The sequence below is a fragment of the Microbispora amethystogenes genome (genome assembly GCF_016863015.1).
Taxonomy (GTDB): Bacteria; Actinomycetota; Actinomycetes; order Streptosporangiales; family Streptosporangiaceae; genus Microbispora; species Microbispora amethystogenes.
In genome coordinates this window covers 1-56,180 of record NZ_BOOB01000036.1, presented here as the reverse complement: position 1 = coordinate 56,180, position 56,180 = coordinate 1, and the positions used below count along the sequence as shown (strand labels likewise).

Genomic DNA, 56,180 nt, shown 5'->3' with positions numbered 1-56,180 from the left:
CGCACTCGGGGCGGCCCGGCACGGAGGCGGGGGTGGTGCCCGCCCTGGTCGAGGCGATGGCGGCCCGGGGCGCCGAGCCGGCGCGGATGGTCGCCGTGATCGGGCCCTCGGCCTGCGGGCTGTGCTACGAGGTGCCGGAAGACCTGCGCGAGCGGGTGGCCGCCCGGGTGCCGGAGACGTGGTCGCGCACCCGGAGCGGCACGCCCGCGCTCGACATCCGGGCCGGGATCGCGGCCCAGCTCGCCCGCGCCGGCGTGACCGACGTGCGGCACGACGCCCGGTGCACGATCGAGACGGCCGATCTCTACTCCTACCGCCGCGAGCGGGTCACCGGCCGCTTCGCCGGATACGTCTGGCTCACCGGTTCCTGACGGCCGTCCGCCCGAGGCGCTGCCGCGAGAGATCGCCCTCGGTCCTCGTCCGGCGCGGCAGCAGGTCGTCGCGTACTGCCCCGGCGGCGTCGCGCAACACCTTCGACAACCGGCTTCTACCAAGGGATTTTTCGTGGACGCTCTCTATCCCCGTGTGCTCGCCTCCCGGTTCGCCGAGTGCTTCCGCTTCTACGACGGCCTGCTCACCGCGGTCGCGGGCGCGCACCTCGTCAAGGGCGACGAGGCGGGGCCGTACGCCAACTGGGACCGGGACGGGGAGGCGGTGCTGGCCCTGCTCGACCGGGAGATGCTGGCACGCGTCACCGGTGTCGCTCTCGGCACGGCTCCCGGCGGTGAGAGCGACGGTGAGGGCGGCGATAAGGACGGCGGCGGGCGGGACGGGACGATGCTGGTCCTCACGGTGGACGACGTGGACCGGGCCGCGGCCGTGGCGGCCGCCGGCGGAGGCCGGGTCGTGGCGCCGCCGGTCGCCCGGCCCGAATGGGGGCCGACCTGCCGCACCGCGCACCTGCGCGACCCCGACGGCAACCTGCTGGAGATCCAGTCCTACTGAGCGCCTCCGGAGGGCGCCTGCGTAGGAGCCTCCGAGGCACTGCCGGAGGCGCTTGCGGGACGCTTGCGGCGGCTCACGGCCGCTTCCGGCAAGCGGGTGTCAAGAGACGTGCAGGCGGGCGCGCCTATCACTGAGATGCACCCTCCCGGCGGCGACGGCCGGACCGGGAGATCCGAACAGCACCCGCATCCGGATATCTCAGGAGATTGTCATGAAGCGCACCCTGCTCGGTCTGGCCGCCGCCACGATCGCCGGTCTGGCCGTCACCGCCCCCGTCACGCTCATGGCCGGCCCGGCCGCCGCGACCGGCGACTTCGGCCCGGACACCTGCCTCCAGGGCTACGTCTGGCGCGAGGCCCGCACCGGCGACGTCGTCTGCGTCACCTCGGCGACCCGGACGCAGACCCAGGCCGACAACGCCGCGAAGGCCTCCCGCTGGACCTCCGGCGCGTACGGCCCGCACACCTGCACCACCGGCTATGTCTGGCGTGAGGCCTTCACCGGCGACGACGTCTGCGTCACCCCGGCCGTCCGGTCGCAGGCCGCCGCCGACAACAGCAGGGCCGCCGACCGCAGGGTCTCGGCGCGGCTCTGGATCAGCCGCTACACCGTGCCGCCGGTGGACAACGGCGACGGCACCTCGACCAGCACCTCCGTCGACGACATCCCGCGCCTCAAGATCAACGGTGACCACTACAACCTCGGCCAGGTGCGCCTCTACATCCGCTACAACACCGGCCGGCTCTACTGGAGCGGCACGGTGAACGCGAGCGCCCACAGCGGCTACGCCGGCGGCAGCTTCGGCAAGAAGACCGGTGTGTTCGACTGCGCCGCGGCCGGCCGGCCGGCCAACGCGTACGCCCAGGCGCAGGACGTGATCTCCGGCCGCTGGTCGCCCCGCATCGCCGTCCGGGTCGGCTGCGCCGTCCTGTGACCGTACGCCCGCCGCGGCGGATGATGTTCCGAGCGTCGTGATCGGGGTAGTCGGTGGGCCTCGGGGACCGCCGGAGGCCGGCCCGCGACCCGGCCCCCGGTGGTCCTCCCCCTGACGACGTGAGGACTCACATGGGAACCGCGACCCCGGTACCGGAGACCCGGAGCATGAGCGGCGAGGAGTTGTCGGCCGACGACGCCTATGTCGCGATGCGGCACTACGGCGGCTGGCACCTGATCCGCGACTCGTTCGTGCGGTTCAGGTACGGCGACGGCACGAGCAACGCCCGCGCGCTGGCGTTCCAGGTCTGCCTCGCGATCATCCCAGGGGCCATCGCGATCGTGGGGCTGAGCTCGGTGGTCCACCAGGAACACCTGGGACGGCTTCTTGAGCTCACTCTGCGGCGGCTGACCCCCGGTGCCGGCTCGCAGGTGATCCGGGAGACGCTCGACCAGAGCCACCACGCCTCGGGTGTCGGGGGCAAGCTCGCGTTATGGTTCGGTCTGCTGACCGCGCTGGTGGCGCTGACCACGGCCATGGGCCAGTTCGAGCGCGGGGCGAACCGCATCTACGGCATGGAGCGCGACCGCCCCTTCAAGGCGAAGTACGGCCGGGCGCTGCTGATGGCGGTCACGGCGGGCGTGTTCATGAGCGTCGGGTTCGTCATCCTGGTCGGCGGCGGTGCGGTCAGCGACGCGGCGGCCCAGGTGTACCACTGGAGCGACACCACGCAGCGCCTGTTCGGCTGGCTGCGCTGGCCGATCGGCTTCCTGCTCGCCGTCCTGTCGATCTCGGTCCTCTTCGGCTCCTCGCCCCGGCGCAAGCAGCCCGGCCACACCTGGCTGGCGGTCGGCGCGACGGTCGCGGTGCTGCTGTGGACCCTCTTCACCTGGCTGCTGGCCCTCTACACCGCGAGCAGCGGCACCTTCGGCGCGACGTACGGCCCGCTCACGGCGGTCATGGCACTGCTGCTGTGGTCGTTCCTGAGCTCGATGGCCCTCTTCCTCGGCCTCGCCTTCAGCGCGCAGCTGGAGGCCTGCCGGGCGGGCTGCGGCGATCCGGCCGCTCCCGACCCCGGCACCGCCGTCCGGGCCCCGGTGCGTGAGCGGCAGCCGGTGGGGAGTGGCCGATGAACTGGTTGCGCAGGCGGTTCGACCCGCAGAGCAGGCTTGGCCTGCGGCTCACGGTGGCGGTCGCGGCACTGGCGCTGATCGGGGTGCCGTTCACGGTGCTGCTCGTCTTCGTGAAGACCTCCTTCGGCCCGCTCACCCGGATCGACGAGGGCGCGGCGCACAACCTGCACGCCTACGCGTACTCGAACCCGGGTTTCGCCCAGTTCATGCGGCTGGTCAGCGACGTCTTCCAGCCGTGGACCTGGCGGATCGCCGTGGGCGCCGCGGTCGCGTGGCTGGTCTGGCGCCGCGCCTACCACCTGGCTCTGTGGGCGGGCACCACGATCACCGTCGGCGGGCTGCTCGGCCTCGCGCTGAAGGTCGTGGTCGCGCGGGCCAGGCCGCACCTGCCCGACCCCGTCGCCATCGCCCCCGGCGCGTCGTTCCCCTCGGGGCACACGGTCAACGCCATGCTCGGGGCCGGGATCCTGCTGCTGCTCGTCCTGCCGCTCGTACGGCAACGCGGGCGCGCGGTCGCGTGGACGCTCGCGGTGCTGATCCCGCTGCTGGTCGGCTTCAGCCGGATCGCGCTCGGCGTCCACTGGTTCAGCGACGTCGTGGCCGGGCTCGTGGTCGGCGTGGCCGTGGTCGCGGCCACCTGCGCCGCCTTCGAGACCTGGCGAAGAGAGGTCGGACGCCGGCCCGCCCAGCCCCTACGGGAAGGCGTCGGGCCGGAGACGAAGAGGGAGATCACCCCCCAAGGAGGACGAGTTGGTCACCGTTCGTGAACGCCGCCCCGCCGCTCACACGCCGTCGTCATCGACGGCGGTCGAGGTGGCACGGCGTATCCTGCTTCCGCTCACACTCATGGCCCTGGTCACCCTCGGGCTGGGACTGCTGTTGACCCGGGTCCTGGAGCACTCGTCGCTCATCGCGCAGGACGAGGCGGTCAGCCGTGAGATCGCCCAGGAGCGCACGCCGTTCTGGAACACGATCACCCACTACGGCTCGATGCTGTCCGACACCCCGGTGATCATCGTGGTGACGACGATCATGGTCGTGATCTTCCGGCTCGTCTACGGGCGCTGGCGGGAGTCGGTCTTCCTGGTGGCGGCCGTCTGCGCGCAGTCGGCGATCTTCCTGCTCGCCACCGTGTTCGCGCAGCGGGCCCGGCCGCACGTGCAGCACCTCGACCCCGCGCCGCCGACGTCCAGCTACCCCTCCGGTCACACCAGCGCGGCGGTGGCGTTCTACTGCGGGGTCGCCCTCGTGCTGACCCTGCACACGCACCGGCACACGATCCTGAAGGCGCTGTGGTGGGTGCTCGGCGCGGGGGCCGCCCTGACGGTCGGCCTGTCCCGGCTCTATCGGGGCATGCACCACCTGACCGACGTGAGCTGGGGCTGGGTGCTCGGCATCTTCTGCGTGTTCGTGCTCGCCCAGGCCCTGCTGATCCGGCCGGTCATGGCGTCGCGGCGGGCCTCGTCGAAGCGGACGGCGAACGAAGCCGCCCCGGCCTGAGCCGATCAGCCGGGCCGGAGCCGGTCAGCGGGACAGGCTGACCGGCAGGGCCAGTCGGCAGGCCCGACCGGCCCGGGCCGGCTGGGCTGGTCAGGCCGGGGCCGCCGGGGTCGTACGGGTCAGGCGGACAGGCCGGTGAGGCGGCAGGCGTCCGCCCAGCGGACCGGGTCGACTCCCGGCCCGGCGACCGGCCCGGCCGGCTCGGCGCCTCCGTGCAGCAGTGCCCAGCAGTCCTCGATCGCGTCGGCCAGCAGGTCGCGCAGCAGCGTGTCGGGGTCGGGCACGCACGCCTGGGCGATGCCCCTGACCGCGAGCTGCACCGTGTTGGGCGCGGCGTACCTGCGGAAGCCCTTGGGCGAGACGCGGACTCCGCGCCCGAAGTCGCGGGCCCAGCGGGCGGCCTCGGGCACCTGCGCCAGCGCCTCCCTGCTGCGGGGGTCGAGGTCGCGGGGCGACCGGCCCTCCACCTCGGCGAGCACGTGCTCGGCAGAGAAGATCGAGACGGCCATCGCGAGCTGACGCTCGTGCGCGACGACGGGCAGTGCCGCCGTGGCGGCGCACAGCGCGATCCGCGCGTCGAGGCGCGGATCGTCGCCCGTCAGGCCGATGACGGACGGGATCAACCCGGCCAGCCGCGGCCGGGCGGCGTCCGAGGTGTGGTCGTTGACGAGGCGGGCGAGCCCGGCGAGCAGCGGATGCGTGCACGTCGGGTGGTCGCTCCACCGTTCACCGGCGAGGTAGGACGCGAACTCCATGAAGCAGGCGCCCTTGCTGGGATTGCGATGCTTGCCACGAGACAGCATGGGCATCGCTGCGGGCATGTCACCGTGCACGGCTACTCCACCGAAATCGCCTGTCGTGTCTCTTTCAGTGTGCGCCCGGCGCCGTGCGTTGAGAAGAACCCTTGCCCGGACTTGTCTCAATGGATCGGAGCCCGGGTGGGCCAGGTAGGAACCAGAGGTGGAGACGGGATTTGAACCCGTGTAGACGGCTTTGCAGGCCGTTGCCTCGCCTCTCGGCCACTCCACCAGAGTGAGGCCCGGATGTGCGGCCCCTCGGAGCGGAAGACGGGATTCGAACCCGCGACCCTCACCTTGGCAAGGTGATGCTCTACCACTGAGCCACTTCCGCGTCCGCCTTGCGGCGACGTCGCTACTGTACCGGGTTTTCGGCTCGTGTGCGTACTCAGAACGGCCGTGCCGCCGGTCTGCGGAACGCGCGGTCGGCTCCGCGCTCGATCGCGGGGAGGGTCAGGAAGATCTCCACGATCCGGGTGAACCGGTGCACCTCGTTGCGGTGGAAGGCCGGTCCCTCGGCCCTGGCGAGCATCAGGGTGAGCGCCAGCGGAGGCAGCGGCGCGACGATCACGTGCAGGCCGGACGGCAGCGTCGAGGCCACCGGGCGGGACGGCGTCTCCTCGGGGAAGGGCACCTCCTCCGGCGCCCGCCAGCTGGAGTAAACGGTGACGCGGGGGTCCTTCTCGGTCGCCGCGGCGGCCCAGTCGGCGCTGAACAGGACCGGCATGGAGTCGATCAGGGTGCCCAGAGCGCGGTCGCCCGCGGTGCTGAGGAACTTGAGGATCTCCAGCTCCGGATAGGTGCCGGGGGCCTCCCGCGTGCTCCAGACCCCCTCGATCCGGACTCCCTCCACGTCGTCGAGGGCCCGTACGAGGTCGTCCCTGGGCGCGGCGTCCGGCCAGTAGACGGTGAAGTCGTCGAGAGCGCGGCCGTCGCCCCGGTCGAGAACGGTCACCTGGGTGATGTCGGCGCCCGCGGCGCCGAGGGCCCCGGTCACCTGGCCCAGCGCGCCAGGCCGGTCCGGCAGGGCGATTCTCAGGCGCAGCAGCATGACGACCTCCCCACGATTGGTCCAGGTCAGATTAACCGGGACAAAAGCCCTCCGTCCACGATCTTGTACGGCTCACGGCCGGCGGCGGGGAGAATGTATGGGTGAGAATCGGCGCGCTCGAGGTCTGGCCTCCCGTGGTGCTCGCTCCCATGGCGGGCATCACGAACATCGGTTTCCGCACCCTGTGCCGGGAGCAGGGCGGCGGGCTGTTCGTGTCCGAGATGATCACCTCGCGGGCGCTGGTCGAGCGGGTGCCGCTGACGTTCCAGATGATCCGGTTCGGCCCGCACGAGTCGCCCCGCAGCATCCAGCTCTACGGCGTCGATCCCGCGATCATCGGCAAGGCCGCGCGCATGATCGCGGAGGAGGACCTGGCCGATCACATCGACCTGAACTTCGGCTGCCCGGTGCCCAAGGTCACCCGCAGGGGCGGCGGCTCCGCCCTGCCGTACAAGCGGAACCTGCTGCGCGCCATCCTGCGGGAGGCGGTGGCCGGCGCCGGGCCGCTGCCGGTGACGATGAAGATGCGCATGGGCATCGACGAGGACCATCTGACGTACGTGGAAGCGGGCCGGATCGCGGTGGAGGAGGGCCTCGCCGCCGTCGCCCTGCACGCCCGCACGGCCCGCCAGCACTACGGCGGCACCGCCCACTGGGACGCGATCAAGCGGCTGAAGGACGCGGTGCCGGAGGTCCCGGTGCTCGGCAACGGCGACATCTGGAGCGCCGACGACGCGTTGCGGATGGTCGCCGAGACCGGCTGCGACGGCGTGGTGATCGGCCGGGGCTGCCTGGGGCGGCCCTGGCTGTTCCGCGATCTCGACCTGGCCTTCGAGGGGTCGCCGGAGCGGACCCGGCCGACCCTGGGCGAGGTCGGCGCGATGATGCTGCGCCACGCCGAGCTGCTCTGCGAGGTCATCGGCAGTGAGCGGCACGGCCTGGCCGACTTCCGCAAGCACGTCGGCTGGTATCTCAAGGGCTTCGTGGTCGGCGCCGAGACCCGGCGTGCCCTCACCTCGGTCACGACCTTGTCCGAGATGGCCGAGCGGGTCGCCGAGCTGGACGCCGGCCAGCCGTGGCCGGACCAGGCCGACGGCCCGCGCGGCAAGAGCGGCGAGCGGTCCAAGGTGTCGCTGCCGCACAACTGGCTCGACGACCCCGACGACATGACGATCCCCGGCGCCGGCGCGGAGGACCCCACCTCCGGCGGCTGAGCCGCACGTGGGGCGTTCGCGCCGTGCTCGTTGCGCCCGCCGGCGGGCCCGCGGCGTAGGCTCGGGGTCATGCCGAACGCGATCATCACGGCGCGCCGCGTCGCCGTGGACCTGGGCGGCGTGCCCGTCCTCCGCGACGTGGACCTCACAGCCGTTCCAGGAGAGATCGTCGCCGTGATGGGGGAGAACGGCGCCGGAAAGTCCACGCTGCTGCGCTGCCTGGCCGGCCTGCAGCCCTCGCCGTGCGGCGAGATCGACGTCCTCGGCGGGCCGCCGGCGGATCTCCCCGGCTTCTGGCGGGAGGTCGCGCTGGCGGGCGACGAGCCCGCCTGGTATCCGGGCCTGAGCGTCCGCGAGCACCTGGAACTGATGGGCGCCGTCCGGCAGGACGCCCGCCTGACGGCCGGCGAGGCGCTGGCGACCTTCGAGCTGGGCGCGCGGGCCGATCTCGCCCCGCTGTCGCTGTCCACCGGGCAGCGTCAGCGGCTGTCGCTGGCGATGGCGTTGCTCCGGTCGAGCCGCCTGCTCCTGCTCGACGAGCCGGAACGCGGTCTGGACGCCGCGTTCCGGCGGCGCCTCGCGGGGATCCTGCGCGGCTACGCGGCCGAGGGCGGCGCGGTCGTGATGGCCACCCACGACGCACGGCTGGCGCAGGAGGCGGGAGCCCGCGTGGTCACGCTGCGAGCGGCCTCGTGATCCCGTCGCTCGCACGGCCGCACCCCGCGCTCGCCTACCTCCGCGCTCGCCGTCGGCGGCCGGCGACCTGGTCGGACCGCTACACCAGGGTTTTCGGCCTGCTCGTCGCCGCCGCGGTGCTCGGCCGCCCGGTCGCCGAGGCGATCGCCGGGCTGGCCCGTCACGCCGACCCCGCGCGGCTCGGCGCCGGGCTCGCGCTGGTCGCGGCGGCCTACGCGGGCCTCCTCGTCCTGGCACGGGCGCTCGGTCCCGTCGTGCTGCCGGCCGCCGACGCCTCGTGGCTCGTGACCTCGCCGCTGCCCCGCCGGGCCGTGCTCGGCCGTACGGCCCTGCTCCTGCTGTCGGCGGCGGTGCTCGCCGGGGCGGCGCTCGGGCTGACGGCGCTGTCGGTGTTCGGAGCCCCCGACCGGCTCGGGGTGCGTCTCGCGGCGGCGCTGCTGCTTGGTGTGGCGGCGGGCGTGGGCGGCATGGCCGCGGCGGTGCTCGGCCAGCAGTCCCCGGCATCGGACGCCCGGCTGCAGGTGCTGATCGCCGGAGCTCTCTCGGTGGCCGTGCTCGCGGCCGTGCTCGGCGCCGGCCCCGGCCGCCGGATCCTCGCCGCCGTCGCCGGGGCGCCCGCGTCGATGGGCGCGGCGGTCGCGGGTGTCGCCTCCCTCGCGGCCGCCCTCCTCGTACGGCGGGCCTGGGCGGCGCTCCCCCGCATCCCCGCCCACCGGATCCTGGCCGCCTCGACGCGGACGGCGAGGGTGACCTCGGCGGCGACCACGCTGGATCCCGGGACGCTCACCTGGGTGATGGAGGACGCCCACTGGCGCGGCCGGGCGCTGCGCTCCCGTCCCTGGCCCCGCCTCGTGTCGCGGTCCGGCCCGGCGCCCGCGCTGGCCTGGCAGGAGTGGCTGCGCGTGGGCAGGCGTCCCGGCCGCCTGGCGGCGCTGCTGGGGGCGGCGGCCCTGCCCGCCGTCTGCGCGGACGCCACCGGTGGCGCGTCCGGGCCGGTCGCCGGGATGCTGCTGTGCGGAGCGCTGACCGCCGCCGCGATGTGCACGGGAGGGGTCCGGCGCGAAGGCGGCGACCCGGCCCTGGCCCGGATGCTGGCCGTGGGCGGCAGGGCGGTCACGGCCGCCCGGGCGGGGCTGCCCGCGCTGCTGGCCGCCTCCTGGGCGGCGCTCGCCCTGGCGGCCCTCCAAGCCGTGGGCGCGTTGCCCGCGGGGGCCTGGTGGCTGTTCGGGCCGGCCGTGGCGCCCGCGCTCGCGGCGGGCGCGCTGCGGATGGCCCGGCGGCGGCCGATCGACCACTCCATGCCGGTCATCGACACTCCGGGCGGTGCGGTGCCGACCGGCCCCCTCGTCTGGGCGGCGACGGGCCCGGACCTGGCACTGCTCGGGTCCCTGCCCACGCTCGCCGCGATCGCTTCGCCGCCTGTCTCGGTGGCGCCGTACCTCGCCGCGCAGGCCGCCGCCGGGGCCGCCGTGCTCACCGCCTACATCCTCCGGTCCGCCCGGAGAGCTCCCCACTGACCCCACCCTGTTCGGCAACCCAGGGGCGTCCGTAACTCGCGTGAACAGGACCACTCCGATCTTCTGCTTGTGATGGCCATCCGCAGGTCCGGTGCGCTGTCGAGGAACATCACGATCGGGTGGCGGTCCTCGTACCAGGAACCGCTCCTCTGGGCGGCCGATGCCGTCGTCGGCGCCACGACATGGTGGCTGGACGGGCGCGCGGCGTGCTTCGATCTTCTGCACGAGAAGGTCAGCGTCATCGACCTCGACTGAGGATGGAAAGCGCGAAGGCCGGACGCCCGATTCCATCGGGAGGCCCGGCCTCACTTCCGACACCCACCGGGGGCGCGGCATCACCAAGTATGCATCACCGAGCGTGCCCTCGGTGATCTGTAACGTGGGTCCGTCAGAGGCGGGTGAGGCCGGTGACGTGGAGGACGGCGTGGCCCTCCTCGTCGGAGGCGGCGAGGTCGACCTCCGCGCTGACGCCCCAGTCGTGGTTGCCGGCCGGGTCGTCGACGATCTGGCGCACCCGCCACAGCTCCTTCTCCTCCTCGACCAGCAGGAGGGCCGGGCCGCGGGCGTCCGGGCCGGTGAGGATCTCGTCGTGCTCCTCGTAGTAGGCGTCGAGGGCCGCGCCCCAGTCCACGTCCGGGTAGAGCTCGGTCAGCTCCTCCTCGCGGTCGAGCGCGGCCAGCTCCACCAGGCGGAACATCGCGTTGCGCACCAGCACCCGGAAGGCGCGCGGGTTGGCGGTGACCGGGCGGGTCCGGGTCTCCAGCTGCTCCTGCCCGGCGGCGAGGGCTTCGGCCGGGTTGGCCAGCTTCTCCCACTCGTCGATGAGGCTGGAGTCGACCTGGCGCACCAGTTCGCCCAGCCATTCGATGAGGTCCACGAGGTCGTCGGTCTTCAGGTGCTCGGGCACGGTCTTCGACAGCGTGCGGTACGCGTCGGCCAGGTAGCGCAGCACCGTGCCCTCCGAGCGGGCCAGCTCGTAGAACTGGATGTAGTCGGTGAAGGTCATCGCCCGCTCGTACATGTCGCGGACGATCGTCTTGGGGCTCACGACGTGGTCGCCGACCCAGGGGTGCCCGCGCCGGTAGGTCTCGTACGCGCCGAAGAGCAGGTCGGCCAGCGGCATCGGGTGAGTGATCTCCGCGAGGCGCTCCATCCGCTCCTCGTACTCGATGCCGTCGGCCTTCATCTGCGCGACCGCCTCGGCCCTGGCCTTGTTGAGCTGGGCGTGCAGGATCTGCCGCGGATCGTCCAGCGTCGACTCGACGATGGAGACGAGGTCCAGGGCGTACGTGGGGGAGGCGCGGTCGAGCAGCTCGAAGCTCGCCAGTGCGAAGGTGGCCAGCGCCTGGTTGAGCGCGAAGTCCTCCTGCAGGTCCACGGTGAGCCGGGCCATGCGGCCGTGTTCGTCGGGCTCGGCGAGCTTCTCGACGATGCCGCCGGCCAGCAGCGACCGGTAGATCGCGATGGCGTGGCTGATGTGGCGGCGCTGGGTCTTGCGGTCCTCGTGGTTGTCGGTCAGCAGCCGCTTCATCGCCTGGAAGCAGTCGCCGGGGCGGTTGATGATCGACAGCAGCATGGCGTTGCTGACCTTGAAGCGGGAGGTCAGCGGCTCGGGCTCGGCCGTCTGGAGCTTCTCGAAGGTGTCCTCGCTCCAGCCGACGAACCCCTCCGGCGGCTTCTTGCGGGCGTAGCCGCGGCGCCGCTTGGGGTCGTCGCCGATCTTCGCCAGCGCCCGCTCGTTCTCGATCACGTAGTCGGGGGCCTGGCAGACGACGTAGCCGACCGTGTCGAAGCCCGCCCGGCCGGCCCGCCCGGCGATCTGGTGGAACTCCCGCGCCCGCAGCCGCCGTACCTTCGTGCCGTCGAACTTCGACAGGGCGGTGAACAGCACGGTCCGGATCGGGACGTTCACCCCCACGCCGAGGGTGTCGGTGCCGCAGATGACCTTCAGCAACCCCGCCTGCGCGAGGCGCTCCACCAGGCGGCGGTACTTCGGCAGCATCCCCGCGTGGTGCACGCCGATGCCGTGCCGTACGAGCCGGGACAGGGCCCGGCCGAACCGGGTGGTGAACCGGAAGTTCCCGATCAGGGCGGCGATCTGTTCCTTCTCCGCCTTGCTGCACATGTTGATGCTCATGAGCGCCTGGGCGCGCTCCATCGCCGCCGCCTGGGTGAAGTGGACGACGTACACGGGGGCCTGCTGAGTGGACAGCAGTTCCTCCAGCGTCTCGTGCAGCGGGGTGGTCCGGTAGGAGTAGATGAGCGGCACCGGCCGCTCGGCGTGCTTCACGACGGCGGTGTCGCGCCCGGTTCGGCGGGTGAGGTCGGTCTTGAAGCGCTCGACGTCGCCCAGAGTGGCCGACATCAGCACGAACTGCGCCTGCGGCAGCTCCAGCAGCGGCACCTGCCACGCCCAGCCGCGGTCGGGCTCGGCGTAGAAGTGGAACTCGTCCATGATCACCGTGCCGACGTCGGCGTCCGCGCCGTCGCGCAGCGCGATCTGGGCGAGGATCTCGGCGGTGCAGCAGATGACCGGCGCGTCGGCGTTCACCGTGGCGTCGCCGGTCATCATCCCGACGTTCTCGGTGCCGAACAACGCGCACAGGTCGAAGAACTTCTCCGACACCAGCGCCTTGATCGGCGCGGTGTAGAAGCTGATCTCGTCCCGGGCGATCGCCGCGAAGTGCGCCCCGGCGGCGATGAGGCTCTTGCCCGAGCCGGTCGGGGTCGACACGATCACGTTGTTGCCGGAGACGACCTCGATGAGGGCCTCCTCCTGCGCGGGGTACAGCGTGAGGCCCCGCTCCGCGTTCCACGACGCGAACGCGTCGAACAACGCGTCGGGGTCGGAGCCGGAGGGCAGGCGGCGGAGGAGGTTCATGCTGTCGGTCACGCTTCTTATCCTGCCCAAGCCGCGTGACTGTTTCGACCGGCAGGTCGTACGGCAAGCTGTGGCACAACTACGTCAAAGGGGTGTGGCGGAGCCTGAATCCGCAGGTCAAACCCACAAACTGGCCGCGTGGGGGAGAATTGGGCCCGGCTCGCGGAGCGGCGCCGGGACACGCTCGGCGACGTGCTGCTCGCGCTCGCCGTGCTCGCCTTCGCCGTTCCCGCGATCCTCACCGGCCGGTCCTTCTCCCTGATGCCGGTGCCGGAGGCCGTACGGCTGGCCGTGGCGTCGGCCGCGGCGGCGGCCATGCTGGTGCGGCGCCGCACGCCGTGGCCCCTGGTCACCGGCACGGCCGCGTGCGCGCTGTTCGCGGGCCAGCTCGTGCCGCTGACGCTCGCGGCGTACTCGCTGACGGCCGAGCGCGGAGGGCGCCGGCGGCTCGGGGCGGTCGCCGCGCTGGCCGTGGCGTACGTCGTGGTCGACCGCGTCAGCCCCTACACCGATCACGCGCCTCTCCTGGCGGTCATCTGGGCGGCGGCGCTGGTCTGCCTGCCCGCGCTGGTGGGCCACTGGGTGTGGCGCTACCGCGCCATGATCCGGGAGCTGCGGGAGCGCGCGCGGGCCGACCAGGAGCATGCGGCGGCGCTGGAGCGCCGCCGCATCGCGCGGGAGCTGCACGACACGGTCACGCACGCCGTCACCGTGATGGTGCTCAACGCGGGCCTCATCCAGGACACCGACGACCTCGGGGAGATCCGCAAGCTGGCCCGTGCCATCGAGGACAAGGGCGTGCGGGCGCTGACCGAGCTGCGCGAGCTGCTCACGGCGCTGCGCAGCAGCGACCTGCCGCCGTCGGCGGAGAGCGTGGAGGGGATCCCGCGGCTGGTCGAGGAGAGCCGGGCCACCGGCCTGCGCGTCGCGCTGCACTACGAGGTCCCGGAGGAGGCGCTGTCCCGAGAGGCCGGGCACACCTGCTACCGGGTGGTCCAGGAGGGGCTGAACAACGTGCGCAAGCACGCCTCCGGGACGGACGTGCAGGTGGTCTGCGAGGCGCGCGGCGACACGCTCGACGTGTCGGTGGTCAACGGCGGAGGGTCCGGCGGCGGCGGGGGACGGGCGGCGCCGGCCCGGGTGCCCGCCCACGAGGGGTCGGGCTACGGGCTGACCGGCCTGAGCGAGCGGGTGGCGCTGCAGGGCGGGCGGCTCACGTACGGGGCCACCGCCGACGGCGGGTTCGCTCTCCGCGCCAGCATCCCCTACCGCCCGCCCGGGGGGCCGGCGCGCTGAGCCGGGGACCTTACAGGCCCAGGTCCTCGATCTCCTTGAGCAGGGCCGGGCGGGAGCCGCCGGGAGGGGTGTCGCCTTGGGCCTTGTCCACGCTCCGCGCGCCGCGGTCGCGGAACAGGTAGCCGCCGAGGATGCCGCCCGCGAACCCGAAGACGTGGGCCTGCCAGCCGATGCCCTCGGCCGGCAGCAGACCGGTGAACTGGTAGGCGAAGCACAGGCCCATCACCAGGCCGATGACGATGTCGATCAGGTGCCGGTCGAAGGCGCCGCGGACGAGCACGTACCCGAAGTAGCCGAAGACCAGGCCGCTCGCGCCCGCGCCGACGGTGGCGGCGTCGGCGGTGAACCACGAGCCGAGCCCGCTGGCGACGGCGATCAGCCCGGTGACGCCGAGGAAGCGCCGCACGCCCCGGTAGGCGGCGAGGAAACCGAAGATGAACAGCGGCCCGGAGTTGCCCTCGATGTGCGCCCAGCTCCAGTGCAGGAGCGGCGCGGAGACGATGCCGGGCAGCCGCTCGACGTCCCACGGCCGGATGCCGAAGCTGTAGCTCAGGGAGTAGCCGGAGGCCCAGTTGGCCACCTGCACGGCCCAGATCAGGGCCAGGAAGCCGACCATGACCCAGAACGCCTTCCGGGCCTCGGCGACCATGATCTCCGCGGTACGGCCGTCGCTCACGGAAGCCTCCCGGTGGTGTGGATCACGGTGCTGGGGATCACGCGGGAAACATACCGCCGACGGCCGCGCGAGTCACCGGGTATCGATCCATCGGGTGCCGGTTGCGCGGTGCCGGTTGCGCGGTGCCGGTTGCGCGGTGCCGGTTGCGCGGTGCCGGTTGTGCGGTGCCGGTTGCGCGGTGCCGGGGCCGCGCTGTGATGCGGCCCCGCGTGAGAGTCAGGCGCGTTCGATCACGACGATCGGGATCTCCCGGCTGGTCTTGGTGGCGTACTCGTCGTACGCGGGCCAGGCGGCGGTCATGGTCCGCCACATGTCCGGCCGCTCCTCCGCGGTCGCCGTACGGGCCCGGGCCCTGAACCTGTCTCCCTTGATCTGGAACTCCACCTCGGGGTCGGCCTGGAGGTTGAGGTACCAGAGCGGGTGCTCGTCGGCTCCGCCCTTGGAGGCGACCACCAGATAGCCGTCGCCGTACGCCTGGTAGATCAGGGGGGTGCTCCGGGGCTGCCCCGATTTGCGGCCCTTGGTGGTGAGGATGGCCGTGGTCGTGCCCTCCCACTCGTGGCCTTCCTCACCCGCGGTCTCGATGTAGCGCTTGACGTGTTCCTGTCCGAAGAGCATGTCGCGATCCTAACGCCGCAGGCCAGGAGACCTGATCAAGGCTTTGGCCTGCCAAGGGCGGCTATGCCCTCGACGGTACGCCCGGCAAGCGGTATGCCCAACCGCTCTATTTCCTTTGGTTGCTCAAAGTGGCTGGGTAATCACGAGCTGTCAGGATCTCTTCTTCCCCAGCATGGAGCAACGGTGGACCAATCAGCACTCGTCATCGCTGCCGTGGGTGGTCTCGGCCTCTGGGCCGCTGTCAGCTACATCCGCCATTACCTGTCGCAATGCTCCAAGTGCAAGGGATCCGGCAAGGTCTACTCGGGGTTCTGGCCGGGCCAGTACCGTCCCTGCCCGCGCTGCAAGCGCAAGGGTGAGGTCAGCCACGGCTTCGGCCCGAAGGGGTAGGCGGCCAGGGCGGGCTCGGCCGCGAGGAGCGCTGTCTCCGCAGCCGGCATCCGAGCCGAGCCTGTGATGAGGCCGCCGTCATTGACCGCAGTCCGGGACGGGGTCTCTGACCTGCGAAGGCGCGGCCCTCATGTATTCCTGTCCGAAGTTTCCACAGGGCCGGGGTCAGGCACCGGAGGCGTCCGCCAGTTCCAGGGCGACCTCGAGGCCGGCCTCGGTCCGCTGCTCTTCGGTGGTCGACTCCTCGCGGATCAGGAACCACGCCGCGTGCATCGCGAACAGCGCCATGGAGCGCTTGAGCCGCACCGGCAGGGGGTCGTCCGGTCCGTACAGGGACTGCATCAGCGCGCCCATGCGGTCGCGCATCAGGTCGACCTTGACGTGTCCCTGCAACGCCGTCTTGTTACGGTCCATGAACTGCATGACCTCGTGGTGGCGCCCGCGGGTCATCTGCGCCGAGTAGCGCAGGATCAGCTCCCGGCGGGTCTCCGCCGTAGGGGGCTGCCCACCGGCCCATGCGATCAGCTCGTCCAGCGCGGCGATGCGGTCCTCGATCAGGCTGGCGACTATGTCCTCTTTTGTGCGGAAGTGGTAGTACAGTGCCGCCTTGGTCACGCCGAGGGCCTCGGCGATCTCCCGGAGGGACGTCGCCTCGTATCCCTGCTCGGTGAAGAGCCCGATCGCGACCTCCTGGATGCGGCTGCGTGTGTCGGTCTGAGCGCCCATGTCCTGCTGACCCCTAATTAACTTGACGGCCGGCAAGTAAGGACAATACCTTAAGTCGGCACTAGCCTGTCGGCAAGTAAGTAACCTCTCGCAAACCTTTACTTATGGGGGCACCACGATGACCGAGGCTCCGCCCGCGCCGGGGCGGTCCAAAGAAGTGATGGCCGTACTGCCCGGCCTGATGCTGGCGATCATGCTGGCGATGCTCGACAACATGATCGTTGGCACCGCGATGCCGAGGATCGTCGGCGAACTGAACGGCCTGGAGTACTTCACCTGGGTCACCACGTCGTACGTCCTGGGCACCACGGTGTCCACGCCGATCTGGGGCAAGATCGGCGACCTCTACGGCCGCAAGAACATCTTCCTCGGGTCCATCGTGCTGTTCCTGGTCGGCTCCGCGCTCTGCGGCATGGCCGGATCGTCGATGTTCGGGGGCACCGAGCACGGCATGGCCGAGCTCATCGCCTTCCGCGCGTTGCAGGGCCTCGGGGCCGGGGGCCTCATGGTCAACGTGATGGCGATCATCGGCGACCTCGTGCCGCCCCGCGAGCGGGGTCAGTACCAGGGCATCATGGCCGCGATCATGTCGCTCGCGATGATCGCCGGGCCGCTCGTCGGCGGCTTCATCACCGACCACCTCGACTGGCGCTGGGCGTTCTATGTGAACCTGCCCCTCGGCGGTGTCGCCCTGGTCTGGCTGTTCTTCCGGCTGCACCTGCCGAAGCACCGCACCGAGCACCGCATCGACTGGCTCGGCGCGACCGTCCTCACCATCGGCATCACCGCGATCGTGCTGATCACCTCGTGGGGTGGGCAGGCGCATGGCTACCCGTGGGGCTCCTGGCAGATCCTGTCGCTGGCGGCGCTCGCGGTGGTCGCGCTCGCGCTCTTCATCCCGATCGAGCGGCGCGCGCCCGAGCCGATCATGCCGCTGCACGTGTTCGCCAACCGCAACTTCTCGCTCATCTCGGCGCTCGGCTTCCTGCTGGGCTTCGCGATGTTCGGCGCGATCAGCTTCATCCCGCTGTTCCAGCAGATCGTGCAGGGCTCCACGGCCACCAACTCCGGCCTGCTCCTGCTGCCGATGATGATCACGTCGATGATCGTGTCGCTGTTCGTCGGCAGGGCGATCACCCAGACCGGGAAGTACCGGATCTACCCGGTCATCGGCGGGGCGATCATGGCGGTCGGCATGTGGTTGCTGTCGCTGCAGGACGTCAACACCCCGTCCTGGCAGACCGGCGTCTTCATCGCCGTCTTCGGTCTCGGCATGGGCTTCCTGATGCAGACGACCATGCTCATCGCGCAGAACAGCGTCGAGCAGAAGGACCTCGGCGTGGCCAGCAGCGCCTCCACGTTCTTCCGGTCCATCGGCGGCTCGTTCGGCGTCGCGATGTTCGGCGCGATCTTCAACAACCGGCTCACCGACACCCTGAGCGACAAGCTCGGCCCGGCGGCGGCCAAGCAGGCCGCCAGCGGCGGGGCGGGCATCACCCCCACGGCGCTCGAGCAGCTTCCCCCGCAGGTCAAGAGGCTTTTCCTGGACGCCCTCGCCACGGCCATCGGCTCGGTGTTCCTCTGGGCGGCCGTGGTCGCCGTGCTCGTCCCGGTGCTCGCGGCGTTCGTCAAGCACGTCCCGCTGCGCACCGGCGCTCCGAGCGCCGCCGCCCCCGACGGCGAGAAGGCGGAGCCGCTGACCGCCGCCTTCGAGTGAGCCGGCCGACCGCCGGCTTGAGACCGAGCTTGAGCTTGGGTCCGAGACCGGGCCTGAGATTGGGCCTGAGATTGGGCCTGAGATTGGGCCTGAGAGTGAGCTGAGACCCGGCCGGTACGGCCCTCGCCCCCGCGCGGGCGGGGGCCGTACCAGGTTCCGGGGCCGGTCAACCGGACCGGTCAACCGGACCGGTCAACCGGACCGGTCAGGCGGACCGGTCAGGCGGAGTGCTCGGCGCGGTCCGCCGACCAGTCGGTGTGGAAGACGCCCTCCCGGTCGGTGCGGCGGTAGGTGTGCGCGCCGAAGAAGTCGCGCAGTCCCTGCAGCAGCGCCGCCGGCAGCCGGTCACGGCGCAGCCCGTCGTAGTAGGCGAGCGCCGAGGAGAAGCCCGGGGTGGGCACCCCGATCGTCGCCGCCGTGGCCACGACCCGCCGCCACGACTCCTGGGCCTCGTCCAGCGCCTGTGCGAAGGTGGGGTCGACCAGCAGCGTCGGCAGGTTCGGGTCCGCGTCGTAGGCGGCCCTGATCCGGTCGAGGAAGCGCGCCCGGATGATGCAGCCGCCACGCCAGATGGTGGCCATGTCGCCGAGCCTCAGGTTCCAGCCGTACTCCGCGCTCGCCGCGGCCATCTGGTCGAACCCCTGGGCGTACGCGACCACCTTGGAGGCGTACAGGGCCCGGCGCACGTCCTCGACGAGGCCGGAGTCGCCGGCGGTGCCGGACGGGCCGGTGAGCGAGCGGGCCGCGGCCCGCTGCTCCGGGTGGCCCGACAGCGCCCGGGCGAAGACCGCCTCGGCGATGCCCGTCACCGGGACGCCGAGGTCGAGGGCGCTCTGCACGGTCCAGCGGCCGGTGCCCTTCTGCTCGGCCTGGTCGACCACCACGTCCACGAACGGCTTCCCGGTCGCGGCGTCGACATGGCCGAGCACCTCAGCGGTGATCTCGATGAGGTACGACTCGAGGTCGCCCCGGTTCCACTCGCGGAAGACGTCGGAGAGTTCCTTGGGGTTCAGCCCGAGGGCCTGCCGCAGCAGGTCGTACGACTCCGCGATGAGCTGCATGTCGGCGTACTCGATGCCGTTGTGCACCATCTTCACGAAGTGGCCGGCGCCGTCGGGGCCGATGTGCACGCAGCAGGAGACGCCGTCGACCTTGGCCGCGATGTCCTCCAGCAGCGGGCCGAGCGTCGCGTACGCCTCGGGGTCCCCGCCGGGCATGATGCTGGGGCCGTTGAGGGCCCCCTCCTCCCCGCCGGAGATGCCGGTGCCGACGAAGTGGATGCCCCGCTCGCGCAGCGCGGCCTCCCGGCGGCGGGTGTCCAGGTAGTGGGCGTTGCCGCCGTCGATGATCATGTCGCCCGGCTCCATGACGGCGGCGAGCTCCTCGATCACCGCGTCCGTGGGGGCGCCGGCCTTGACCATGATGATCGCCTTGCGGGGCCGCTCGAGCGCGGCGACGAACTCCTCGATCGTGCCCGCCGACACGAACGCGCCCTCGTCCTTGTGCTCCTCCATGAAGCGGGTGGTACGGCTTTCCGTGCGGTTGTGGACCGCGACGACATGACCGTGGTGCGCGAAGTTCCGGGCGAGGTTGCGGCCCATGACCGCGAGGCCCGTGACTCCGATGTCTGCCTTGTTCATGGCTAAAGTCATACCGCTCCTGGGTGGGGGCGCTCGGCCGCGGGGTGGCGTGTCCGCGGCCGGGCGTCGTGAGCTGGGCTTTCGTCCCGCTTGTCAGTAGCCGTAGCCGCTCTTCGGGCCACCTCCGTGGCGGTGCGTGGCAGAGGGCGAGGGCGAGCGCGTCGCAGCGGGGGCGGGGGTTGCGCCTGAGGGGCGGATCAGGCCGAGCAACCCGTGCCGCGCCTTCGAGATCCCGGCCGAGAACCACACCGCGTCGGCGCCGCCGTTCCCGGCCGTGCCCGGTTCGAGGTCCCACAGGCCCTCCACAGCGATCGCCCCGCCGTCCGCGCGGCGCAGCGGGCCGAGGTAGCGGCCGGTCCGGGGGTTGTAGGCGTTGATCCACCCGTCGCCGAAGTTGCCCACGAGCAGCGCCCCGGCGTACGCGCCGAACCCCTGGGGCGCGAGGGTCATCGCCCAGGGCGCGTTGAGCGGGCCGCGGGAGGCGAGGCGTCGTACGAAGCGCCCGTCGGCGGTGAACACGCTGACGAACCCGTTGCCCCGCCCCGCGACCGGCTTGCCGGTCCCGGGGTCGCGCCGGGCGTACGCGACCATGACGGAGTCGCCGACGATCTCCACGTTGAAGGGGGCGTAGCGGGCGGGCAGCGACGGGTCGCGGAACTGGCGGTCCGACAGCCGCACCCGCCGGAAGTCCTCGTCGAAGACGTGGACGCGGCGGTGGGAGAACGACGGCGCGAGCAGGAACGTGCCGCGGTTGGTGTTCATCAGCGCCAGGCCCTTGTAGTCGGCGCCGCGGGTGAACGCGGCGATGACCGCGTTGTCCGGGTCGGCCTTGGCGCTCCAGGCGGTGATGGCGCCGCTCGGGCTGGAGAAGACGAACGAGGCGGGCGCGGTCCCCGCCTTTCCCTTGATCGTGAAGGCGTTCCCGGTGTACGCCACCTGCCCGGTGGGGGTCCCGCCGGGAATCGCGACCGTGGTGGGGGACTTCCTGGCCGTGCCCGCGCCGCCCGCGCCGCCGGTGTAGACGGTGGCGGTGCCGGTGCCGGCGTTGGACACCCACAGGGTCGCGCCCATGGCGAGACCCCAGGGGTTGACCAGCTTCGGATCGGTGACGGCGGCCTTGCCCGCGACGTCGGAGACCAGGGGGACCTCGGCGAACCGGGTGGACGTGCGCGCCGCCCGGGCGAGAGGCCGGGCGGGCGGCCGGGCGAGGGTGTGGGCGAGCGGGTGGGCCTGGTGGCCGGACCGGCTCTCCGCGTGCCGGGAGGAGCCGGCGGCCGAGGCGGGATGGGCCAGGGCGGGATGGGCCGGTGCCGCGCCGGCGAGCGCCAGCGCGAGCGGCGCGGCACAGAGCGTGACGATACGTGCCCGCATGGGGCCTCCTGAAAGTGGGTCAGACCCGGGAGGGGTCGGACTGCGAGGGGGTCGGAAACGGTGTCGGCATGCCCTTACGCCCGGAGATACGCCCCCCTGCCGTTCCGGGTTCAGTCCCTTTTCCGTCGCAGGTGGGGGCGCGCGCATCGGTGTTCCTGGCCTATCCTGACAAAACCCGCAAACTAAGCGGGTTTTGTATAGAGATGGCCGTCCGATGGCGAGGACGCTTGGCCTCCTCGTCGGGCCGCTGGTAATTGAGGACAGCAAGGAAGGGACGGCCTCCGCGCCGCCCACCGTCGTCGCGCACCCACGGAGAAGAGACGTGTTCGCACCGAAGCCGGAACGGTCAGTCGTCGCGATTCCGCCACCCGGAGACGGGCCCGGCTACTGGGCGGGCGCGCCCAGCGCCGTCAGCAGGGACGGGTGGATCTATCTGGCCTACCGGCTGCGCCGCCCGATCGGCTCCGGCCGCGGGTACGCCGTGGAGATCGCCCGGTCGGCCGACGGCGAGCGGTTCGAGCGGATCCTCACGATCACCAAGGACGAGATGAAGACCGAGTCGCTGGAGCGGCCCACGCTCGTGGTGACGCCCGACGGGTCGTGGCGCCTCTACCTGAGCTGCGCGACGTACGGCACCAAGCACTGGCGGGTCGAGATGATCGAGGCCGCCGACCCGGCCGAGTTCGACCCCGCCGACGCGCGGGTGGTGCTCCCCGGCGACCTCAAGACCGGCGTCAAGGACCCGGTCATCCTGCACCACGGCGGCGTGTGGCACCTGTGGGCGTCCTGCCACCCGCTGGAGGACCCCGACGAGGCCGACCAGATGGTGACCGACTACGCCACCAGCGCGGACGGGATCGCCTGGACCTGGCAGGGGACCGCGCTCGACCGGCGGCCCGGCCACTGGGACTCGCGCGGCGTGCGGGTGAGCGCGGTGACCTTCAGCGGGGAGACCGTCATCGCCTACTACGACGGCCGCGCGTCGGCGGAGGAGAACTACGAGGAGCGTACGGGTGTGGCGATCGGGCCCGACCCGTCCACCCTCACCGCGACCGGGACCGCGCCCGTCGCCCAGGCGGAGCACGGCGCGGGCCTGCGCTACCTGTCGGTCGTGCCCGTGGCCGGCGGCCACCGGCTGTACTACGAGCTGACCCGCCCCGACGGGGGTCACGAGCTGCGTACCGAGCTGCGCTGACCACCGCCGGGCGGCTCTCCGGGGCCCCGGCGGCGCCGGTGGACGGTCGGCGCGAGGAGAACGGCCGGTGGGGAGACCGGGGCCACGGGGGCCGGAAGGTGTGAGCGGCGGCCGACGGCGGCCGACGGGGGCGGACGGGGTGAGCGGTGGCGGCCGGGGCGCGAGCGGGGCTCGCGCTCCAGCCCGCCGAACACCGCCCGGTTGGTGGTCCGGGCCGCTGGTCACTGCCCGGTGGGGTGGTCCGGGCCGCTGATCACCGTCCGGTGGGCGGGCCGTCCAGATCTCTGACGCGGCCGTTGCGGGCCTGCCGCTGGCCGTCCGGCCGGGCGCCCACGAGGCCGCCCGACCGTTCCCGGGGGCGTAGCCAGTCGCCGAAGTCCTCGTCCAGCAGGTCGCGCAGCAGCGCGATGTCGGCGGCGAAGTAGGCCAGCAGCTCCTGGCGCTGCTCCCAGGTGAGCGGCCGCCGGGGCTGCGCGTCGCGCTGCAGCACCCGCTCCAGCGGACTGGTCAGCCGCCGGCCCAGGAAGGGGTCTCCGAGCCGGGCGATCCGGGCGAGGACGCGGTGCCTGCGGCTCTGCGGAGGATGGGCGGTGACGTTCTCCCTCGGTACCTCGCCGACGACCCCCTGTTCCACCCCGAGGAAGGCGCAGATGCGGTCGAGCGTGTCGGCGGGCCGGTCGACGAGGTCGCGGTAGCGGAAGACCAGCACCTGCTCGCGGGGGAACAGCGTGAACAGGTGCGCGAGCTGCTCGCCGTACCGGCCGAGGCCCACGTAGTGCCAGAACGGCGACCAGCCGTCGGCGACGCGCCGTTTCTCGGCGGCGCACGCCTCGATGACGTCGCCGATCGGCTCCAGGCCGGCCGACCACAGGTGCGTCCAGTTGGAGTGCGCCCGTTCCACCGGGTCGCGCAGCGACACGATGAGCTTCGCGTCGGGGATGGTCTCCCTGATCCGCCGCTGGGCGTCCAGGTCGTACAGGTAGAAGGGGGTGGACTCGCCGCAGAGCGTCCCGGGCGGCGCGTCCGCGAAGAGCGCCTCGTAGTCGGCGCGCCGCCACACGTGCTCGCGGTAGGTCTCCGCGTCGCCCGGCCCGCCCTTGGCGGGCGGCGGGCCGTCGGTGAGGAAGAACTTCGGTTCCTTGACGGGTGACATGAACAGCCGCGGGTGGCGGGCGAGCGCCGCGTGCAGGGCGGTGGTGCCGGCTTTCGGCACACCGATGACCAGGAAGTCGGGCAGAGCCATGGAAAAGTCCTCCTACTTTCCCGATTAGGTTAGTTGGTTTTTGCCCCTTCCTTGCGTGAAATCACCACAAGTGGGTCTACCCCGGTCAGCCGGCCACGAGCCGGATGCGGGCGGCCATCCACCTGCGGCGCAGAGCGGCCGGGCGCCGCCCGCCGTCGAACCAGATCTCGAACCACACCTCGTTGCGCCCGCCCTCCCGGACCAGGCCCCACCGGTCGGAGAGCATGTCGAGCAGCGGCATGCCGCGCCCGCCCTGGCTCGACGCGTTCGGCAGCGGGTGGCCGGCGCAGGGCGGCCCGGCGGAGCCGTCGTCCTGCACGCCGATGCGCACCCGGTCGGGCAGGCACGACACCGTGAGGGTGAACGTGCCGCCGTTCCCCGAGCGGGAGTGGACGACGGCGTTGGTCGCGATCTCGCTCGTCAGCAGGACGCAGTCGTCGTGCCGGGGATGGCCGCGCCCCAGGGCGGCCGACACGAGCCTGCGCGCCCGCCTCACCTGGTCCCGTCCGCCCGCGAGCCGTGCCACGCGGTTCCCCGCGCCGTCCCCCGAGATCTCCATCAGCACTCCTTCAGCGTGGGAGCCGAGTCAGTCGCCGCAGAGTTGACGTTCGCGCGGGCGCCCGCGATGTCACGGGAAAGTAGGAGTGTCCTTGCCCGAATGGCCGGAAAGTGTCCGGTAACGGTGGGCGGTAAGCGCCCGGGAAAGCGGCCCGGAAAGACGCCGGCCGGGAAACGCGCCGGTCCGGGAACACGCCGGTCCTCAAAGCACAGGGCGGTTCTGGAGGCACAGGGCGGTTCCGGAGGCGCGGGGGGTTCTGGAGGCCCAGTCCCGGAAAGCAGAGTCCCGGAAAACCCCCGTCCCAGAAAACCCCCGTCCCAGAAAACACAGGGCGGCGGGACCGGTTCCCCGGCCCGCCGCCCCTGCGACACGTACGGTCAGGTCAGGAGGCGTCGTGCGCCGCTCCGGCGGAGCCGTTGACGACGAGCACGCGCTCCTGCTCGGGCACCTCGATGGCCGGGAACGTGCCGGTGTCGATGATCCCGTGCTCCCGGTACGCCGCCTCGATCAGCGCGTACGCCTGGGGTTCGAGCTTCCAGAGCGCCCGCCACTCCTTCGCCACGAGGATCGGGATGCCGACCTCCTTGGCGATGTCGGCGGCCCGGGGGACGTACTTGCGGGCGATCTGCTGGTCCCAGTACTGCCGCGCGGTGCGCAACTGGGTCGCGCGCTGGGCGGTGTCGACGACGGGCGCCGGCTCGGCCGGGAGGTCCTCCTCCTCGTCGTCGATCAGCTCCGCGATGGCCGCGGCGGGCAGCGCCACCGGGGCGGGCGGCTCGGGCTCCGGCCCCCACGGCACCGGCGGGGCGAGGTCGATCAGCGCCGAGGTGTTGTAGAGCGCGCCGATCTGCGACAGCAGCGCCTCCTGCCGCTTCTCGTCCACGGCGAGTCCGGTGTACTCGACGGCCTGGTCCATCGCCTTGTCGAGCCGCGCCATCGCGGCCCGCATCTTGCGGTCCGGCGCCCCGGCCTCGCGCAGCGCCCGGACCCGCTTGGCGGCCAGCGCCACCCGGGTGAGCCTGCGGTGCGCGTCCACCTCGCTCGCCGTACGGTCGCTCACCTCGGCGAGGCCGACCCGGACCAGGATCCGCTCGGGGGTCAGCCGCCAGTTGATGCGGCCGCGGCCGGTGATGCGGACCCGCTCGATCGCCATGCCGCGTTCCCACAGCCAGGCGGCTACGAGCGGGGCGGCGAGCCGGAACACGGCCTCGGCGACGCTGCGGGCGTCCATGCTCGACAGGACCGCGGACAGGCAGGTGAGCGCCCAGACGGCGATGCCGTCGATGCCGGCGGAGTAGTTCTCCCGCATGTTGCGCCGGGCCCGTACGGCGCTGGTGATGACGGCGACCTCGATGAAGGCGAACAGCAGGAGCCGCAGCGGCCCGTCGAAGCCGAGCACGTCGCCGGAGAAGCGCCACATGCCCTGCGCGGACACGCCGGTGGCGATGCTGGCGGCGACGATGGTGAGGACGTCCTCGGTGGGACGGCCGGTCGCCCACCGGCGGAACAGACGGATCAGGGCGCGAAGCGCGAAGAAGGCCAGGACCAGCAAGACCAGGGCGATGACGCTGATGATGACTGTTTCGACCGGATGGGCCGACACGAAGGCGGTGAGTTGGTCAATGGGGGGCATCAGTCACGGTCTCTCGATGTCCGATGGTTTTTCCCGAGATCATCCCAGAATGGCATGCCTCCGTGGGGGGAAACACGCCTGACTCGCGCCACTTGGCTGCTGTCTCGTAACAAATGCGCCTTTATTGACGCTCGTCCGCCGCGCATCAGCGGACACTCAAGAGGCGAGCCAGGCGTCGACGTCGCGGCGCAGCGCACGCTTCGTCTCCTCCGGTGCGAAGGACGCGTCGGCCGAGGCGCGGGCGAGCCCGGCCAGCGCCGCGTCGTCGTAGCCGAAGGACTCGCGGACCCTGGCGTACTCGTCCGTCAGGGTGGTCCCGGTGACGGACGGGATGTCGGTGTTCAGCGTGACGACCAGCCCCGCCTCGCGCAGCAGGGGGAACGGATGGGCGGCGAGGCCGTCCACCAGGCCGAGCGCGACGTTGGACGACGGGCACACCTCCAGGGGGATGCCCCGCTCGCGCACCTCGGCGGTCAGGCCGGGGTCCTCCAGCACCCGGACGCCGTGGCCCAGGCGCTCGGCGCGCCCCGCGGTGATCGCCTCGCGGATGCTGCCGGGGCCCTCGCTCTCGCCCGCGTGGTGCACGACGTGCAGACCCGCGTCCGCCGCGGCGGCGAAGACCTCGGCGAACGGCGCGAGCGGATAGGACTCCTCACCGGCCACTCCGACGCCGAGCACGCCGTCTCCGGCGTACCGGGTGGCGAGCCGCACCGTGCGCCGGAGACGGTCGACCGGCCGCCGCCGCGAGTGGTCGAGCAGCACCCCGCACTCCACGCCGTACGCCGCGCGCCCCTCGGCGAGACCGGCGAGCACGGCCTCCAGCGGCATCTCCGGGGCGCCGAGCCGTTCGCCGTGCGAGGCGGCGGTGAAGGTCACCTCCGCCCACCGGGTGCCCTGCGCCGCCTCGTCCGCGCAGAACTCGACGGCGATGCGGTGGAAGTCCTCCGGCCGGACCAGGCACTCCCGTACGAGCGAACCGTGGTCGGCGAAGTCGCGGAAGCCGGCGAAGGGCCCGGAGGGGCGGGCCGGCACGGGCAGGCCGTTGGCCGCCGCGATCTCGGCCAGCGTCTCCGGGCGGATCGCGCTCTCCAGGTGGACGTGCAGGTGGGCCTTCGGCAGCAGGGCGAGATCGCGCACGGCGGCAGCGTAGGCGCGCGGACCCGGCCGCCGCACCCCGGTTTCCGGCCTCAGATGTCGAGGCCGAGGCGGGAGATGGGCTCGACGAGCTCCTCCTCCTCGTAGCGCAGGTGCGACAGCAGCACGTCCGACAGCAGGTCCACCTGCGCGCGGACGCCGTCGAGCCGGTCCGGGTCCTCGATCATCGCCACGAGGGCGGCGTCCAGGCCGGTCAGCACCTCGGCGATCACCTCGTGCTCCTGTTCCAGCCGCTCGACGACCGGCGCCAGCGACGCCTGTGCCGCCGCCAGCATGGGGAACATGTGCTCGTCCTCGATCGTGTGGTGGGTGGTCAGCAGCCTGCAGTACGACGCGCAGAACGTGCCGAGCGTCCAGTAGTTCTGCCGCATGGTGAGCTCGTTGATCATCGAGCGGAGCGCGGCGGCGTCGGAGCGGCCCGCGGCGACCTGCTCCAGCGCGTCCCTGACCTGGGTCAGCTCCCGGCGCAGGTGGTCGTGGATGAGCACGAGCCGCTGCCCGGCCGCCCGCTGCTGCGGCGTCAACGCGGCGGGGTCCCGTTTGGGCAGCCGCGGCCGGGTGGCCTCGTCCAGGACGGCCGGAGCCGAGGCCGCGGCCCGGTGGCCGGCGGAGGCCACCGCGTCCTCGTCCGCCCGTCCGGCCCGGCCGGCCCGTCCGCGTTCCCGCGCCACGGCCTCCCGTACGGCGGGGGCGACCTCCTCGGCGAAGACCTTGAGGTCCCTGTCGTCGTCCACGGCGAGCACGAAGACGCTCATGCCGTGGTCGCGCACGAGGCCGGCGAGTTGCCCGGCCCACACGGCGGGCGGCCCGTTCAGGAACCCCTCCCCGGCCGCGCCGGAGAACCGGCCCTCGATGTTGTAGACGCGGCGGATCCCGGCGGGGTCGCGCCCGGCCCGTTCGGCGGCGGCGTCCAGGATCGCCGTCATCGCGCCCAGATCCTCCGGCGCGGCGTACCCGGACGAGGGCACCCAGCCGTCGCCGAGCCGCCCGGTCAGCTCCAGCATGCGCCGCTTGTACGCGCCGATCCACAGCCCGATCGGATGCGGGGGGAACGGCCCGGGCCGCGCGCCCTCCAGCCGGTAGTGCCGGCCGTCGAGCCGTACGCTCTCGCCGGGCGTCCACAGCGCGCGCAGGACCGCGACGGCCTCCTCCAGCGCCTCGACCGCGTCACCGGGGTCGCGGCGCGGGCCGCCCATGGCCGCGACGCCGTCCCAGAACGCCCCGGCCCCGAGCCCCAGCTCCACCCGGCCGCCGCTGAGGATGTCGAGCGACGCGGCGGCCCTGGCCAGCACCGCGGGCGGCCGCAGCGGGAGGTTCGCCACGTCGGGGAACAGCCGCACCCGCTCGGTGCGGGCCGCGAGCACCGACAGCAGCGTCCAGGTGTCCAGGAACGACGGCTGGTACGGGTGGTCCTGGACGCCGATGACGTCGAGCCCCAGCTCGTCGGCCAGCACGGCCTGCCGGACGATCCGGTGGTGCCCCGCCGCGTCCGGCCTGAGGAAGGCCCCGAACCACAGGTCATGCCCAAAATCGGCCATTAATTCGCTACCTTTCCGCGTCCCGACCCGGGAGCCTACCTTTGTGACAAGATCCGGCGACATGACCCTGGCGGCCCCCGCGGGCAGCATCCTGTCCGTCGTCGCCGGCTCACGCGCGTACGGGCTGGAGACGGGGGAGTCGGACGTCGACCGGCGCGGCGTGTTCGTGACGCCGACGGCGAGGTTCTGGCGGCTCGACAAGCCGCCCGACCACGTGGAAGGCCCGCGGCCCGAGCAGTTCTCCTGGGAGGTCGAGCGGTTCTGCGTGCTCGGGCTGGACGGCAACCCGGCCGCGCTGGAGTGCCTGTGGTCGCCGCTCGTCGAACTGGTCACCCCGCCGGGGGAGCGGCTGCTGGCGATCCGCCGCGCGTTCCTGTCGCACCGGGCGGAGCGGGCCTTCGCGGGCTCCGCCGACCGGCAGTTCCGCCGCCTCCGCCCCGACGACCCGCCGCGGCCGGGCGGCGGCGACGCGAGGCGGTGGAAGATGGCGATGCACATGATCCGGCTGCTGCTCGGCGCCTCCTTCCTGGCCCGGCACGGGGAGCCGCTGGTCTGCGTCCGCGCCCACCGCGACCGGCTGCTGGCCGTACGGCGGGGGGAGACGCCCTGGCCCGAGGTGCTGGAGTGGCGCGGGCGCCTGCTCGCCGAGCTGAGCGAACCGGCCGGGCGGCCCGGGAGCGCGCTGCCGGAACGGCCGGACCGGACGGCCGTCGAGGAGTTCCTGATCGAGGTGCGGAGGTCGGCTCTGTGATCATGCCGAAGGTGATCGTGCCGAAGGTGAACGTTCCCAAGGTGGGCGCTCCTGAGGCGAGTCTGGCGAGAGGGGAGGCGTCGTGACCGCCGTCCTGCCGTCCTGGCTGCCCGAGGTGGCCGCGGGCGAGCGGCATCCGCTCGCCTTCGCCACCGTGAGCGGCGCGCACCTGTACGGATTCCCCTCGGTGGACTCCGACGTCGACCTGCGGGGCGTGCACGTGCTGCCCGCCGAGGAGGTCGTCGGCCTGCGTACGGGCGAGGAGACCGTGATCAGGTCCTGGGTGCGGGAGGGCGTGGAGGTCGACCTCGTGACCCACGACCTGGCCAAGTTCTGCCGCCTGCTGCTGGGCCGCAACGGATACGTGCTGGAACAGCTCCTGTCACCGCTGGTCGTGCGCACCTCCCCGCTGCACGAGGAGATGCGCGCCCTCGCGCCCGCCTGCCTCACCCGCCACCACGCCCATCACTACCTGGGCTTCGCCCGCACGCAGCGGCGGCTGTTCGACCGTACGGGAGAGCTGAAACCGCTGCTCTACGCGTTCCGGGTGTTGCTGACGGGCATCCGCCTCATGCGCAGCGGCGAACTCGTCGCCGACCTGACCCTGCTCCTCGACGGCGCTCCGCCCTACCTGGCCGGTCTGGTCGCGGCCAAGCGCGCGGCCGAGCACGGACCGCCGCCGGGCGACGCGCCCGGCCGGGAACGCCTCACGGCCGACCTCGACGCGCTCACCGCGGCCCTGGAGGACGCCGGTGCCTCCTCCGCGCTGCCGGACGCCCCCGCGGCCCGCGACGCACTGCACGACCTCGTCGTACGGACCCGCCTCGCCGGGCGGTGAGAAGGGCCCGGGGAAGGCCGGGAAAATCACGAAAAGGGCCGCCGAAACGGGAGGGGACACGCGAACAATGCGGGGTGCCGCCCCGCGTCACGGACCCATCACGGATAATGGGTCAAGCCGCCATCACACCAGGAGAACGCTTTGACCACCCAGACCGGCAAAGACAACCTCGACCTGGCCGCGAGCGCGGAGGCACTGGCCGACAGCGCGCCCACCGGATCGCTGCGCCACGCGGCCGCCAAATCGGTCGCGATCACCTTCGCCACGACCCGCGACGCCGCCCAGGCGCGCGACACCTTGAACGGCCTCGCTCCCGACGACGTACGGCGGGCCGCGCTGGAGCTCTTCGACGAGCTCTTCGCCCGGGCCGACTGACCCGCGCGCCTGGAGAGCGGCCGTCCGGGGCCCGGCCGGTCGTCCCGTTCGCCGTGCCCTCCTGCCGCCTTCCGGCTGCCCTCCCGCTGCCTTCCGGGCTGACGGAGGCCGCGCATGGACGACCACATCGTCACGGGCCTGCCGGCGCCGGGGAGCACCGCGGGGAGTGAGCCGGCCATGGCCTCCGTGACGCTGCTGACCTTCGGGCACGGCACCGCGCCGCGTGAGCGGCTGATCCCGCTGCTGCGTGGCGCCGGAGTCCAGCAGGTGGTGGACGTCAGGACCGCCCCCGGCAGCCGGCGAAATCCCGACGCCGCCCGCGCGGCGCTGGCCGGCTGGCTGCCGGACGCGGGGATCGGCTACCGCTGGGAGAGCCGGCTGGGCGGGTTCCGCAGGGCCGCTCCGGACTCGCCCGACGTCTTCTGGCAGAACGCCTCGTTCCGGGGATACGCCGGGTACACCCGTCATCCGGACTTCCTGGCCGCCGCCGGCGATCTGCTGGCGGGGTCGCGTACGGCCCGGACGGCCGTGATGTGCGCGGAGAGCCTCTGGTGGCGCTGCCACCGGCGGATCATCGCCGATTTCGCGGTCCTCGCGCGGGGCGCCCGGGTGCTGCACCTGTCACACGACGGACGGCTCACCGAACACGTGCCGGCCTCCGGCGCCCGCCTCCGCGACGACGGTCTCCTCGTCTACGACCAGACCTGACCCGCCGGCGCGGGAGTGGACCCACGAGGGGAAGGGGCGTGTCGCTCACCCGTACGTCTGCCACCTGACGTTCAGGTCACCGGCCCTGAAGCTGCGCATCCGGTGCTCCCACTGGGGGCGGATCGCCGGATTGCTCCGCAGGATGGGCACCACGCTGGTGACCAGTTTGAGCTCACGAAGCCGCCGCAGGACCGGAAAGCCTTCCCATCGGGTCACGTCGAAGCCGTACTCCTTGGACAGCGGGCCGTGGTCGTCCTCCGGATAGTCCATGCGCAGGCTGCCGACCGCCACCGGGGTCAGGTCCCATTCGCGCGGGCCGATCGTCGTGCCGTCGAAGTCGCACAGCGCGGGCCCGTGCGGGCCGGCGATGACGTTCCCGAGGAACGCGTCCCCGTGGATGACCCCGGGCCTGAGCACGTAGCGGAGATCGGCGAGCCGTCCTTCGACCTCGTCGCACTCGTACAGCAGGAAGGCGTGGTCGTCGGCGGACAGATCTTCCGGCTCGGCGAGGCGCTGGCGCACCTCCGCCATCGGCCGCCACTGGAGCAGGTCCGGCGGCGGATCGGTCAGGGCGTGCAGGCGCCGCAGAAGAGCCCCGAGATCCCTGCCGTCCGGGCGCGGGCCGACCTCCGGCAGGTACTCCCACAGGGTGATCACATGGCCGTCCACGTGCAACGGCTGCTCCACGCCGGACAGGAGCCGGACCGCCGGGAAGTCGTGCCGCGCCAGCCAGCGGGCGACCCGGACCACCGTCGGCACGCGGGTGCGGGCGGCCGTGGACCCGGCGATGCGCACGACGACGGACGCCTGACGAAGGCGGAACACCGCGTTGTTGGTGAACTTGACCAGCTCGGCGTCTCGCGAGGAGAGCCCCGCGCGGTCGCAGACGGACTCCAGCAGCCCGTTGAGCCGTTCGCGCGTGAGCGCACCGGCGGCGGAGGTCGTTGTCATGCCGCCCGCAGGGCCGAGATGCGCTGCGCGAGGTCACGGGCGTCGGAATGGCGGGCGGCCCGGGCCATGGCGGCCTCCTGCAGGGGCGCCAGGCGGTCGATGACCCGCGTCGACCGGATCTCCGCGGCCAGCGTGACAGCCTCGTGGCCGGTGTCGACTCCGCTGGTCATCTCTCCTGCCTTCAGATACACCGTGGCGAGGGCGGTCAGCTCGAACGTACGGCTGCGGGTCATGCTCGTGTCGCGGCCCGCGAGCGCCTGGGTGAGGTGCTCCACGGCGGCCTCCAGGTGCGCGCTGCCCAGGTCGGCGTGAACCATGCCCATGCTGGCGGCGAGATCGGCGTGGCCGAAGAAGTTCACCCAGGAGGGCGCGGGACGCTCGTGGGCGCGATCAAGCTCGTCGCGCGCCCGGGTCATCGATTTGAGCGCCAGTTCGGCGTTGCCGAGCAGGGCGTAGGCGCAGGCTTCGTTCGCGCAGAGCATCGCCACCGTGCGTTCGCAGTTGGCGTCCTGCGCGCAGAGCTGTCCCAGCTGGAAGAACCGCAGGGTCTCCTGGACGCGGCCGCGGTGCAACTGCACGCGGCCCATCCGGTAGAGGATGTTGGCCATCAGCGAGGGGTCGTCGGCGTGTTTGGCCTGTTCCAGAGCGCGGGCCAGGTGGTCGATGGCGGAGCCGTACAGGCCGACGTCGAAGGACGTCCACCCCGCGAGGTTGTGCTGGTCGGCGAGCGCCCTGTGCAGGCGGCGGACGACATCGGGTGAGCAGGAGGTGTGGAGCAGCCGCTGTGACCAGGCCAGCTGCGCCACCACCGCGTCGCGGCAGACGCCGCCTCCCTGCTGGTAGTCCAGGGCGCGCAGCGCGCGGGTCACCGACTCCACCTGCGCGACGTCGGCCATCCCGATCCGCCCGGGCAGAGGGGTGGCGACATCCGGCAGGGGCTCGGCCCACTGCCTCACGTCGCCTTCGATCGCGCCGACGGTCACCTGCGCGGCGTGCGCCAGCAGGCGACGCGCCTGCTCGTCCTCGTCGCCCTGCCGCGGGGCGGGCGCGGCGGGGCGCGCCGAGGAGACGTCGAAGGCCAGGCCCATGTATCCGCGCGGAATGCCGAGGCCGTCGGCGATCCGGCTGAGCACGTCGTAGGCCATGACCTGCCGGCCGTTGGCGACGATCTCGGAGACCTCCGACTGCGACTGCCCGGTGCGTGCCGCGATCGCGCGCTGAGACAATCCCCGCTGACCCAGAATCCGGAAAACGGTAGAAATATCTCTAACGGCAAGGACCTGTCGCATTGTGGGCTGTTCCCAGACACCGGGATCAATATCGTGTCCGCTTTGGGGGCTGACGTTCATCGGCGACCTTTCCCAGCCACATGCTTTTCGGTCACCCTAACGGCGCGCCTGACCTGGTGAAGAGACATCGCCCGAGCTGATCGGCCAAGCTGATCGGCCGCGCCGATCGGCCCGTGAACTGGCAAGGGTATCGGGGCCGCGACTCGCTCTCCGGCCTTCTGACCGTTCACCATGACAGGCACGTCAGTACGCCTTGGCCCGCCGGCTCCTCACCCCCTGCCAGCTGAGCGGTCACTTTTCCATCGACCCGCTCCGGAACCAGGTCCCATCATGCAATCACCATTCAGCCCGGCTTCTGGCCACGTTTCCGAGGAGCTGCCGCTCGCCGCGCGTCCCGCCGTGATTTCCCGGGCTCGCCAATTCGTCCGGTCGATCCTGACCAGGTGGCAGCTTTCGGATATGGCGGACGACGCGGAGTTGCTCACCTCCGAAGTCGTCACCAATGCGGTGCAGGCGATACAGGCCGCCACGGCATCCGGCCACCGCTCGCATTCTGTCGTCATGCGTGCCCGGCTGACCCGGGAGCACCTGTACGTGGAGGTGTGGGACGGCGTCGGCACGCGCCGGCCCACCCCCGTCGGCGCCCTGCCCCGTGAGGAGGACGACATCGCGGAGTGCGGCCGCGGGCTGGTGCTGGTCGAGCTGCTCAGCCATGCGTGGGGCGTCGTCCCCGGACGGCGCGACGGCAAGGTCGTCTGGTTCTCCATCGCCCTGCCGCACGCCCGCCGGCCCGTCCGCGTTCCGCTCCCCACGACCACTCCCGCGGTCGCCGCGGCGGGGCGGCGGGATCGTCTGGTGTGAGGTCCGGATACGCCGATGGCCTCCTCAAGTGAGGAGGCCATCGATGATGGTGGGCGATACTGGGATTGAACCAGTGACCTCTTCCGTGTCAGGGAAGCGCTCTCCCGCTGAGCTAATCGCCCTTGGACGAACCAAGAGGTGGAGACGGGATTTGAACCCGTGTACGCGGCTTTGCAGGCCGCTGCCTCGCCTCTCGGCCACTCCACCGTGTAGATCTCCGAGCGGAAGACGGGATTCGAACCCGCGACCCTCACCTTGGCAAGGTGATGCTCTACCACTGAGCCACTTCCGCGTCCCGGCTCTCGGCCGGACTCACGCGAAGCACTTTATCCAATCTCCGGCGACTCCCCAAATCAGCGGCGTTCGCCCTGCTCACGCCGGGAGTCCGGGCGACCGGCCGGCATCGCGGGGGCGGAACTCCGGCGGCGGGGGCCGGGACGCGAGGGACTGGAGGGGACCCATGGATGTAAGTACCTAATCTAGAATACGGTGGTTACCAAAGGGATGGTGAAGGAGGGGGACGATGCACGACGACGAGGTCGTGGCCGTCGGTCCCGGGCCGCTCGCCTTCGCCGACGTGGTCCGCGTCGCGAGGGACGGAGCGCCGGTGCGGCTGACGGACGACGCGATCGCCGAGATGGCCGCGTCGCGGGGGAGGATCGAGGAGCTTGCCGAGGCCGACACCCCGGCCTATGGCGTCTCCACCGGCTTCGGCGCGCTCGCCACCCGGCACATCGACCCCTCGCTGCGTGCCCGGCTCCAGCGCAGCCTCGTCCGCTCGCACGCGGCCGGCTCCGGGCCCGAGGTGGAGGCCGAGGTCGTCCGAGCCATGATGCTGCTGCGCCTGCGCACGCTCGCCACCGGGCACACCGGCGTGCGCCCGGTCACGGCCCGGGTGCTGGAGTCGCTGCTGAACGCGCGGCTCACCCCGGTCGTGCACGAGTACGGCAGCCTCGGCTGCTCGGGGGATCTCGCGCCGCTCTCCCACGTCGCCCTGACGATCATGGGCGAAGGGGCCGTGCGGGACGCCGGGGGACGTCTGCGGCCCGCCGCCGAGGCGCTCAAGGAACACGGCGTCGAGCCCGTCGAGCTGGCCGCCAAGGAGGGGCTGGCGCTGATCAACGGCACCGACGGCATGCTCGGCATGCTCGTGCTGGCGCTGCACGACCTGTCCGCGCTCCTCACCATCGCCGACATCGGCGCGGCCATGAGCGTGGAGGCGCTGCTCGGCACCGACCACGTGTTCGCGGCCGAACTCCAGGCGCTGCGACCCCACCCCGGCCAGGCCCTGGCCGCGGCCAACATGCGGGCGCTGCTCGCCGGGTCGGGCGTGATGGCCTCGCACCGCGACGGCTCGTGCACCCGCGTCCAGGACGCCTACTCCCTGCGCTGCGCGCCGCAGGTCGCCGGGGCGGCCCGGGACACCCTCGCCCACGCCTCGGCCGTCGCCGCCCGGGAGATGGCGAGCGCGATCGACAATCCGGTGGTGCTCGCCGACGGCCGGGTGGAGTCCAACGGCAACTTCCACGGCGCTCCCGTGGCGTACGTGCTGGACTTCCTGGCCATCGCGGCGGCCGACCTCGCCTCGATCTCCGAGCGGCGCACCGACCGCATGCTCGACGTGGCCCGCAGCCACGGCCTTCCGGCGTTCCTCGCCGACGATCCGGGCGTCGACTCCGGCCACATGATCGCGCAGTACACCCAGGCGGCGATCGTGTCCGAACTGAAGCGGCTGGCGGTCCCGGCGAGTGTGGACTCGATCCCGAGCTCGGCGATGCAGGAGGACCACGTCTCGATGGGCTGGTCGGCGGGACGCAAGCTGCGCCGCGCCGTCGACGGGCTCACCCGCGTGCTCGCGATCGAGGTGCTCACCGCCGCGCGGGCGCTCGACCTGCGCCGGCCGTACGAACCGGCGCCGGGGACGGGCGCGGTGGTCGCGGCGCTGCGCGAGGCGGTGGCCGGGCCCGGGCAGGACCGCTTCCTGGCGCCGGAGATCGAGGCGGTCGTCCGGCTCGTCGCGAGCGGCGCCGTGGTCGGCGCCGCCGAGTCCGCCGTCGGCCCCCTGGCCTGATCGGGCCCCTACGAGGAAGCTGTCACGCCTGCTCGGGCGCGGAGCCCGCGCCCGCCACGAAGGGGAAGACGGCCGTGAGGTCGTCGCCCGCGAGGCCGGCCGCGGCCGCCTCCGCCAGCCGGTCGCGGGCCGCGGCGGCCACCGACTGGACCACTCCCGGCCCCTCGGTCGCGAGTCGCAGGTCCTTGGCGGCCAGGCCCAGGGCGTATCGTGTCTCGAACGGGCCCGACTCGGCCACGGGCCGCAGCCGCTCCGCCAGCCCGGCCAGCGGGGTCGCCCCGAGGACGTCCAGCAGGGCGGCGCGGCCGACGCCCAGCGCGTCCGCGTACGCCAGGGTCTCGGCCAGGTTCACCTGCGCGGTCACCATCATGCTCATCACCGCGAGCTTGGTCGAGGCCCCCGCTCCCGGCCCGCCCGCCTCGTGCACCCTCCCGAAGACGGGCAGCACGTCCGCCACGCGGTCGAGGTCCTCCCGCCGCCCGCCGGCGAGCACGACCAGGGTCCCTTCGGCGGCGGGGCCCACGCTGCCGAGCACGGGCGCGTCGACCAGCCCCACGCCGCCGGGGAGCAGCCCGCGCAGCCGCCTCACCGGGTCCGGGCCGATCGTGGACATCTCCACCAGCACCGACCCGGCCCGCAGCCCCGGCAGCGCCGCCCCCACCACCTCGAAGACCGCCTCAGGGTCGCTCAGCATGGTGATCACGACGTCCGCCCCGGCGACGGCCTCGGCGGGGGAGGGGGCCGCCTTCGCGCCCGGCACGTCCCGTGGCGTACGGTTCCACACGGCCACCTTGTGACCGGCGGTGACGAGGCGTCCGGCCATCGGAACGCCCATGCGTCCCAGGCCAAGAAAAGCAATCATGTCCTGGGACGTTATGGGAGGAACAAGCCATTCCACCAGCGACTAGAGTGCATGGCACTCATTCCCCCGGCTCATGGATCGGAGCATGTTCGACACCGACGCGCTTGTGCTGCTCGACGTCGTGGCCCGCACCGGATCGTTCACCGCGGCCGCCCTGCAGCTCAACTACACCCAGTCAGCCGTGTCCCGGCGTATCGCGACCCTGGAGGCCCAGGCGGGCGGCCCGCTGTTCGCGCGGCTGCCCCGGGGGGTACGGCTGACGCCCGCGGGCCGGACACTGCACCGCTACGCCCGTGAGGTGCTCGAACGGCTCGGCCGGGCGGGGGAGGAGCTCGCCGCGATCCACCAGGGCACGGGCGGGCGGCTGCGCGTCGGCGCCTTCGCCACCGCCAACGCCGTGCTGGTGCCCGCCGCCCTGCGGGAGCTGCGCGCGGCCCGGCCGGAGGTCACCGTCAGCATGGTGGAGGGCCTCAGCACCCACCTCATGGACGGCCTGGGCCGCGCCGAGATCGACATCGCGGTGGTCAGCGACTACCCCTCCGGGCTGGGAGCCGGGCCGGAGGTCGAGGTCACCCGCCTGATGGAGGACGAACTGCTCGTCGCCCTCCCCGGCGACCACCCGCTGGCCGGCCGGGCGACGGTCGACCTGCGCGACCTGCGTGACGAGAGCTGGATCGAGGGCGCCCCTCCCGGCACGGTGACCATGCTCGGCGCCGCCTGCGCCCGGGCGGGCTTCGCGCCGAGGATCGACCTGCGGATCGCGGAGTGGACCGGCAAGCTCGGCTACGTGGCGGCCGGGCTCGGGGTGACGCTCGTCCCGGCCATGGCCGCGCCCGCCGTACGGCCCGACGTGGCGTTGCGCTCGCTCGGCGGGTTCGCCCCGCGGCGGACGGTCTACGCGGCCCTGCCGCGCACCGCGCCCCTGCCCGCCGCGTCCGCGCTGCTCGGCCTGCTGGGCGCCGGCCTCCCGGCGGAGGGACGCGCCTGACGGACCCGCGGAGGGGCGGGGCAGGGGCGGGGGATTGCGACAATGGAGACGTGCACGACCCCTTCGCCCACATCGGGGGACGCCTCGCCACCGGTCTGCGGGAGGTGACCACCGACCTGGCCGCCCTCGACGGCTCCGGCTGGTGGGCGGTGGTGGTGTCGTACGAGGGGAAGGTCGTCTGCGCGCGGTTCGACTCCGTGCGGCCCGCCCCGCTCCCGGCGCCGAGCCGGCCCTGGCGCGGCCCCGCCCGCGACGCCTGGACCACCTCGCTCGACCGGGAGGGCTACGAGCGGGGCGTGCGGCGGATCAGGGACCACATCGAGCGCGGGGAGGTCTACCAGGCCAACCTGTGCCGCGTCCTGTCCGCGCCGCTGCCCGTCCCGGGCGCCGACCCCCTGGCCCTCGCCGTACGGCTGGCCGAGGGCAACCCCGCGCCGTACGCGGCGGTGGTCGACGTGCCGGGCCTCACGGTGGTGTCGGCCTCGCCCGAGCTCTACCTGTCCCGGCGCGGCTCGGTGATCGAGTCCCGGCCGATCAAGGGGACCGGGGTGACGGCGGACGACCTGCTCGACAAGGACTACGCCGAGAACCTCATGATCGTCGACCTGGTCCGCAACGACCTCGGCCGGGTGGCCGAGGTAGGCTCGGTGACCGTGCCCTCGCTGTACGCGGTCGAGGAGCACCCCGGGCTCGTCCACCTGGTCTCCACGGTGCGGGCGCGGCTGACCGGCGGCGCCGGCTGGCCGGACCTGTTCGCCGCGACCTTCCCGCCCGGCTCGGTGACCGGCGCGCCGAAGTCCTCCGCGCTGCGGATCATCGGTGAGCTCGAACCAGAGCCCCGGGGGCCGTACTGTGGGGCCGTGGGCTGGGTCGACGCCGACCGGCGCGAGGGGGTGCTGGCGGTCGGCATCCGCACCTTCTGGGCGGAGCACGAGACGATCCGGTTCGGCACGGGGGCGGGTATCACCTGGGGCTCCGACCCACGGCGGGAATGGCACGAGACGGAGCTGAAGGCCGCGCGGCTCATCGGGCTCGCCTCGGATGACGGCGGCAGCGGATAGGAACGAACGGAGCGGGGAGATGGCTGTACCGATCTGGGTGAACGGGGACCTGTACGAACCCGACAAGGCCGTGGTCTCGGTCTTCGACCACGGGCTGATGGTCGGCGACGGCGTGTTCGAGACGATCAAGGCGGTGAACGGCGAGTCCTTCGCGCTCACCCGGCACCTCGACCGGCTCGCGCTGTCGGCCAAGCGGATGGACCTGCCCGAGCCCGACCTGACCGCGATCGCCGACGGGGTGCGCCGCGTCCTCGCGGCCGCGCCGAAGTGGGCGCTGGCCCGGATCCGGATCACCTACACCAGCGGGCCGGGACCGCTCGGCTCCGACCGCGGGACCGCCGGGACGAACGCGATCGTCATCGTGGGCGAGCAGGCGCCGTTCCCCGCCACCGCTGATGTCACCGTCGTGCCGTGGCCCCGCAACGAGCGCGGCGCGCTGGCCGGGGTCAAGAGCACGTCGTACGGCGACAACGCCAAGGCCCTGGCGTACGCCAAGGAGCGCGGCGGCGCCGAGGCGATCTTCGAGAACCTCGCCGGGAACCTGTGCGAGGGCACCGGGAGCAACATCTTCGCCGTCGTCGGTGGCCGCCTGGTCACCCCGACGATCGCCTCCGGCTGCCTGGCCGGGGTCACCCGCGCGCTCACGCTCGAATGGTGCGGCGGCGAGGAGGCCGACCTGCCGATCTCGGCGCTGTACGAGGCGGAGGAGGCGTTCCTCACCTCCACGACCCGCGACATCCAGCCGATCAGGGCGGTGGACGGCAGGGCGCTGCCGCAGGCGCCCGGGCCGGTCACGCTGGAGGCCATGAAGGTCTTCGCCGAGCGCGCGGCGGGCGACCTCGACCCGTGACCGCCTGACGGTCAGTAGGACCGCTGGCTCTGCGCGTTGAGCTCGGTGAGCCGCACCTTCTTGGCGGGATCGGTCAGCGGGTCGTCGAGGCGCAGGACGTCGAGCCCCTTGGTGATGTCGCTGGAGTAGATGTAGCCGTTGTAGTAGTAGGCCGACCACGACCCGCCGAGCTGGAGCTCCGGCGCGAGCGGGCCGCGCTCGAAGTAGGCGATCTCCCGGGGGCGGGCGGCGTCGGTGAAGTCCCAGACCGACACGCCGCCCATGTACCATGCCTGGACCATCACGTCCCGGCCCGGGACGGGCACCAGCGCGCCGTTGTGGGCCACGCAGTTCTCCTTGGCGCCCTGCATCCGGGGGATCTTGAAGTAGCCCCGGCGGACGAGCCTGCGGTCCGGCGTCAGCGTGTAGACGGCGTCCGCGCCCCGGGTGGGGCTCACGGAGGGCAGGCAGGTGGGGGCCGCGCCGCCGCCCATCTCGTCGCTGAAGACGACCTTGGTCCCGGCGTTGTCGAAGGTGGCCGAGTGCCAGATGGAGAAGTTCGCCTCGTCCCGTACGGTCTGGAGCACCTTGGGGCGTACGGGGTCGGAGATGTCGAGCAGCACGCCGTCGCCGAAGCACGCCCCGGCGGCGAGGCCCTTCTCCGGGTAGGCCGTGATGTCGTGGCAGCCGCCGGCGAGGTCGTCGTCCGCGCCGTCGTCCGCGCCGTCGTCCGCGCTGCCGGGCTCACGGGTGGCGAACAGTTCGGGCGTGGCCACCACCCGCGCCTTGCCGGGGTCGTCGACGGGCACCTTCACGATCGAGATGTTCTGGTGCGGCGGCGGGCAGTTGACCGAGCCCGGCTCGGGGCCGGGGGAGGAGACGTAGAGGTACAGCGTGCGGGCGTCGCGCCCCGGCACGATCGTGTGCGTGTGCGAGCCGCACTCGGTGCGCACGGCCTTCAGGTAGCGCGGGTGGGCCTTGTCGGAGATGTCGAAGACGCGGATGCCCTCCCACTCGTCCGCGGCGAGCCGGTCGCCGGCCTCGCTCTCGCAGGTGTCGTCCGTACGGGCCTGGTCGACGGAGAGGAAGAGCAGGTCGCCGGAGACGGAGATGTCGTTCTGCCCGCCGGGGCACACGACCCGGGCGACCACCTTGGGGTGCGCCGGATCGCCGATGTCGTGCACCGTGAAGCCCCGGTAGTTGCCCACGAAGGCGTACCGGCCCTGGAAGGCCATGTCGGTGCCCCAGTCCTCCGGCCCGTCGAACGGCGCCGTCAGGGGGACGTTCGCGATCACCGTGATGTTGGGGCTGTGGCGGATCTCGTCCTGCCCGGGGAGCGTGGTGGGAGCCGCCTGCCCGGGCCCGCCTCCGCCTGTGCAGGCAGCCGTCAGGAGCAGGAGGACGGACGCCGCCAGCGCGGCCGTCGGCCGTGACGTCCGTACGGCGTCCCTGAGCCCGCGGTAGATCTCCACGTATGGACGCTATGTCGTACGCGCGGCCCGTGCGGACCGGTTCGGTAACGGGTTGGGGTGAGTCAGGGGGCCTCGCGTGCCCCGGGGGTGGTTCAGGAGCTCCAGAGCATGTTGGTGAGCTCCTCGTCCAGGTCCATGAAGTCGGTCTCACGGCCGGCGGGGACGAGCTCGTAGGTGCGGTGCAGGAACTCGGTGAGAGGGGCCAGCGGCACCTCGAAGAGGGCCTGCCCGAAGGGCGAGGTGAGGCTGATGTTGAGCGTGCGCTCGCCGTCCGACCGGGCCGGCCACACCTGGACGTCCCCGTCTCCGACGCGCCGCACGATGCCCACGGTCAGCAGCTCGCGGGCGAAGATCCACTCGACCGGCTCGTCATTCCCCACATGGAAGGCCATCCGGATGGCGTACGGATCTTCAGCCGTATAGCTCAGGCCGGCGAGCAGGGGGACGGTCGTACGGTCGGGGACCACAAGCCGAAGGCCTAGCTCGGCAGAGACGGTGGTGCTGTTCATCGTCAGCCAAACCTTTTCGTCGTCGGGTCCCCTGTCAAGGGGCTATCACTGCGTCTCACTGTTGATGCCGGGCCTCACCGCGCGCTCACGCTACGAGGACGAACGAAGAGACCCGTAGGAAAGATTCCGCCTCCAGGCACTTCTGTAACGCACATCACAGCTTGACATTCGGTCATCTACCAGCTCAAACATCACCAACAGGCTCGTCCTTACCTCTGGTTTGCGTGTCGGCGGGGCCCCGCGGGCGATGCCGTTGCGGGAGATTGATCTCAGGTCGTGCGTATGGGTCGAGCATGGAGCATCACGATGCTATGACACCACACCCCCACGCTGGGGATGGTCTGGGGAACCTTTCGAAGGTGTTGACGAAGGCGGGACGATCCGGCCCGCTCGGGCGCGGCCGTCCCCGTCCTTTCGCCATCACCCCCTCGGGTGCGGTATGGTTTTCCCCGTCGGCGCCGCGAGGCGCGGACGATCCCGGGCGATTAGCTCAGCGGGAGAGCGCTTCGTTCACACCGAAGAGGTCACTGGTTCGATCCCAGTATCGCCCACCACGTTCGTGCAGATCAGAAGGCCGGGCCGCTGTCCAGCGGGCCGGCCTTTCGCTTTGCCTGGATGACTACCGTTCCGGTCGCCCGGCATTCCATGGATCGGTTGCGCCGTCAGTCCATCCAGTGGAACCAGACGTCGAAGATCGAATAGTGCGGCCCGTCGCCGAGGTTCGTGTCGATCTTCAGGTGTGGCAAGGCCGGCCGGCTGAGGATGTGAGGGCCGACGAGAGTGATGCGGTATCGCTCCAGGACCTGGGAGATCTGTTCGCAGCCTTTCTCCCATCCGGGGATCGGTATCTCGGTGACGGCATCGAGCCATGGCAGGGAGTAGTACCCCCGACCGTCGGGGTGATGGGAGCGCTCGGCGGGAGACAGGATGCATGCGATCCGGGCGAGGCGGCACAACACCACTGAGAATCCTTCAGTCGTCGTGTAGCCATCCGCATCGACGCGACGGGCGGATCCGTCTCGCCGAGTCAGGAGCACGTCGACAAACGACGCGTAGCCGGAGCCGTAGTGCTCGAACTCCGCGTGCTCGACAACCAGGGCGGGAACTCGATTGAGCGCGGCGACCACCCGGTGCAGGTGGCCCTCCACAGCCTCGGCCCCACCCGCCCAGGCGCCCTCGCCGCATGCCGACTCGTCCTGGGAGGCGCGGATCTGCGAGTTGGGATCGAGGAGGAGGGCCTCGACGTCCGCAGGGTGATCGTCCTTGCGCATGCCGACAGTCTGCCGGGACGACGTGAGTTGATCGATGTGGCGGGACATTCGGGGTGCCCCAGGCTGTGGCGGTAGCCTGATGGCATGACTGCTGAGCCGTTGCATCACGCCGAGGACGACCCTGCGGGGATCTTGCGTGTGCTGCCGGAGCGGTGGCATGAGCAGTTTCTCAGCGAGTACCACAGCGCGTTGGATGCGGCCCACGAGGTATGGCGGTTCCAGCAACTTCGTGAGTTGTTGCGCGTGTGGCGGCTACATGCGACTGCGGTGTCCAATCCGGACTTCGCTCGTGCCGAGCAAGCGGTTCGTGAGAATCGGCGCGACGAGTTCGTTTCGATGGAGGACGCTTTTCCTGGTTGGGCCGGCCACCGATGAGCTACCGCGTGAAGCTTCACGTGGCGGCGTTGTCTCAGATGAAGGGCCTCCCAGAGGAGGCGCTCGATGCTCCGATCTTGCGCACGACGGATCTCGTAGAAGAGCCTTGGGATGCGCGCGCCCTCTACAATGACGAGCCTGAATTCCGCATGAGCACCTTCGGGGATTTCGGCGTCTTGTACTTCAAGGTGGACGAGGCCGAGGAACTCATCACGATCCTCAATGTGACATGGGCGGGGTAACTCGAGACGTAGAGCCGCGTTGCGTCCGGTGGTCCGCCTGGGTGACGAACTGGGTGACAACGGCCACGGACGCCCGTAGAACCGTACGGACGTCCGCGGACGGTCAGCCCAGGTCAACGCCGCTTCAGTGGCACGTCGGCGGTGTGGCCGATCTGCTTCACACCGAAGAGGTCACTGGTTCGATCCCAGTATCGCCCACCACGTTCGTGCAGATCAGAAGGCCGGGCCGCTGTCCAGCGGGCCGGCCTTTCGCTTTGCCTGGATGACTACCGTTCCGGTCGCCCGGCACTTCATGGGATCGATCGCGCCAGGGCCGGACAGTTGACGAGGCCCTGGCCAGTCTCCGCGACGCCCTGGAGCTCTACTTCGAGGACGAGCCCCTTCCTCAGACCTCGCAGCAGCCGATCGAGATCCGCCGCTCGGCATGAGCCCGCGCCGGTTTCCGGTCTGCTCCGGCACCGACGTCGTGCGCGCGCTGGAGAAGTGCGGCTCTGAGGTCGTGACCACCAGGGGCAGCCATTGCAAGCTGCGCCCGTTCGCCGAAGACGAGACTCGCACAGCGATCGTGCCATCGCATGACACTCTGGCCGTCGGCACGCTCGCGTCCGTCGTGCGGCAGGCCGGTCTTTCTTCCGAGCGCCTATACGACCTGCTGTGGCACGTCGGCCGTCACACAGGTGGCCTTTTTGATTTTTCGGGTGGCCCGAGAACGGCCACACCATGTGATCAAGGCTCACGCGTCCACGAACGGCGAAACTCAGGTATAGCTCCGGCCAGCCAGCGCCAGGGCTGTTCCAAGTTGAGATCAGAGGGTGTCGATTGATGCGCCCTTGACAGCAAACTCAACTGAGTTGATCATCTTGGTGTTAATCATTCGCACCGATCCGGGCCGTCGGCTCGGTGGAGTATCGAGCCGGCCAATGCCACGGAAATAGACCTTCCTTAACCGCCTCGAACGATCAGCCGCCTCTGCGGGCATACGCCCCCTCCAGCCGGCTCTCCTGAGAGCTCCGGCCGGTGGAATCACCTACCCATCACTCCGGGAGGAACCAGTGAACATCGTGAGGGACGACGACCTGGTCGTGCTGGGCGACGAAGAGCTGCAGCTGTACGCCCCGGTCGAGCACGAGGCGAATTTCCAGTACCAGGAAATATTCGAGCACGAATGCTACGACCAGTTTTCCCTCTCAGAGAGACCCACGATCGTCGACGTCGGCGCTAACATCGGCCTGTTCACGGTCTTCGCCAAGCGGCAGTGGCCGGGCGCCTCGATCCTTGCCTTCGAGCCGGTGCCGCGGACCGCCGACTACCTGTGCCGCAACATCGAGCTGCACGGGCTGACCGGGGTCCGCGTCGTCCGGGAGGCCATCGGTGAGCGTGTCGAGGACGCATCCTTCGTGCACTACCCGAACATGCCGGGCAACTCCACGCGCTATCCCGAGGACAAGCAGTTGCAGGTCAACGTGGTCCGGCAGCGGCATCCCGACTGGGATGTGACCGCGCAGTACGAGCCCGAGTACCTCACCGTGCCGGTCCGCCGCCTGGAGAGCTATCTGTCCGGCCTGGCGAACATCGACCTGATGAAGATCGACGTGGAGGGCGCCGAGCTGGAGGTGCTGCGCGGCATCGCCGACAACCAGTGGAACCGCATCGACAACATGGTGATGGAGGTCCAGGACCTGCATGGCCGGATGGCCGAAATCAGCGAGCTGCTGAAGGCGCGCGGCTTCCGCTGCGAGATCCAGCCGTCCCCGATGGTCTACCCGGAGATCTTGACCTACCTGCTGCTGGCGCAGCGCGGCGCCTGACCCCCATGAGATCACAGGGGTTCACGCCCGGCCATCACCGGCAGCGCTGACCGTCGCTCACGCCCTATTACTGATCCTGTCAGGTGACGTAGGCCGTGCGCATGAAGATAGGTCTCTATGGCGCAGGCGTCGCGGCGGTGCCTTCGCCGGAATCACTACGCTCGCGGCCGAAGGTATCGGCCCGCGCGAATTCGCTGATTATGCGTACGGCCCGTCCTCGGCGCGTTGACAGCTATCAGGAGCCGCAGGTATTTCTTTGTGGTTTGGGCCTGGGAGAACACACGAAATCGGGGGGACGCGTGATGCAGTCATGATCGGGGCGGATCGCCTCGCCGCATTCCTGGCCGTCGTCGTGGTGCTGATCGCAGTGCCGGGGCCCAGCGTCGTGTTCATGGTGAGCCGGGGGGTCGCGCTGGGGCGGCGGGCGGCCCTGCCCACCGCGCTGGGCAACGAGGCCGGGCTGATGGTGCAGCTCGTCCTGGTCGCCCTCGGCCTGGGCAGCATCGTGGAGCGTTCGCAGGTCGTCCTTTCACTCGTGAAGTTCGCCGGCGCCCTCTACCTCGTCTATCTGGGCGTCCAGACATGGCGGCACCGCAGGGAACTGGCCGGGGAGTTGAACGGCGGGCGGCACACGCCGGCCGGCGCCGGCCGCATCTTCCGCGACGGCTTCCTGGTCGGCGTCAGCAACCCGAAGGGGCTGCTCATCTTCACGGCGATCCTGCCGCAGTTCGTCGACGCAGCCTCGGGCAACATCCCGCTCCAGCTGTTGGTGCTCGGAATGATCTGCGTCGGCGTCGCCCTGATCTCTGACGTCTCCTGGGGGCTGTTCGCCGGAAGCGCGCGGACCTGGCTGGGCAAGTCGGCGCGGCGCCTGGAGATCATGGGTGGGGCCTCGGGCGCCATCATGATCGGTTTGGGTGCAGAGCTGGCGCTCAGCAGTGACGGCTGACCGGCGGGAGAAGGACAGCAAGCCGCCGGCACCCGGGCGAGGTCATCGGTCCCGGCATCGCGACCGCGAGTGATCCCCACCTTGTACGCCGGAGCGACGGCGCTCGTCCTGCTGCGCAGTTCGGCTTTTCCGGGCCCTCCTCGGCCGCCGCAGGTGAAATATTCATCTGCCGTGAATCGTCGGTGAGCGAGGTGGGGGCGGAGTCGCCAGTGGCTACCGCAGCGGATCACGGAGTGTGAGGGATTTAAGGCGATCACTCCATGACCGGAGGTGTGTCCATATGTCCCGCGCCGTTGCCTTGTGGCCGGTGCGGTAGGACGTTGTGCGCATGCTGAGCGCTGTGTCGAAGCGGTGGGGCGTGGCCGGTGTCATGGCCGCGCTGGTGATCGTAGCGGGTACGGGGTGGCCGGGTGGCTCCGCCACGGCCAGGGCCACGGCCGGGCTCGCCGCCAGTCCAACACCCACCGCCAGTCCGACGCCGTACCCCACCAACGGTCCGGAGTTCGTCTATGTGGCGAACGCCCACGGTCCGGTGACGGCCTATCCGACCGGCAGCACAGGCGCCGTGTCTCCGGTACGGCAACTGGCCGACCCCGGCGACCCCAACACCTACTGGGGGCCGTGGGGGATCGCCTTCGACATCAGCGGGAACGCGTACGCGCAGAGCTTCCTGTCGAACGCGACCACCTTCGTCTACTCACCGGGCGCCACGACGCCGGGCCGGATGTTCCGCGTCGCGGGGCCGGACTCCCGGGCGGTGGCGGTGGACACCGCAGGGTACGCGTACGTGACGACGGGCCAGGCAGAGACGGCCATCTCGGTGGCCGCGCCGGGGGCGAGGGGCACGGCCGCGAACCTCTACACGGTGCCGGAGGTACGCCGGATCCCGCTGGACGAGGGGTTCCACCCGTGGCCGGGCGTCCTGACCACGGACACGTCCGGACATGTGATCGCCGCAGTGGCGCGCTCGAACGGCAACGCGGTGGAGTTCTTCGCCGGCGGCCCGTCCGGCAGCGCCACACCGGTGCGGGTCATCGCCGGGCCGCACACCGGCTTGGGCAGCTGCTCCAGCACCTGCGACCAGATCGCCGTCGCCTACTCCGCCTTCACCGGCCGGCTCTACGTGGCCGTCAGCCAGGGCCAGCAGACCCGCATCAACGTGTACGCGGGCAACGCGAGCGGGGACGCCGCCCCGGTGCGCGTGATCTCCGGCCCGGCGACCGGCCTGGCCGGAAAGGTGATCACCGGCATCGCGGGCAGCCAGGTCGACGGCACCATCTACGTGCTCACCAAAGCGGCCGCGTTCAACAGCCCCGGCAGCATCCTGGCCTTCGACCGGCTGGCCGGCGGCAACACGCCGCCGCGGCGTACCTTCACCGACAGCGGCACCGGACTGCTCGACGGACTCGGCATCGCGGTGTCGTTCGTTCACTGACCCCGGCACGACCCGGCCCGGCGGACGTCGGGCCGGGTCACCCGGGGGAGTGGCGCGACGTCCGGACGCGCGCCGGCATACGTTGACGGCATGAGCTGGTGGCCTGTCACGCAACCCTGGCCGGGTAACCGGTCCGGCTTCTGATCGGCGAGGTGGGCTGGGCTCGGGCGTCGCGCCGGATTCGCCTCGCTCGCTCGGCACCTTCTGCGAGTCACGCTGCGAATAGCTCGGTCGCAGAGCCGCACGCTGCAGCCCTGTAAGCACATGCCGCCGGGCTAGGAGCGGCGCGGGTCGTAGTTCTGGAACTCGACCAGGCGGATGTCGCTCTGCGGCAGCAGGGGTACCCCGCTGCTGGAGTCCAGCACCACCCGGCTGCCCAAGGGCTCGCGCAGCGTGACGCCGATCCGGTCCGTCTTCCCCATGTCGGTGCAGACCTCCACGTTGTCGTCGGGCCGGACGTCGACGTCCACGACCACTGCCTCGGGCGTCTCGTGGACGCGCGGGCCGTACGTCGTGTCGCAGGTGCCGTGCATGTAACTCAGCTGGAGCTCAGTCGGCGTGCGCACCTCGTAGGTGCGCACCTCCTGGATCCCGTCGTCCAGGGGTCGGGGCGGTCCGCCCATCACGGCCGGGTCCACCGCCACCCGCCGGAACGGTCCCGGCACGCCCTTCACGGTGAAGTCCCACGTCGGTACCCGCACGTCCCCCGGCTGCTGGGCATCGTGGCCTCGCCACGCGCCACTGCGATCACGCGCAGTGGCCGGCAGCCCTTGGCCGGGCACTTCTCGTCGACGAAGGACTTGGGCTTGCCGAGTCCGGCGTAGGCGGCTGCGGCCGTCAGCATCGGCACGCTCAGCGTGCTCCCATCGGCCCAGCGCAGCATGGCCGGGTCGGGTACCTCGGCCGGGAGTTCGGGTCTCCAGCTTCCAAGCGCTGTTGATCGCGCTCCGTCCGACCCAGCGGGGCATGTGTTTCCCATCGGGTTCCAAGGTCAGGTTCCGCAGCGGGACGAACCCTTTGATCCAGGGCTCTCTCTCCGCCGAACTCTGCCAGCTTTCGGCGACCTCATGGGCGCGGTCCGTGAACTCGTCGGCAGTGACCGGCGCTCGGGTGGAACCGCAGGCCGCCGCGAGCACGATGAGCAGCGCGGCTGGAAGCATCTTCATGATCAGTAGACGTGCCGCGCGGCGGCGCGGTTCGCTCAGCCGCGCCGAGCCGTGACGCCGTGTCAGCCGGCCGGATCCGTTGTCCCTGAGACAGAAGGCCGGTCCGTTGTGAGGCGGACCGGCCTTCTTCAGGTGGGTGACGTCATCGGCACCCGGGCGGGCGGTGGACTCAGACGCGGGTCCACTTCTGGTTGTTGGCGCCGGTGCAGGACCAGATCTGGACCTTCGTGCCGTTGGCGGTGCCGCTGCCGGACACGTCGAGGCACTTGTTCGCGCCGATGGCGGTGATGCTGCCGTCGGAGTTGAAGCGCCACTTCTGGTTGTTCTGGCCGTTGCAGTCCCAGATGATGACCGCGGTGCCGTCCGCCGTGCCCGCGCCGTTCACGTCGAGGCACTTGTTGCCGTAGACGCGCAGCTCGGACGCGCTGGTGGAGGTCCACTTCTGGTTGTTCTGGCCGTTGCAGTCCCAGATCAGCACCGTCGCGCCGTTCGACTGCGAAGCGCCGTTCACGTCGAGGCAGCGGTTCGACGCCACGCCCCTGAGGGAGTTCGTGCCGCCGGGGGGCGGAGTGTTCGTCGGCGTCGAGGTGGGGGTGGAGGTGGGCGTCGCCGAGGGCGACGACGTGCCGCCGCTGAACTGCGTGAAGAAGTTCCACGTCACGGACCGGGTCCAGGAGTTCTCGCCCGGCTCGTAGTCGCCGGACTTCCCGTCCACCGGGTTGGGCGTGTGGCCCGCGTCGAACGCGGCCCACGCGACCGGGTAGCCGGCCCGGCACCCCGAGTAGTAGGTGACGATGTGCGTCAGGCTGCCCTGCGCCGGCTCCGGCGGGTTCTGGGCCGTGCAGCCGTTGTTCCTGACGAACCTGTCCCGCAGCGACCTGCCCTGGGAGATGTTGAGCACCGGGTCGCGGAGGCCGTGGAAACCGAGGTACGCGACGGGCTCGGTGCCGCCGCTGCACCCGCTGAGCTGCCCGCCGGAGTAGACCGCCACCGCGCGGAACACGGTGGGCCGGGAGCAGGCGAGCGAGTAGCTCATGCCGCCGCCGTAGCTGAAGCCCATGGCGAAGCGCTGGGTGGTGTCGATGCAGAGGTCTGCCTCGAGCTTCCGGATCATGTCGTCGACGAAGGTCACGTCCTCGCCGCCCGAGTTGGCCCAGCCGTTGTTGAAGCCCTGCGGCGCGACGAAGATCGCGGTGTTGTTCGACAGCGCCCTGGTCCCGTAGTAGGACCAGACGTACCCGCTGGTGCCGCCCGAGTCGACGTCGTTGGCGGTGCCGCCGTTCCAGTGGAACCCGAAGACCAGCCGGTACGGGTTGGTGTTGTTGTAGTTGTCGGGGATCCGCAGGATGAAGCTGCGGTTCTTCCCGCTGGTCGTGATCGACTGGGTGCCGCTTCTCAGCGTCGGAGTCTTGCCGCATCCGGCCGTCGTGGCGGCGGCGACGGCGCTGTTGCTGGACGACGAGGTGCCGCCGAGCGCCACACCCGCCGTTCCCAGGGTGAGAAGCGCCGCCGCGGTGACCGCGGTGAAGATGGATTTGTACCTCAAGTCACGCAACTTTCTGTGCTGTGTCGAGTGTGGATGAGGTGTCCCGGAGCCTCAGGCACATTACGGTCTCAGTCGACAGATCAGTCAAGAGCATAAGAATGCTCTTCGTGCTGCTGGCAGCACCGGATCTTCCAGCATGAGAGGCCGTAAGTCTTGGCCCCTCAGCCGATTGAGCTGGGCAATCGCGTCAGTCGTGCGATTCCGGCATGATCGCGATGAATACTACTCATCCGTCAGTAAAGATGATCGTTCGGTGAAACTAAGTCGTACTCTTTCAGGCCGCTCCGAGGGCCGCCCGCCGCCGTGGCCCGGGGCCGGGCCACGGCGGGACGGGGGTCAAGGGACGGGGCTCAGCGGTAGCCGGCGGCCACGATCTCGGCCTGGACGGCGTTCTCGGTGGCGTCGGAGGGGTAACCGGCGACCATGGCCCCTTCGTAGAAGGTGCCCGCGCTGAGGTTGGCGCCGCCGTCGGGCTTGCAGCAGTCGCCGCCGCTGCCGAGGATGATCGCGCCCTGCTTCTTCATCGGGCTGTAGCCGCCGGGGAGCGAGCCGTCGTACAGCGTGTAGAGGCTGCCGGACTGGGCGTTGCTGCCCTTCATCGCGAACCGGGACGTGCCGTTGTTCTTCAGCGTGGCGGTGACGAACTTGCTGGTGAAGGCCCGCTGGTTGGGGTTCCACGACTGGCTGCCGCCGGGGAACAGGCCCCATTCGAGGTCGGCCTGGACCCACGGGCCGCTGCCCGAGCAGCCGCCGAACCAGCACTGCTTGCTGAAGTTGATGGCGTCCATGGCGCCGGCGGCGTCGGCCTTGCGGGTGGTCTCGCTGTTGCCGTAGTCGAAGCAGCAGCCGCTGTTGACGTGGGTGCCGCTGGTCACCATGTACATGCCCTCGGGCGCGCTGCCCGTGGGGACGCCGGTCAGGTGGCCGTCCCTCCAGTAGCTGTTGCCGGGGTTGATGTAGAGCGAGTACGCCTTGTTGCCTCCGACGGTGAGCGACTCGGTGGTCGCGACCGCGGGCTTGCTCTGGGGGGAGCCGGGGACCACGCTGGAGCCCTGGTACCACAGGTCGTTGCCTCGCCCGGACTGGTCGTACACGACGGTGACGACGCAGGCGGTGCCGGAGCAGAACGAGTCCTGCGCCGCGGCGTTGGCGACGCCGCCCGCGGTCAGGACGGCGATGTTCCGCGTCGTGTTGTCCGAGGAACGCCGCACCTGGTACAGGTTGCCGTTGTACGAGCCGTACAGCGCCCGCGTCGTGCTGTGCGCGGCCACGCACGGCGTGCCGCCCGAGGCGTAGATGTCACACGGCCGCGCGCCGGGCGGCGGCGGGGTGGGCGACGTGGTGGGGGTCGCGCTCGGCGACGCGCTGGGCGACGTGGTCGGCTGCGTTCCGGTGCTCCACTTCTGGTTGCCGGCGCCGGTGCAGGACCAGATCTGGACCTTGGTGCCGTTGGCGGTGCCGTTCCCGGACACGTCCAGGCACTTGTTCGCCCCGACGGCGGTGATGCTGCCGTCGGAGTTCAGGCGCCACTTCTGGTTGTTCTGGCCGTTGCAGTCCCAGATGATCACGCTGGTGCCGTCGGCGGTGCCGGCTCCGTAGACGTCGAGGCACTTGTTGCCGTAGACACGAAGCTCAGACGCGCTGGTGGTCGTCCACTGCTGGTTGTTCTGGCCGTTGCAGTCCCAGATCAGCACCGTGGCGCCGTTCGACTGGGAGGCGCCGTTGACGTCGAGGCACCGGCCCGACCCCACGCCCACCAGCGGCGTGGTCGCGGCCGAGGCGGGCGCCGACCAGCTCAGGGCGGTGGCCAGGAGGGTCGTCAGCACCGCCACGGCAGACGCGACGACGGCCGCCCGGGAGCGCCGTCCACGCGGCGCGCGGTCCGGTAAGGGAACGGATGAGGGTTCCATCGTGGGGACTCCTTGGGGGGATGGGACCGATGCGGCCCCGCGCTCGGAGAACCGCGGGGCCGCATCGGAGACCGCGTGAGCAGTGAGCAGGAAAGCAGTGAGCAGGCAGGCAGCAGGGTGCGATCCGCTCGCAAGCCGTCGGCGTCACGACGGATGCGAATCGGCGGATGCGAATCGATTCGCCATCGCACCGGGTCCGCTGGAAGGTGGTGCGGTGTACAGCGAAGCACACACGACACACGGACCGCCTGTCAAGGCCGGTCCGGGCGGCTCGTCGGCTGCCGGGTCAGTCGGAGGAGAAGAGGCGCTGCTGGATTTCCCTGCGGTAGTCGTCCAGGGTGTTGTCGATGTGCGTGGCGGCGGCGTGGGCCGCCGCCTCCGCGTCACCGGCGCGGATCGCCTGGTAGATGGCGTCGTGTTCCTCGACGGCCTTGGCGGCGTGCCCGCCGACCGTGCCGCGCAGCCCGATGAGGCTCGACTGGGCCTGGAGCCGCCTCGCCTCGCGTACGGCGATCTGGAGGAACATGTTGTGCGAGGCGGTGGCGATGGCGGTGTGGAAGGTGTCGTCACCCTCGTCGAACAGGTCCTGGCGCCCGGTCTCGAAACCGTGGCGGCACACGGCGGCGGCCTCCTCGACGGCTCTGAGCTCGGCGGGGGTGGCGCGGCGGGCGGCCAGCCGGCTGGTCTCCATCTCCTGGGCCCGGCGGAACTCGAACAGCATGTAGACGTGGTCGAGGTCGGTGGGCAGGAAGAACGACGCCAGCCGCCCGGCGCCGAGCATCCCCTCGTCGTCGGCGACGTACAGGCCCCGGCCCTTCTGGGCGCGCACCCGGCCGAGCGCGGACAGGATCTTCACCGCCTCGCGCACGACGGTGCGGCTGGTGCCCAGCTGCCCGGCCAGGTCGTTCTCCGTCGGCATGCGGTCGCCCGGACGCAGGCCCAGCCGGGCGATCAACTCCAGCACCTGCTCCGCGGCCACCTCGTAGCCCGGCCGGTATCCGCCCTCACGCGGGGTCTCGGTCACCGTGCCTCCTCCTCGCCATCCCCTGCAGAAGTATGACCGATCGGGACGGCCCTCCCGGCCGCTTCCGGCGCGGACCCGATCAGTACGACACATGTGAACGGTTCATTTTTGTCGGTCATGTACGGAGCGTAGGCGGCGGGAGCATCGCCGCAGGTGAGCGAGGAAAGATGGTTCACCGTGCCCCGGACCTGAATGTGCGCTGTGTGAAATGAGTGGGCTTAAGGTCTTGACGGTTCCTCGGTGCTCCGATCGTAATGGGTCCGGATCCGCACAGCCGGCCGTCGTCGTACACCTCCGCGTCCGACGACGGTCTCCTCCTCAGGAGGGCGTCACCTGCCGGAGGAGGGCGTGACCTGACCGCACCCCTACCCCCCAGAGGAACCACCGTGCAACGATCTTCGCCCGTCACGGCGCTGAGGCCGGTCCTGACCGGCATCGTCGCCGCGGCGCTGGCTGCGGCGTTCGCCCTCGTCGCCCCGGCCACCTCGGCCTTCGCGGCCACCACGACCCTCTACGCGTCCCCTTCGGGCACCGGCACCGCCTGCACCTCCGCCCAGCCGTGCTCGCTGCCCTCGGCGCAGACGGCGGTGCGGTCGCTGAACGGGTCGATGTCCGGCGACATCGTCGTCGAGCTGGCCGACGGGGTGTATCGGCTCTCCTCTCCGCTCCGGCTGACCGCCGCCGACTCCGGGAACAACGGCTACACCGTCAGGTGGCAGGCGGCGGCGGGCGCCCATCCCGCCGTCAGCGGGGCCCGGGCGGTCACCGGCTGGACGCAGGCCGACGCCGGGAAGAACATCTGGCGCGCCAACGTCGGCACCGGGATCGACACCCGGCAGCTGTACGTCAACGGCGCCCTCGCCACGCGCGCTCGCACTCAGGTGAACCGCAACGACTTCACGGCGACCACCACCGGCATGAGGTTCAGCAGCAGCGCGCTGAGCTACCTCAACAATCTCGCCAACCAGAACCGGGTCGAGATGGAGAGCGTCGGCTCGTTCACCGACCGGTACGTGACGGTGCAGAGCATCAGCGGCAACTTCATCACGATGCAGCAGCCCGGCTGGAACAACAACACCTTCGGGTACGACACCTTCAGCCAGCCGCACCGGGCGGGCGCGCTCTACCTGGAGAACGCGTACGAGTTCCTGGACTCACCGGGTGAGTGGTACATCAACCCCGGGACCGGCGTCCTGTACTACATCCCGGCGTCCGGGCAGAACATCAACAACGTCAGCGTCGAGCTGCCCGTGCTGCAGTCGCTGGTCGACGTCGGGGGCACCTACGACTCGCCCGCGCACCACATCACCTTCAGCGGCATCACGTTCACCGGCACGACGTGGCTCGGGCCCAGCAGCAACCAGGGCTTCGCGGACCAGCAGACCGGCTCCTACATCGCGGGCAACTACAACTGGCCCGCCGACCGGCTGACCTCCTGCCAGGAGGGCTGCCAGGCGTTCGAGTCCGCGCGGCCGAACTGGTACCAGATGCCCGCCGCGGTCCAGGTCTCCGCCGCGAACAACATCACCTTCACCGACTCGCAGTTCGTCAACCTGGGCCAGACGGCCATCGGCATCGGCAACGACGCCAACGCGCACGCCAGCGGTGTGGGCCTGGGCGCCAGCGACATCACGGTCACCCGATCCGAGATCGCCCGCAACTCGGCCGGCGGCGTCGTGGCCGGCGGGGTGCGCGCCGACGCGCACCACCCGAGCGACCAGCGGATGGTCAACCGGAACATCACGGTCAGCAACAACCGGATCCACGACCTGGGCCTGGACTACCGGGGCATCGTCTCGGTCCTGACCACCTACGTCACCACCTCGAACGTGTCGCACAACGAGGTCTACAACCTGCCGTACACCGGCATGTCGATCGGTTATGGCTGGGGCGCCAACGAGCCCGGCGGCAACACCAGCTACACCAACCGCGGGCTGTACAACTACCAGCCGCGGTACACCACCGCCACCACCGCGTCCGGCAACAAGCTCGTCGGCAACTACGTGCACGACGTCATGCAGCAGATGACGGACGGCGGGTGCATCTACACGTTGTCCTGGAACCCCAACGCGGTGATCAGCGACAACTACTGCCTGCGGACCAACGGCTGGTTCGGCATCTACTTCGACGAGGGCTCGAAGTACTACACGGTCAGGAACAACGTCCTGTCGAACACCGGCACCTGGGCCACGGCCAACTACTGGGGCGGTGAGAACATGGGCAACTTCACCGTCACCGGCAACTGGTCGACCAACAACAGCACCAACATCACGAACGGCGACCGCGGCAACGTCGTCAACAACAACGTCGTGGTCTCCGGCAACAACTGGCCGTCCGGTGCGCAGGCCGTGATGGCGGCCGCAGGGCCCCAGAGCGGCGGCACGTCGTCGCCGTCGGCCTCGCCGTCCGCGTCTCCATCGGCGTCGCCGACTCCGCCCGCCGGGAGCACGAGCGCCCTCCGGGG

53 protein-coding genes and 6 tRNA genes (1 of these 59 running past the window's edge) are annotated in these 56,180 nt (G+C 71.3%); 31 read left to right on the top strand and 28 right to left on the bottom strand.

What is annotated here, in order from left to right; all coding sequences use genetic code 11:
- The 6 genes from pgeF to Mam01_RS22485 form a co-directional block, all read left to right on the top strand.
- Window positions 1-371 carry the 3' portion of a peptidoglycan editing factor PgeF gene (pgeF, locus tag Mam01_RS22510; RefSeq protein WP_204287296.1) on the top strand. 319 nt of this gene lie to the left of the window's left edge, so only the last 371 of its 690 coding nucleotides appear in the window; its start codon lies beyond the left edge, outside the window; the stop codon is at window positions 369-371.
- Between the two features lie 133 nt (window positions 372-504).
- On the top strand, window positions 505-945 hold the full coding sequence (locus Mam01_RS22505; RefSeq protein ID WP_204287203.1) for a VOC family protein: 441 nt from the start codon (window positions 505-507) through the stop codon (window positions 943-945).
- A gap of 211 nt (window positions 946-1,156) precedes the next feature.
- The gene (locus Mam01_RS22500; protein ID WP_150931397.1) at window positions 1,157-1,879 is read left to right on the top strand and encodes a hypothetical protein; all 723 of its coding nucleotides are present in this window, start codon (window positions 1,157-1,159) and stop codon (window positions 1,877-1,879) included.
- Between the two features lie 131 nt (window positions 1,880-2,010).
- Complete coding sequence (locus tag Mam01_RS22495; RefSeq protein WP_204287202.1) at window positions 2,011-3,012, top strand: YihY/virulence factor BrkB family protein; 1,002 nt, start codon at window positions 2,011-2,013, stop codon at window positions 3,010-3,012.
- Window positions 3,009-3,779 carry a phosphatase PAP2 family protein gene (locus tag Mam01_RS22490; protein ID WP_204287201.1) on the top strand — a complete coding sequence of 257 codons (771 nt, stop codon included), beginning with the start codon at window positions 3,009-3,011 and terminating at the stop codon, window positions 3,777-3,779. Before Mam01_RS22495 ends, Mam01_RS22490 begins: the two co-directional genes overlap by 4 nt.
- Window positions 3,780-3,858: 79 nt before the next feature.
- Entirely contained in the window at window positions 3,859-4,512 is a 654-nt protein-coding gene (locus tag Mam01_RS22485; protein ID WP_204287200.1) for a phosphatase PAP2 family protein, read from the top strand.
- A gap of 119 nt (window positions 4,513-4,631) precedes the next feature.
- Here Mam01_RS22485 and Mam01_RS22480 read toward each other — a convergent pair whose 3' ends face one another.
- The 4 genes from Mam01_RS22480 to Mam01_RS22465 form a co-directional block, all read right to left on the bottom strand.
- Window positions 4,632-5,345 carry a hypothetical protein gene (locus Mam01_RS22480; RefSeq protein WP_204287199.1) on the bottom strand — a complete coding sequence of 238 codons (714 nt, stop codon included), beginning with the start codon at window positions 5,343-5,345 and terminating at the stop codon, window positions 4,632-4,634.
- A 125-nt stretch (window positions 5,346-5,470) separates the two neighbouring features.
- Window positions 5,471-5,541 (bottom strand) — tRNA-Cys (locus Mam01_RS22475).
- Window positions 5,542-5,571: 30 nt separating this feature from the next.
- Window positions 5,572-5,643 (bottom strand) — tRNA-Gly (locus tag Mam01_RS22470).
- 54 nt (window positions 5,644-5,697) lie between these two features.
- On the bottom strand, window positions 5,698-6,360 hold the full coding sequence (locus tag Mam01_RS22465) for an ACT domain-containing protein (RefSeq protein ID WP_204287198.1): 663 nt from the start codon (window positions 6,358-6,360) through the stop codon (window positions 5,698-5,700).
- A gap of 101 nt (window positions 6,361-6,461) precedes the next feature.
- On the opposite strand from Mam01_RS22465, the gene dusB reads away from it, so the two are divergent.
- The 4 genes from dusB (at window position 6,462) to Mam01_RS22445 (ending at window position 10,042) form a co-directional block, all read left to right on the top strand.
- Window positions 6,462-7,574, top strand: a complete 1,113-nt coding sequence (gene dusB / locus Mam01_RS22460) for a tRNA dihydrouridine synthase DusB (protein WP_239101523.1) — start codon at window positions 6,462-6,464, stop codon at window positions 7,572-7,574.
- Window positions 7,575-7,643: 69 nt separating this feature from the next.
- Window positions 7,644-8,270, top strand: a complete 627-nt coding sequence (gene ccmA, locus Mam01_RS22455) for a heme ABC exporter ATP-binding protein CcmA (protein ID WP_204287197.1) — start codon at window positions 7,644-7,646, stop codon at window positions 8,268-8,270.
- A complete protein-coding gene (locus Mam01_RS22450; protein WP_239101522.1) occupies window positions 8,267-9,787 on the top strand; it encodes a DUF6297 family protein in 1,521 nt (506 codons plus the stop codon). Before ccmA ends, Mam01_RS22450 begins: the two co-directional genes overlap by 4 nt.
- 72 nt (window positions 9,788-9,859) lie before the next feature.
- Window positions 9,860-10,042 carry a hypothetical protein gene (locus tag Mam01_RS22445; protein ID WP_204287196.1) on the top strand — a complete coding sequence of 61 codons (183 nt, stop codon included), beginning with the start codon at window positions 9,860-9,862 and terminating at the stop codon, window positions 10,040-10,042.
- A 133-nt stretch (window positions 10,043-10,175) separates the two neighbouring features.
- Here the strand turns inward: Mam01_RS22445 and Mam01_RS22440 are convergent, their stop codons facing one another.
- Window positions 10,176-12,668, bottom strand: a complete 2,493-nt coding sequence (locus Mam01_RS22440) for a DEAD/DEAH box helicase (RefSeq protein ID WP_204287293.1) — start codon at window positions 12,666-12,668, stop codon at window positions 10,176-10,178.
- 138 nt (window positions 12,669-12,806) lie between these two features.
- Here Mam01_RS22440 and Mam01_RS22435 point away from each other — a divergent pair, with 138 nt between their 5' ends.
- Window positions 12,807-13,964, top strand: coding sequence for a sensor histidine kinase (locus tag Mam01_RS22435; protein WP_204287195.1), 1,158 nt, complete (start codon window positions 12,807-12,809; stop codon window positions 13,962-13,964).
- A gap of 10 nt (window positions 13,965-13,974) precedes the next feature.
- Here the strand turns inward: Mam01_RS22435 and Mam01_RS22430 are convergent, their stop codons facing one another.
- Both Mam01_RS22430 and Mam01_RS22425 read right to left on the bottom strand, forming a co-directional pair.
- A complete protein-coding gene (locus Mam01_RS22430; RefSeq protein WP_204287194.1) occupies window positions 13,975-14,640 on the bottom strand; it encodes a rhomboid family intramembrane serine protease in 666 nt (221 codons plus the stop codon).
- A gap of 216 nt (window positions 14,641-14,856) precedes the next feature.
- On the bottom strand, window positions 14,857-15,258 hold the full coding sequence (locus Mam01_RS22425; RefSeq protein ID WP_204287193.1) for a nitroreductase family deazaflavin-dependent oxidoreductase: 402 nt from the start codon (window positions 15,256-15,258) through the stop codon (window positions 14,857-14,859).
- 183 nt (window positions 15,259-15,441) lie between these two features.
- On the opposite strand from Mam01_RS22425, the gene Mam01_RS22420 reads away from it, so the two are divergent.
- A complete protein-coding gene (locus Mam01_RS22420) occupies window positions 15,442-15,648 on the top strand; it encodes a hypothetical protein (protein WP_204287192.1) in 207 nt (68 codons plus the stop codon).
- Window positions 15,649-15,813: 165 nt separating this feature from the next.
- Here Mam01_RS22420 and Mam01_RS22415 read toward each other — a convergent pair whose 3' ends face one another.
- A complete protein-coding gene (locus tag Mam01_RS22415) occupies window positions 15,814-16,374 on the bottom strand; it encodes a TetR/AcrR family transcriptional regulator (protein ID WP_204287191.1) in 561 nt (186 codons plus the stop codon).
- A 118-nt stretch (window positions 16,375-16,492) separates the two neighbouring features.
- Between Mam01_RS22415 and Mam01_RS22410 the strand changes: the two genes are divergently transcribed.
- Window positions 16,493-18,091, top strand: coding sequence for an MDR family MFS transporter (locus Mam01_RS22410; protein WP_204287190.1), 1,599 nt, complete (start codon window positions 16,493-16,495; stop codon window positions 18,089-18,091).
- A 218-nt stretch (window positions 18,092-18,309) separates the two neighbouring features.
- On the opposite strand, the gene gnd is transcribed toward Mam01_RS22410, so the two are convergent.
- Window positions 18,310-19,731, bottom strand: a complete 1,422-nt coding sequence (gene gnd / locus Mam01_RS22405) for an NADP-dependent phosphogluconate dehydrogenase (RefSeq protein ID WP_204287189.1) — start codon at window positions 19,729-19,731, stop codon at window positions 18,310-18,312.
- Between the two features lie 93 nt (window positions 19,732-19,824).
- Window positions 19,825-21,102, bottom strand: a complete 1,278-nt coding sequence (locus Mam01_RS22400; protein WP_204287188.1) for a TIGR03118 family protein — start codon at window positions 21,100-21,102, stop codon at window positions 19,825-19,827.
- Between the two features lie 322 nt (window positions 21,103-21,424).
- On the opposite strand from Mam01_RS22400, the gene Mam01_RS22395 reads away from it, so the two are divergent.
- On the top strand, window positions 21,425-22,297 hold the full coding sequence (locus Mam01_RS22395; protein ID WP_204287187.1) for a hypothetical protein: 873 nt from the start codon (window positions 21,425-21,427) through the stop codon (window positions 22,295-22,297).
- A gap of 253 nt (window positions 22,298-22,550) precedes the next feature.
- Here Mam01_RS22395 and Mam01_RS22390 read toward each other — a convergent pair whose 3' ends face one another.
- The 5 genes from Mam01_RS22390 to Mam01_RS22370 all read right to left on the bottom strand — a co-directional run bounded on the left by Mam01_RS22390 (window position 22,551) and on the right by Mam01_RS22370 (window position 28,425).
- Window positions 22,551-23,540: a sulfotransferase family protein gene (locus tag Mam01_RS22390; RefSeq protein WP_204287186.1), complete on the bottom strand. Its 990-nt coding sequence runs from the start codon at window positions 23,538-23,540 to the stop codon at window positions 22,551-22,553.
- Window positions 23,541-23,625: 85 nt separating this feature from the next.
- Complete coding sequence (locus tag Mam01_RS22385) at window positions 23,626-24,099, bottom strand: ATP-binding protein (protein ID WP_204287185.1); 474 nt, start codon at window positions 24,097-24,099, stop codon at window positions 23,626-23,628.
- Window positions 24,100-24,481: 382 nt separating this feature from the next.
- A complete protein-coding gene (locus Mam01_RS22380; RefSeq protein WP_204287184.1) occupies window positions 24,482-25,732 on the bottom strand; it encodes a hypothetical protein in 1,251 nt (416 codons plus the stop codon).
- A gap of 156 nt (window positions 25,733-25,888) precedes the next feature.
- Entirely contained in the window at window positions 25,889-26,869 is a 981-nt protein-coding gene (gene add, locus Mam01_RS22375; RefSeq protein WP_204287183.1) for an adenosine deaminase, read from the bottom strand.
- A gap of 50 nt (window positions 26,870-26,919) precedes the next feature.
- Complete coding sequence (locus tag Mam01_RS22370; RefSeq protein WP_204287182.1) at window positions 26,920-28,425, bottom strand: LLM class flavin-dependent oxidoreductase; 1,506 nt, start codon at window positions 28,423-28,425, stop codon at window positions 26,920-26,922.
- 43 nt (window positions 28,426-28,468) lie between these two features.
- On the opposite strand from Mam01_RS22370, the gene Mam01_RS22365 reads away from it, so the two are divergent.
- The 4 genes from Mam01_RS22365 (at window position 28,469) to Mam01_RS22350 (ending at window position 31,097) form a co-directional block, all read left to right on the top strand.
- Window positions 28,469-29,176 carry a nucleotidyltransferase domain-containing protein gene (locus Mam01_RS22365; RefSeq protein ID WP_239101521.1) on the top strand — a complete coding sequence of 236 codons (708 nt, stop codon included), beginning with the start codon at window positions 28,469-28,471 and terminating at the stop codon, window positions 29,174-29,176.
- A gap of 82 nt (window positions 29,177-29,258) precedes the next feature.
- A complete protein-coding gene (locus tag Mam01_RS22360) occupies window positions 29,259-30,014 on the top strand; it encodes a nucleotidyltransferase domain-containing protein (protein WP_204287181.1) in 756 nt (251 codons plus the stop codon).
- 141 nt (window positions 30,015-30,155) lie between these two features.
- Window positions 30,156-30,389 carry an RNA-binding protein gene (locus Mam01_RS22355; protein WP_138460151.1) on the top strand — a complete coding sequence of 78 codons (234 nt, stop codon included), beginning with the start codon at window positions 30,156-30,158 and terminating at the stop codon, window positions 30,387-30,389.
- Window positions 30,390-30,503: 114 nt separating this feature from the next.
- Window positions 30,504-31,097: a DUF488 domain-containing protein gene (locus Mam01_RS22350; protein WP_204287180.1), complete on the top strand. Its 594-nt coding sequence runs from the start codon at window positions 30,504-30,506 to the stop codon at window positions 31,095-31,097.
- A gap of 45 nt (window positions 31,098-31,142) precedes the next feature.
- On the opposite strand, the gene Mam01_RS22345 is transcribed toward Mam01_RS22350, so the two are convergent.
- Window positions 31,143-32,048, bottom strand: a complete 906-nt coding sequence (locus tag Mam01_RS22345; RefSeq protein ID WP_204287179.1) for a phosphotransferase enzyme family protein — start codon at window positions 32,046-32,048, stop codon at window positions 31,143-31,145.
- Window positions 32,045-33,274: a helix-turn-helix domain-containing protein gene (locus Mam01_RS22340; protein ID WP_204287178.1), complete on the bottom strand. Its 1,230-nt coding sequence runs from the start codon at window positions 33,272-33,274 to the stop codon at window positions 32,045-32,047. Before Mam01_RS22340 ends, Mam01_RS22345 begins: the two co-directional genes overlap by 4 nt.
- A 294-nt stretch (window positions 33,275-33,568) precedes the next feature.
- Here Mam01_RS22340 and Mam01_RS22335 point away from each other — a divergent pair, with 294 nt between their 5' ends.
- Window positions 33,569-34,198 (top strand): ATP-binding protein, encoded by a 630-nt coding sequence (locus Mam01_RS22335; RefSeq protein ID WP_307820090.1) that lies wholly within the window; start codon window positions 33,569-33,571, stop codon window positions 34,196-34,198.
- Window positions 34,199-34,245: 47 nt separating this feature from the next.
- On the opposite strand, the gene Mam01_RS22330 is transcribed toward Mam01_RS22335, so the two are convergent.
- The 3 genes from Mam01_RS22330 to Mam01_RS22320 all read right to left on the bottom strand — a co-directional run bounded on the left by Mam01_RS22330 (window position 34,246) and on the right by Mam01_RS22320 (window position 34,490).
- Window positions 34,246-34,320 (bottom strand) — tRNA-Val (locus Mam01_RS22330).
- Between the two features lie 14 nt (window positions 34,321-34,334).
- A tRNA-Cys gene (locus Mam01_RS22325) sits at window positions 34,335-34,405 on the bottom strand.
- 13 nt (window positions 34,406-34,418) lie between these two features.
- Window positions 34,419-34,490 (bottom strand) — tRNA-Gly (locus Mam01_RS22320).
- Window positions 34,491-34,721: 231 nt separating this feature from the next.
- On the opposite strand from Mam01_RS22320, the gene hutH reads away from it, so the two are divergent.
- Window positions 34,722-36,269: a histidine ammonia-lyase gene (gene hutH, locus Mam01_RS22315; RefSeq protein ID WP_204287176.1), complete on the top strand. Its 1,548-nt coding sequence runs from the start codon at window positions 34,722-34,724 to the stop codon at window positions 36,267-36,269.
- A gap of 22 nt (window positions 36,270-36,291) precedes the next feature.
- Here hutH and Mam01_RS22310 read toward each other — a convergent pair whose 3' ends face one another.
- On the bottom strand, window positions 36,292-37,131 hold the full coding sequence (locus Mam01_RS22310) for an NAD(P)-dependent oxidoreductase (RefSeq protein WP_204287175.1): 840 nt from the start codon (window positions 37,129-37,131) through the stop codon (window positions 36,292-36,294).
- 85 nt (window positions 37,132-37,216) lie between these two features.
- Between Mam01_RS22310 and Mam01_RS22305 the strand changes: the two genes are divergently transcribed.
- Genes Mam01_RS22305 through Mam01_RS22295 form a run of 3 tightly spaced genes read left to right on the top strand, consistent with a single transcriptional unit; the run spans window position 37,217 to window position 40,030 of the window.
- Window positions 37,217-38,119, top strand: a complete 903-nt coding sequence (locus Mam01_RS22305) for a LysR family transcriptional regulator (protein WP_204287174.1) — start codon at window positions 37,217-37,219, stop codon at window positions 38,117-38,119.
- Window positions 38,120-38,169: 50 nt separating this feature from the next.
- Window positions 38,170-39,180 carry a chorismate-binding protein gene (locus Mam01_RS22300; RefSeq protein WP_204287173.1) on the top strand — a complete coding sequence of 337 codons (1,011 nt, stop codon included), beginning with the start codon at window positions 38,170-38,172 and terminating at the stop codon, window positions 39,178-39,180.
- Window positions 39,181-39,199: 19 nt separating this feature from the next.
- On the top strand, window positions 39,200-40,030 hold the full coding sequence (locus tag Mam01_RS22295) for an aminotransferase class IV (RefSeq protein WP_204287172.1): 831 nt from the start codon (window positions 39,200-39,202) through the stop codon (window positions 40,028-40,030).
- An 11-nt stretch (window positions 40,031-40,041) separates the two neighbouring features.
- Here Mam01_RS22295 and Mam01_RS22290 read toward each other — a convergent pair whose 3' ends face one another.
- Together Mam01_RS22290 and Mam01_RS22285 are read right to left on the bottom strand one after the other, a co-directional pair.
- Window positions 40,042-41,475 (bottom strand): LVIVD repeat-containing protein, encoded by a 1,434-nt coding sequence (locus Mam01_RS22290; protein ID WP_373868715.1) that lies wholly within the window; start codon window positions 41,473-41,475, stop codon window positions 40,042-40,044.
- Between the two features lie 98 nt (window positions 41,476-41,573).
- Entirely contained in the window at window positions 41,574-41,990 is a 417-nt protein-coding gene (locus Mam01_RS22285) for an SsgA family sporulation/cell division regulator (RefSeq protein ID WP_036329836.1), read from the bottom strand.
- 479 nt (window positions 41,991-42,469) lie between these two features.
- Between Mam01_RS22285 and Mam01_RS22280 the strand changes: the two genes are divergently transcribed.
- Window positions 42,470-42,544 (top strand) — tRNA-Val (locus Mam01_RS22280).
- 108 nt (window positions 42,545-42,652) lie between these two features.
- Here Mam01_RS22280 and Mam01_RS22275 read toward each other — a convergent pair.
- Complete coding sequence (locus tag Mam01_RS22275) at window positions 42,653-43,261, bottom strand: hypothetical protein (protein WP_204287170.1); 609 nt, start codon at window positions 43,259-43,261, stop codon at window positions 42,653-42,655.
- Between the two features lie 84 nt (window positions 43,262-43,345).
- On the opposite strand from Mam01_RS22275, the gene Mam01_RS22270 reads away from it, so the two are divergent.
- The 6 genes from Mam01_RS22270 to Mam01_RS22245 all read left to right on the top strand — a co-directional run bounded on the left by Mam01_RS22270 (window position 43,346) and on the right by Mam01_RS22245 (window position 48,070).
- Window positions 43,346-43,636 (top strand): DUF6247 family protein, encoded by a 291-nt coding sequence (locus Mam01_RS22270; protein ID WP_204287169.1) that lies wholly within the window; start codon window positions 43,346-43,348, stop codon window positions 43,634-43,636.
- A gap of 8 nt (window positions 43,637-43,644) precedes the next feature.
- Window positions 43,645-43,878 carry a hypothetical protein gene (locus tag Mam01_RS22265; RefSeq protein ID WP_204287168.1) on the top strand — a complete coding sequence of 78 codons (234 nt, stop codon included), beginning with the start codon at window positions 43,645-43,647 and terminating at the stop codon, window positions 43,876-43,878.
- A gap of 424 nt (window positions 43,879-44,302) precedes the next feature.
- Window positions 44,303-44,701 (top strand): type II toxin-antitoxin system HicA family toxin, encoded by a 399-nt coding sequence (locus Mam01_RS37710; protein ID WP_204287167.1) that lies wholly within the window; start codon window positions 44,303-44,305, stop codon window positions 44,699-44,701.
- Window positions 44,702-44,930: 229 nt separating this feature from the next.
- A complete protein-coding gene (locus tag Mam01_RS22255; protein ID WP_204287166.1) occupies window positions 44,931-45,686 on the top strand; it encodes an FkbM family methyltransferase in 756 nt (251 codons plus the stop codon).
- Window positions 45,687-45,996: 310 nt separating this feature from the next.
- Window positions 45,997-46,635 (top strand): LysE family translocator, encoded by a 639-nt coding sequence (locus Mam01_RS22250; RefSeq protein ID WP_204287165.1) that lies wholly within the window; start codon window positions 45,997-45,999, stop codon window positions 46,633-46,635.
- A gap of 328 nt (window positions 46,636-46,963) precedes the next feature.
- Window positions 46,964-48,070 carry a hypothetical protein gene (locus Mam01_RS22245; RefSeq protein WP_204287164.1) on the top strand — a complete coding sequence of 369 codons (1,107 nt, stop codon included), beginning with the start codon at window positions 46,964-46,966 and terminating at the stop codon, window positions 48,068-48,070.
- 275 nt (window positions 48,071-48,345) lie between these two features.
- On the opposite strand, the gene Mam01_RS22240 is transcribed toward Mam01_RS22245, so the two are convergent.
- The 4 genes from Mam01_RS22240 to Mam01_RS22225 form a co-directional block, all read right to left on the bottom strand.
- Window positions 48,346-48,771 carry a hypothetical protein gene (locus Mam01_RS22240; protein ID WP_204287163.1) on the bottom strand — a complete coding sequence of 142 codons (426 nt, stop codon included), beginning with the start codon at window positions 48,769-48,771 and terminating at the stop codon, window positions 48,346-48,348.
- Between the two features lie 634 nt (window positions 48,772-49,405).
- Window positions 49,406-50,782 carry a lectin gene (locus Mam01_RS22235; RefSeq protein WP_239101520.1) on the bottom strand — a complete coding sequence of 459 codons (1,377 nt, stop codon included), beginning with the start codon at window positions 50,780-50,782 and terminating at the stop codon, window positions 49,406-49,408.
- A 350-nt stretch (window positions 50,783-51,132) separates the two neighbouring features.
- A complete protein-coding gene (locus Mam01_RS22230; protein WP_204287162.1) occupies window positions 51,133-52,692 on the bottom strand; it encodes an arabinofuranosidase catalytic domain-containing protein in 1,560 nt (519 codons plus the stop codon).
- Window positions 52,693-52,978: 286 nt separating this feature from the next.
- On the bottom strand, window positions 52,979-53,716 hold the full coding sequence (locus Mam01_RS22225) for a FadR/GntR family transcriptional regulator (RefSeq protein WP_204287161.1): 738 nt from the start codon (window positions 53,714-53,716) through the stop codon (window positions 52,979-52,981).
- 386 nt (window positions 53,717-54,102) lie between these two features.
- Between Mam01_RS22225 and Mam01_RS22220 the strand changes: the two genes are divergently transcribed.
- Window positions 54,103-56,180: right-handed parallel beta-helix repeat-containing protein (locus tag Mam01_RS22220; protein WP_204287160.1), on the top strand; the 2,078-nt coding region annotated here is incomplete at its 3' end.

Coding starts and splice junctions, on each gene's coding strand:
- Mam01_RS22385 (WP_204287185.1), bottom strand. CDS start 24,099: ATGGAGATCTCGGGGGACGGCGCGGGGAACCGCGTGGCACGGCTCGCG.
- hutH (WP_204287176.1), top strand. CDS start 34,722: ATGCACGACGACGAGGTCGTGGCCGTCGGTCCCGGGCCGCTCGCCTTC.
- Mam01_RS22295 (WP_204287172.1), top strand. CDS start 39,200: ATGGCTGTACCGATCTGGGTGAACGGGGACCTGTACGAACCCGACAAG.
- Mam01_RS37710 (WP_204287167.1), top strand. CDS start 44,303: ATGAGCCCGCGCCGGTTTCCGGTCTGCTCCGGCACCGACGTCGTGCGC.
- Mam01_RS22500 (WP_150931397.1), top strand. CDS start 1,157: ATGAAGCGCACCCTGCTCGGTCTGGCCGCCGCCACGATCGCCGGTCTG.
- Mam01_RS22445 (WP_204287196.1), top strand. CDS start 9,860: ATGGCCATCCGCAGGTCCGGTGCGCTGTCGAGGAACATCACGATCGGG.
- Mam01_RS22250 (WP_204287165.1), top strand. CDS start 45,997: ATGATCGGGGCGGATCGCCTCGCCGCATTCCTGGCCGTCGTCGTGGTG.
- Mam01_RS22490 (WP_204287201.1), top strand. CDS start 3,009: ATGAACTGGTTGCGCAGGCGGTTCGACCCGCAGAGCAGGCTTGGCCTG.
- Mam01_RS22350 (WP_204287180.1), top strand. CDS start 30,504: ATGGACGACCACATCGTCACGGGCCTGCCGGCGCCGGGGAGCACCGCG.
- Mam01_RS22310 (WP_204287175.1), bottom strand. CDS start 37,131: ATGATTGCTTTTCTTGGCCTGGGACGCATGGGCGTTCCGATGGCCGGA.
- Mam01_RS22425 (WP_204287193.1), bottom strand. CDS start 15,258: ATGCTCTTCGGACAGGAACACGTCAAGCGCTACATCGAGACCGCGGGT.
- Mam01_RS22440 (WP_204287293.1), bottom strand. CDS start 12,668: ATGAACCTCCTCCGCCGCCTGCCCTCCGGCTCCGACCCCGACGCGTTG.
- Mam01_RS22415 (WP_204287191.1), bottom strand. CDS start 16,374: ATGGGCGCTCAGACCGACACACGCAGCCGCATCCAGGAGGTCGCGATC.
- Mam01_RS22495 (WP_204287202.1), top strand. CDS start 2,011: ATGGGAACCGCGACCCCGGTACCGGAGACCCGGAGCATGAGCGGCGAG.
- Mam01_RS22270 (WP_204287169.1), top strand. CDS start 43,346: ATGACTGCTGAGCCGTTGCATCACGCCGAGGACGACCCTGCGGGGATC.
- gnd (WP_204287189.1), bottom strand. CDS start 19,731: ATGAACAAGGCAGACATCGGAGTCACGGGCCTCGCGGTCATGGGCCGC.
- Mam01_RS22245 (WP_204287164.1), top strand. CDS start 46,964: ATGCTGAGCGCTGTGTCGAAGCGGTGGGGCGTGGCCGGTGTCATGGCC.
- Mam01_RS22335 (WP_307820090.1), top strand. CDS start 33,569: ATGACAGGCACGTCAGTACGCCTTGGCCCGCCGGCTCCTCACCCCCTG.
- Mam01_RS22400 (WP_204287188.1), bottom strand. CDS start 21,102: ATGCGGGCACGTATCGTCACGCTCTGTGCCGCGCCGCTCGCGCTGGCG.
- Mam01_RS22380 (WP_204287184.1), bottom strand. CDS start 25,732: ATGCCCCCCATTGACCAACTCACCGCCTTCGTGTCGGCCCATCCGGTC.
- Mam01_RS22390 (WP_204287186.1), bottom strand. CDS start 23,540: ATGGCTCTGCCCGACTTCCTGGTCATCGGTGTGCCGAAAGCCGGCACC.
- Mam01_RS22305 (WP_204287174.1), top strand. CDS start 37,217: ATGTTCGACACCGACGCGCTTGTGCTGCTCGACGTCGTGGCCCGCACC.
- Mam01_RS22230 (WP_204287162.1), bottom strand. CDS start 52,692: ATGGAACCCTCATCCGTTCCCTTACCGGACCGCGCGCCGCGTGGACGG.
- Mam01_RS22410 (WP_204287190.1), top strand. CDS start 16,493: ATGACCGAGGCTCCGCCCGCGCCGGGGCGGTCCAAAGAAGTGATGGCC.
- Mam01_RS22485 (WP_204287200.1), top strand. CDS start 3,859: ATGGCCCTGGTCACCCTCGGGCTGGGACTGCTGTTGACCCGGGTCCTG.
- Mam01_RS22275 (WP_204287170.1), bottom strand. CDS start 43,261: ATGCGCAAGGACGATCACCCTGCGGACGTCGAGGCCCTCCTCCTCGAT.
- Mam01_RS22285 (WP_036329836.1), bottom strand. CDS start 41,990: ATGAACAGCACCACCGTCTCTGCCGAGCTAGGCCTTCGGCTTGTGGTC.
- Mam01_RS22465 (WP_204287198.1), bottom strand. CDS start 6,360: ATGCTGCTGCGCCTGAGAATCGCCCTGCCGGACCGGCCTGGCGCGCTG.
- Mam01_RS22345 (WP_204287179.1), bottom strand. CDS start 32,048: ATGACAACGACCTCCGCCGCCGGTGCGCTCACGCGCGAACGGCTCAAC.
- Mam01_RS22370 (WP_204287182.1), bottom strand. CDS start 28,425: ATGGCCGATTTTGGGCATGACCTGTGGTTCGGGGCCTTCCTCAGGCCG.
- ccmA (WP_204287197.1), top strand. CDS start 7,644: ATGCCGAACGCGATCATCACGGCGCGCCGCGTCGCCGTGGACCTGGGC.